The sequence below is a fragment of the Pseudomonas brassicacearum genome (assembly GCF_000585995.1).
Lineage (GTDB): Bacteria > Pseudomonadota > Gammaproteobacteria > Pseudomonadales > Pseudomonadaceae > Aquipseudomonas > Aquipseudomonas brassicacearum_A.
On sequence record NZ_CP007410.1, the window covers coordinates 6,553,219 to 6,610,889 of the forward strand.

The window sequence follows — 57,671 nt, forward strand, 5'->3', positions numbered from 1 at the left end:
CCACCAACCAGGAAATGCAGGTCTGCGCCAACGCCGTGGCCCTCAAGCGTGACATCGGCCTGGAACTGGGCCTGCGCATGCACGTGTCGTCCTACGGCATGCTCGGCTATGCCCTGCTCACCAGTGCCACCTTAGGTGACGCTTTGCGCCTGGCGCTGCGCTATCCGGCGCTATTGGGAACACTCTTCGAGCTGAATCTGGAAGAGGACGATGAGACGGTCTGGCTCAGCGCCAGCGATTATCGGGAGAACCCGACCCTGGCGGTATTCAACGCCGAGTTCTGCATGGTTTCGTTGAAAGTCATCTGCAATGACCTGCTCGGCCATGTGCTGCCGTTACGCGCGGCACGTTTCGAACATCCGGCGCCCGATTACCAGGTGCGCTATGGAGCGCATTTTGATTGCCCTGTCCGGTTCGACAGCATCGATAACGCCTTTGCCTTCGACCGCCACTGGCTCGGACAGCCCCTGCCCCTGGCCGACCCCATTACCCATCACGCCATGGCCGAACGCTGCCGCCGACAGAACACCGAATTCACCGGGCGCCAGGCCTGGCTGGGGCGGATTCGCCAGTTGCTCGACGCACAACTGAACGCCGCCCCCGGCCTGGAAGGCCTGGCCGCGCAAATGAACTGCTCGGCGCGCACCTTGCGCCGGCACCTCAAAGATCTGGGTTGCAGCTATCAAGAGTTGCTAGACGAACTGCGCTTCGAGCGGGCCAAGCAGATGCTCTGCGAGGATCAATTGCCGATCTATCGGATTGCCGAACTGCTCGGCTTCAGTGAAACGGCCAGCTTTCGCCATGCGTTCGTGCGCTGGAGTGGGGTTGCGCCGAGTCAGTTCAGATCCTGAACCCTCCTCGGCAACCACCACTTTCATGTACAGCACCAACCCCTGTGGCGAGGGAGCTTGCTCCCGCTGGGTGGCGAAGCCGCCCCAATAAGACTGACGCATGCTGCCAGGCACACCGCATCGACCGGTCTACGACGGCTGCGCCGCCGAGCGGGAGCAAGCTCCCTCGCCACGAGTCTCAGGGCGTTACGAATGGCTTGTTTATTCCCCCTCTGCCTCGTTTCCGCCAACCCACGCATTCTTGCGCCGTTGCCTACAACTACGCCAGAAACCGCCGGCTTGTGCGCCTTGCCCCCGGGCCCTATCGTTTCCCTGCCACTGCCCATCAGTGGTCGGGTTTAATAGCCCGGATGACTTACCGGTTGCATGAGTCTCATCAGTCAGGCGTTGCCTGCACTCGATGGTGGCTGTGCGCATGACGCCTTCGGGCGCGCCGGTTTGCGTATGTCACCGGTCTACTAACCTGCGCACAACTGTCTCCCTGCTCTCCACCGTCGTAAAAAACATCAACAACGAGTCCCTGCTCGCCGACCTCAGCGAAACCCTGGCTTCTACCGAAGCGGCGGTCAGCCCTGGCCGTAGAGCTTGGAGGCGCAAGACACCACTTCGTCCTCTGTATCCAGCAACTTATCGAACTGAGTTCATTGCTGGCGAACCGGGTGCTGGATAACGTTGAGCCGCGCTAGCAGGGTTTCGGTGCAAAGAAGGGCGACAAATTCGCTGAAACCAAGGATTGAGAAGTGGCAAGAGTTTCACGGCGCAAATATGAGGAATGGCGGGCTTATGCCAATGCAGCCCGCACAGCTTCCAATGAGCTATTGGCATTGCTAGCGCAAGAATCAGCAGATCCTGAACGAGCGGGTGAGGTTGATTTCGCACTGGTGCGCTTCGGAGACATCGATGCTCGCGCACTCGAACAATTTGATCTATGGGAGTCAGACCACGGTTTCCCCTGGCATGATTCTCCGGGGGTCATCAAAAGCGATGCCCGGCATCTCGATCTCGCGCTGTGGTACGGGGATTTACTGTGTGGCTTATGCTTCGCCACGCCCAGCGGCAAACGCGCTGTTGTACGGATCAAACTACTGGAGGGGCATCCCAAACGGGAGGATGGCCCGCATCCTTTAAAGCGAAGAGTCATCGAACTTTGCGTGCTTGCCGTTACTCAGTATTGCAAGATCATCGGAGCGGAACTCATTGAAATCGATAGCCCATTGCCCGGAGCAGTCCCGGTATACGTCGAGAACGAGTTCCAGATGGTAAACGGCGCCCTTGTGTTGACTCTTGATGAGTAATAGCATCATTTCAGAGGTGATCGAAAAGTGAGCAAATTGAAAGCAACCCAAAGCGGTAAGGCCGGCAAGCACAAAGGGCAAGACACCTTTGGCTGCTTGTACGTGCGCGGCTTGCGCAAAGCTCGTGTCACTAGCTCGATGGATCTGCGGATGCTCGACCGCATCCGTCGTGGTTCATCCGATGAGCCAGAGGGTGCGCTCGCTGGTTCGCGTCAGACCAAGCTTTCTGCCAGTGCGTAAACCACGACAGAGTGAGAACTGGGCGACCTTGGTCGCCTTTTTTGTGTTTTATCCTGTGACGGCCAATAGCCCTGCCCGCCAATCTCAGCGAAATCCCGGCTTCTGCCGATGTGGTGGTCAACGAACTGCCTCCGCGCCGGAAGGCTCCCGCCGCCCCATCGCCCTCGGCATCCAGCAACTGATCGAACTCAGTTCATTGCTGGCGAACCGAGCGCTGGATAACGTCTACCCACGATAGCCGCTACACCCTCAACCTGTGGCAAGGGAATTTAGCGAAACGTCGCACCGCCCCGCTGGGCTGCACAGCAGCCCCAAAAACCAGCACATCCCTACAACAAATCGCTGCGCCACCGACCGGGAGCAAGCTCCCTCGCCACGAATCCAGGGCACTACGAATGCCTTGTTTATTCTCCTTCCGCCGCCCTTCTCCCAACCCACGCATTCTTGCGCCATTGCCTACAACTACTCCAGAATCCGCCCGCTTGTGCGCCTTGCTCCCGGGCTCTATCGTTTCCTCGTCGCTGCACACTCAGCGAACGGGCTTGGCGGCCCGGTACTCGAAAGGCGCAACAACACCTTCAAGCATGATTGCAATGCCTCTGGCATTCGGTGCTCTTATGTTATGGCGGGTTGCGCAAGGATCCCTTTGGGGATGCCGGGTTCCTTTCGTTCCGGTCCGCCAACCTTGTGTAATCCGTCACCCCATCTGCTTGGCGGCAGACGGTGATGGTTCCTCTTACGAAAGGAGCTCCACCATGTTCAAACCTACACCGAATCCGCCAGAGGCGGCCTCCACTCCCCCGCACACCAAATCCAAAACCAAAAAGCTCGACGAAGCCGCCAATCGCGCTCTGGATTTCTATCTGTCGCCAAAGACAAAATCTGAAGACGCGAGTAAACCAGGCCAGCTCTTCACCGTCATAAAAGACATCGACAACGAAAGCCTCCTGGCCAACCTCAGCGAAACCCTGGCTTCAGCCGATGCGATGGTCGGCGACCTGGCCTTCGAACTGGAAGGTTCCCGCCGCCACATCGCTCTCGGCATCCAGCAACTGATCGAACTGAGTTCATTACTGGCGAACCGTGCGCTGGATAACGTCGACCCACGATAGCCGCTACACCACCAACCCCTGTGGCGAGGGAGCTTGCTCCCGCTGGGTGGCGAAGCCGCCCCAAAAAGGCCGACGCATTTTTCCAGACACACCGCATCGTCCGGTTTGCGACGGCTGCGCCGTCGAGCGGGAGCAAGCTCCCTCGCCACGGGTACAACACAATCATCGGGACATCACTCACGCCCCAACCCCACGCACACCCGCGCCAACAAGGGGCGATTTACGGTCAAACTTATTGGCCATTTCGATCCCCTTTTGGCCTCTCCTGCCGTTCTCCAAAACCTCAAGCGCCGCAAGACTGTGATTCAACGAATCAGCCCTGCGGAGAACAACAATGCTGACGATCTACTCAGACGATCACCACCTGCACCACGGACGTTGCGAGTTGATGGACGGGCAGTTGATGCCTTGCTTCGAAATGCCGTCCCGGGCCGATCATGTGCTGGATCGGGTCAAGGCTCAGGCACTGGGCCCGGTGCAGGCGCCGCAGGATTTCGGCCTCGCGCCGATCCAGCGTATCCACGGCGCGGCGTACCTGGAATTCTTCAAGGGGGCTTGGGATCGCTGGGCGGAACAGCAACGCGACGGCGATTTGCTGCCCTTCACCTGGCCGGCGCGGACCCTGCGCGCGGTCATTCCGAAAAGCTTGCACGGCCAGCTTGGCTATTACAGCTTCGACGGCGGCGCGCCGATTACCGCGGGTACTTGGCAAGCGGCGTACAGCGCCGCCCAGGTGGCCCTCACCGCCCAGGCTGAAATCCAGCGCGGCGCCCGCAGTGCCTTTGCGCTGTGCCGGCCGCCAGGGCACCACGCCGCCAGCGACTTGATGGGCGGTTATTGCTACCTCAACAACGCCGCCATCGCCGCCCAGGCGTTCCTCGACCAGGGCCATAGAAAGGTCGCGATCCTCGATGTCGATTACCACCACGGCAACGGCACCCAATCGATTTTCTACGAACGCAGCGACGTGTTGTTTGCCTCGATCCATGGCCACCCGGAATTCGAATTTCCATTCTTCCTCGGCTACGCCGACGAGCGCGGTGAAGGCGCCGGCGAGGGTTTCAATTTCAACTACCCTTTGCCCGCAGGTTCAGGTTGGGACACCTGGAGCGCCGCGCTGGAGCAAGCCTGCGGCGAAACCCAGGGCTACGACGCCGATGTCATCGTCGTGTCCCTGGGCGTGGACACCTTCAAGGACGACCCGATCTCCCAGTTCAAGCTCGACAGCCCGGATTACCTGGCGATGGGCAAGCGCATCGCGGCGCTCGGCAAGCCGACCCTGTTCGTGATGGAAGGCGGCTACGCGGTGGCAGAAATCGGCATCAATGCGGTGAACGTTCTCGAAGGTTTTCAAAGCGCCCAATGAGGAATAAAGCATGAAAAGACTCAAGCGTTTAATGGCTCCAGCCCTGTGCGCCGCGCTACTTTGCGGCGCCGCCCAGGCCCAAGAGCGCACCTTGCGTGTCTACAACTGGTTCGACTACATCACGCCCAAGGCCCTGGACGATTTCAAGGCGCAGAACAGCCAGGTCAAGCTGGTCTACGACATCTTCGACACCAACGAGGCCTTGGAGGCCAAGCTGCTGACCGGCAATTCCGGCTACGACGTGGTGGTGCCGTCCAACGTGTTCCTGGCCAAGCAGATCGAGGCCGGCGTGTTCCAGCCCCTGGACCGCAGCAAACTGCCGAACTGGAACCACCTCGATCCCAAGCTGATGAAGCTGATCGAGGCCAATGACCCGGGCAACAAATTCGCCGTGCCCTACATGTACGGCACCATCCTGATCGGCTTCAACCCGGACAAGGTCAAGGCCGCCCTGGGTGACAACGCACCGGTGGACAGCTGGGACCTGATCTTCAAGGAAGAGAACCTCAGCAAGCTCAAGCAATGCGGCGTGGCGCTGCTCGACTCACCTTCGGAAATCCTGCCCCTGGCCTTGCAGCACCTGGGCCTGGACCCCAACAGCAAGAAGCCGGCGGACTACGCCAAGGCCGAAGCGCTGATGATGAAGATTCGCCCACACATCACCTATTTCCATTCCTCCAAGTACATGGCCGACATCGCCAACGGCGACATCTGCGTGGCGGTGGGTTACTCCGGCAGCTTCTCCCAGGCCGCCAACCGCGCCAAGGAAGCCAAGAACGGTGTGACGGTCGACATGCGCCTGCCCAAGGAAGGCGCGCCGATCTGGTTCGACATGCTCGCCATTCCCAAAGGGGCCGCCAACCCGGACGACGCCTACACCTTCATCAACTACCTGTTGCAACCGAAGGTGATCGCGCCGGTCAGCGACTTCGTCGGCTATCCGAACCCGAACAAAGACGCCACAGACATGGTCGACCCGGCGATCCGCAACAACCCCAACCTGTATCCGACCGAAGCGGCGATGGCCACGCTCTATACCTTGCAACCGTTACCGAGGGATGCCGAACGGGCACGGACACGGGCCTGGACCCGGATCAAATCCGGGCAGTAGCCTGTAGCGAGGAGAGCGTTATCAGGGCTGCTTCGCAGCCCCAGCGGGGCGGTGCGACGTTTCGTTAAATCCCCTCGCCACAAGGTTTACTTGGCATATACATAGTTACCACCTTCCCTGGCTTGCCCCTCCCTAGCATGGAATCCCCGAAGCATTCAGCGGCGGGAATTCCACCTATCGCAAGACAGGGAGCGTCAGATGACCAGAACCTCTACAACCACGAACACTACACCCGAAGCCAGCCTCAAGAATGCTGTGCTCAACCAGCTACTCGCAGGGCCCACCTCCCCGGAAGTAGCCGCCGTGCTCCTGCGCAGGGCCCTCAAGAAAATGTATCCGACACTGGACCTCGATCCGCTCAACACAGTCGTTGGCGAGCCTCGCTGGGACATTGTCGATGGCGAAATCCTGGAACTGCCCACCCGTTACGAAACCCTCAGCGATATGGTGGCTGAACGAGTAGGCGTGAACGATTCGACCATGCTGATCGAAGGCGTGCACTTTCTGACCCAACTGCCGATCAGCACCCCGGAGGTGCATCTGCCGGTACGTATCGAACAGATCGGAGCCCTGATCAACGAACTGGAGCCCGTCATGTTGTCCGCCTGCCAAGAACAACAACTGGCGTACTGGAACGCTTCAGTGGGCACATCCGGCCCACGCTGGCATGAACTCTCCAGAACCTTGCGCAAGATCTGGGACGTCAAAGAGGTCAATGGCTGGACTGCGACTGAGTGCGACATGGCCAGGCAATTGTTCCTTTACCCCAACCAGGAGGACCGCAAGGAACATGATCGCTACGATACTCACGCGTACCTGATCGACATCGATGAAGTTGACGGGAGCAAAGTCAGTCGCCTGAACGAAAACTCGCTGGTGGTACTGATCGGAACCATCGCCAGCAAAGAGGTCATCCTTACGTACTCGCTGCGCGACAGCTATAAAAAATTCGATTCACAGCAAGCGCTGGGGCAATTTCTCCCGACGCAACTGGACACCACGTTCCGCAAGAAAATCCAGTGGCGGCTGTATGAGCCCACCGGCAACATCTTCGATCACAAGGCCTGCGGACTGATCGCCATGCAGGTCAAGATCCTCGGCTCCCCCAGCTTTCTGAAAAAAGTTGCATCCATCGAGGACGACCAGCCAGTGACCAGCGGGCTGGACGCAGACAAAGGTCTTGGCGCGACCTGGTTCGACAAACAGATACCCGACTGGCTGCTGGCAGCGTCGATATCCGATCAGATTCTGTTCGCCCAGCACATGAAAAACCTTTCGGCGCTGAGCAGTTCCCATGCCGGCAAGACCTACCTGGACGCTATTGCGCCTATCAAAGAGTTTGCGTTGAACGCCCTCAAGAAGCAGATTCAAGCGGACCATGCCGACGCTTCGACGCTCGATCCGGAAAAAATCGAGATCCAGATACGCAGCCTCGTGGCCTGGGGATCCTTCATTGTTCCTGGCAAATTCGAGACCACCCGGTTCAACCTCGTTGAGCTGGCCTTGCAAAACCTGATTGCACTCCCCCTCGGTAACAAAACCGTCAGGTCCCTCGACAACAAGCCGTTGCCCACATGGATGACGGCCGACTACATCGAAAGCCTCATCACCAAAATCGATATCGGTCGCGTCTATCCCGATCTGGTGAAGAGCAAACTGCTCGACGATCCGGCCGAATCGAGCCGCCGCGAAGAGTTGTACACCTCCCAGTTGCGCATTCAACTGCCCATGCTGGCGCTGGAGGGAAAGATCCGTGGGCATGGGAACATAGACGAACGGGGTTACCGTTATGTCGCCGCACTGATGGAACCCGAGGAAGCCGACCGCAAGGTCGACGGACAACCCATCGTCCTGCGCCGGCTGGCCTTCATATCCGAACAAAAGTTGCTCCCTTCGGAAGACGTCGTGACCAACATGTTCGTGATCGGTCCGAAGAATCCAGGCGCCGGTCCCTGCCTACTTTATCGACCGTTGCTTGAGCCGCAGTTGTGCCAGTACCCCTCGTCCAGCAACCTGTTGTATGCGATCAGGCAAACCCCTGAATTGCGTCAATCGGTCCTGGCCTGGCTGCCCGATGAGGTGCGCAGCAATTACAGCCGATACATTTTCTCGGGCCCCCTGCCCTCACCCTGGATCATCGTTGAGTTTGCGACGGACCCTTTTACGTCATGGCTCGATAGCGCCCCCGTCGGTTTGAGCGAAAAAACCTTGGAGCCCGACTTCCTGCCACTGTTGTTCAAGGCCAATGCCAATGCTCTGGTCGAGCTTGCAGATCGGCAATCGGTCTCCAACAGCGAAACCCGCTGGAGTACGTTCAAGCAGGCAGGCTGGCTGATTTTCAACCTGGCCCTGCCTTACCTGGGCGCTGCCGTGGGCACCGCCGTCTGGCTCTGGCAAATTCTGGATGACATTGAAACGCTGATGCAGGACAGCGAACACGCCAACGACCAGGCCACATGGGAGGCATTCGTCGACCTGCTGCTGAACCTGGCCATGGCGATCACCACTCACGCTATCGACCATGCCAGAGAGGGCACACGCAGTCGCCGGGCACCGGCGCCGGAGGTGATAGAGGAGCCGGTCAAGCTGGTTAAACCCAAGCTCATCATCGAAAAACTCACGCCTTTGACCGCTAAGGAACCGCCCCCCGAGCACTATGAGTCCATCCATTCCATCGGTGCCTTGACAGGCAAATCGGGAGAGGATGCGAAGCTCCTCGAGACGTTCAGCATCGACGCCCCAGAAAAACCAGGGCAGCCCCACACCGACGGCACGTTCAAAGGCCTCTACGAGCAAGAGGGGTTGCGGTACGCCAAAATGGCAAACAAATGGTTCAACGTGACGCTGGAGGGAGATAAGGTCTGCATCGTCGACGGAAAAAGTCCCACGCGCCTGGGCCCTGCCCTGAGGCTGGATACACACGGCAATTGGCATATCGACACCCGCCTGCGTCTGCGCGGCAGCGGATCAAAAGGTGCGATGCAAAGAGTCATCGCCGACACCCACCGCCGCAGCATTCAACTGCTTGCCGAACTGAACCGCTTCGAAGAAAAAAAACCGGAGCATCAGGCGCTGCTGACAATGAACGTGCAAGAGTTGAACAACGCCTCGGGCTCCACCAAGGAGATCAAGCGCAACGTTTACTTGAGCACTTTGAAAACCCAGCGCGAAAGCTACGAAGAAGCGTTGAACATACTGACGCAATGGCCCGTCTTCCAATCAAGACCCGACGCGCCCAAAGCCAGGCTTGGCTACCTGAACGCACAGATCAACTTCACGTTCGAAGAGATAGACACGCTGAAGGAGCGGTTTACCCCAGCCCTGAGAACAGCCATGGGCATGGCCACCACCGGCGTCGCAGTCGTGGAGCAACACCACGTCGATGCAGCCGAAAGCATGATCCGGGTCGGCGAGGACATGAACGAGCGCCTGGATTACATGGAGACACGTTTTTCCAGGCTCAAGGTACTGGGGCGTGAAGGTTTTGAATTTATCCGGCAGCACCGTGGAAGAATGCCGACCTACAAGAGCGACGGTATTCGCCTTATCCAGTTGGACATGTATCGCCACCTTTGCCTATCACTCGATAGCGTCAATACGATGCCCGAAGGCTGGGCAGTCATTAACCAACTGGTTGATAGCGCCACGATCGCCTTTCAAAGCCTGCACGACGCCATCGAAGAACGCAGCGTGATCCGGCTGGATGAGCAAATCGATGCATTTGGCAGCCTCACGGAACAGTTCACCGCCCTTGAAGAACAACTCGAATACGTGGGTACTGAATACAAGGACAGCGCCCGGCCGGCCGAACTCAATAGGCTGAGCAAGCAGATCGGCGGCCTGAAAAAACGGGCAGTGCGACATCTGGCCCAGGCCCTGGATGAGAGAAGCAACCGGCGCAGCATGGGCAACCCTTACGAGCCACGCCCCAGGTTCAGGAAGAAGTTCATCAGGGCACGCTTTTGGGGCCTTGTCAGTGGTGAGCCTCGTTTAACGAAAATGCAGGAAGAAACCGATTGGGTCGACGTGAAAAACCCAGTCACGGACAAGATCATCGCCACCTTCCACCGCAAGGGAACGGGGGAGTGGGTGCCCCATGCGCTCGCCGATACGCCACAGATCGTCCCGTCCCTGGCAACCAGCCTCGCAAAGGGCCAAGCCCTGATCGATGGGCTGGAGGCATTCCAGGCGCAGGTCGAGGAGCAGATGAATGCGCCAGGCCGATCGCCCACCGGCATCGGGATGATTCTGAACGCTCATGCAAACAGGATGGAGAAAGTCGGCATTGCAATCAAAAAGGCAATGGACAGTGCCTCGAACGAAACCGTTGAAGTTTCGGTGAAACAAAAGCGTACGGCCGAAGCCTTGCGTACGGAACTCAAGACGCAAGCGAAGGCCCTTTATGAGGACGCCTTCGATGCCGTACTGAACGTCATTAAACATCGTCCCCCGACCATGGATGGCGTCATATGGCTTAAAAGCCGCAATCGCATTTCCATCACCAAACTAAAGAACCGACAAAAAAACAAAGGCCCGCTTCACGGCTATCTCGACCGGTACGAGATCAGGGACGAGAAGGAAAACAAAACGCTTTGGTTTGCGGACTTCCGTTACTCCACCGACTGGGTCCCCGCCCACGCCTACCTTTCCGGTCGCTTGAAAACACCGGAACAAGTCAACAAGGGAGCACGCGCCGATGCCACCCAGGACCTCACCCAGCGTCAACTGATCGATCTTTACCGCAGCGAAATTGCGGTGGACCAGGCCAAGGAAGTGTTCTTTCCAAAGCAGCCCTCATAACGGTCAGGATCTGAGTTTCCAGGCCTTTGCCAGGTTCGCCAGCGCGATGCCAATCGCCGTTGGCGGAACAGCCGCAAACCCCAGCACCAATCCGGCACGCACAGGCGTCGTGGTGGTGGGCAACCAATAACTGCTCAAGCCATTGATTTCGACACCGGCAGCGGTGGCTTGAGCGATCAGTTCGCGCTCACGCTCGGGGCTGTCCACCGGTACGGTGACATGCAGCCCGGCTACGACCGTGGGCATGGTGCCGACGCCGGCAACCGCCTTCGGCCAGCCGGCCAGCAGCGCGTCACGCCGGGCCAGGGCGGCCCGCCGCATGCGCCGGATGTGCCGTTGAAAATGCCCGGCGGCCATGAACTCGGCCATCACCGCCTGGGTACTGACTTCGGAGTGACGCACGTCCACGGCGCGCCGTCGGGCAAATGCATTGACCAGGCCGGGCGGCAACACCAGGTAGCCCAGGCGCAGGGCCGGAAACGCTACTTTGCCGAATGTGCCGACGTAGAGCACACGGCCCTGGCGATCCAGTGCCGCCAAGGGTGCCAGCGGCGCGCCGCTGTAGCGGTATTCGCCGTCGTAGTCGTCCTCGACGATCCAGCCGTCGTTGCGCTCGGCCCAGGCCAGCAGTTCCAGCCGACGCGCGAGGCTCATGACCACCCCGGTCGGGTATTGATGGGACGGTGTGACGTAGGCCAGCCGGCAGTGGCTCAACGTACCGAGCGCCGTGCAGTCGAGGCCATCGTTATCGACCGGCACACCCCTCACCTCGGCACCGGCCACGGCGAACGCATGCCCGGCGGCGCGGTAGCCGGGATTTTCCACCGCGACGATGTCGCCAGGGTTCACCAGCAGCTGTGCACAAAGACTAATGCCTTGCTGTGCACCGCTGGTGATCACAATTTGTTCAGCCGTGCAGTGCAGGCCACGGGAGCTGCGTAGGTAAGCCGCGATCAGGCCGCGCAAGCGTGCGTCACCTTGCGCGTCGCCATAACACAGCTGTTGCAGATCCGGCTTGCGCCAGAAAGCCGCATTCAGCTTGGCCCAGACGTCGAATGGGAACAAATCGAACGCCGGAACCCCGACCCGGAACGCCTTGGGCGGACCACTGGGCGGCTGGGGTAAATGGTGTTTTTCAACGCGGTTTAACCCATCACTGTGGATAACTTTACTGGATGGGCCCACAGGTAAATCGAGCCAATCTGTGGATAAGGCTGTGGGTAAGCCTGTTGAAAAACCTGTGGACACTTTTGTGGATATGTTTCTCAGCGGCAGCGCCGTCGAAGACAGTTTTGCCACATAAGTCCCATCGCCCACGCGCCCTTCGATGAAGCCCTCGGCGTAGAGCTGGTCGTAGGCGCGTACCACGCTGTTGCGCGAGATCGACAAGGCCGCCGCCAAGTCACGGCTGGCGGGCAGACGCGTGCCGCTGGCCAGGCGTCCATCCAACACCCGTGCGCGTAGCGCCTGGTAAAGCTGGCGACTGAGCCCCTGCCGGCGGTCCAGCTCGATTCCGGCGGGGTTGAACGACAGTGGCGGCACGGCGTTGTTCATGACAACCCTCGTAAATGGACCTATCGAATTGGTCATAAGTGGCTCTTACAACAGACCAATAGCCTGCCTAGGATGCTCCCATTCGCCAAGGAAAATCATCATGTACAACCCGAAAGCCTTTGCCGTCGAAGACCTGCCCCAACTGCACGGCATGATGAATGATTGCCGTCTGGCCGTATTGATCACTCGCGGTGAACACGGTTTGCAGGCCAGTCACTTGCCGTTGTTGCTGGACACGCAACAGGGCCCCAATGGCAGCCTCTACGGGCACATGGCCCGGGCCAATCCACAATGGCGCGACCTGGAAGCCGGCGCCGAGGCCTTGGTGATCTTCGCCGGGGCCGATGCCTACGTCAGCCCCAGTCTCTACCCCGGCAAGGCCGAACACGGCAAGGTCGTACCAACCTGGAACTACGTGGCCGTACATGCCTACGGCACGGCCGAGGTGTTCAGCGACCCTCATCGTCTGCGCAACCTGGTCGGCGCCCTCACCGACCGCCACGAAACCGGCCGCGCCCAGCCCTGGACAATCGACGATGCACCGGCCGAGTACATCGACAGCATACTCAAGGCCATCGTCGGCTTTGCTCTGCCGATCCAGCGCTTGGAGGGCAAGCGCAAACTCAGCCAGAACCGCAGCCCAGCCGACGCCGCCGGCGTGCGCAACGGCCTCGCCGCCAGTCTCGACCCACACGACCAGACGCTCGCGCGGCTGATGCCTGATCCATTGTCCAAGGAGTGAATATGAGCCAGACCGAAATCCGCCTCGTCAGCGCTGACGATCACGCCGCATGGCTGCCGTTGTGGCAGGCGTACCTGCGTTTCTACAACACCGAATTGCCAGACGCGGTCAGCCAAAGTACCTGGCAACGCTTGCTCGATGACCGCGAGCCAACCCACGGTGCCCTCGCTTGGAACGGCGACACGGCAGTGGGCCTGGTGCATTTCATCTACCATCGCTCGAACTGGAGCATTGAAAACTCCTGCTACCTGCAAGACCTGCTGGTGACGGAGCAGAGCCGCGGCACCGGTGTCGGTCGCCAGCTCATCGAGTTCGTCTACCGCACGGCCAAGGCCGATGGTTGTTGCAAGGTGCACTGGTTGACCCACGAAACCAACGCGACCGCGATCCAGCTTTACGAGCGCATCGCTGAACGTCCAGGTTTCATCCAATTTCGCAAAGCCCTGTAAGGAGCGCAGCATGTCGACTTCACTCGCCGATTGGAAAGGTGTCCCGGCGCCCTCTACGCAACTGATCGAAGGGCGCTTCATCCGCCTGGAAAAACTTGACCCGGCACGCCATGCCGACGGTCTGTGGCAAGCCCTCGAAGGTCCCGGGGCCGACCCGAAGCTCTGGGATTACTTGCCTTACGGCCCGTTCAAGGATCGCGGCGCTTTCGATGCCTGGCTGGCGAATCATGCCGCCAATACCGACCCCTACTTCTTCAGCGTGATCGACCGCGCCAGTGGCGACGTTCAAGGCATTCTCAGCCTGATGTCCATCGTCCCGGCCCAGGGTCGCATCGAGATCGGCCACGTGACCTTCGGCGCGCCGATGCAGCGTTCGCCGAAAAGCACCGAGGCGGTGTACTTGTTGGCCAAGGAGTCTTTCGCCCTGGGTTATCGCCGCCTGGAATGGAAGTGCAACAACGGCAACGCCCGCTCCAAGTACGCCGCCGAACGGCTGGGGTTCACGTTTGAAGGCGTGTTCCGCCAGCACATGGTGGTCAAGGGGCAAAACCGCGACACCGCGTGGTACTCGATGCTCGACTCGGAATGGCCGGCGATTGGGGCGGGATTCGAGCGGTGGTTGAGTGAGGAGAACCAGCGCGAGGGTGGGCAGGTGCGGGGGTTGGTGGAGTGTCGGTCACAGGGTGTGGGTGACTGAGGGTCCGCTATCGCGAGCAAGCTCGCTCCCACAAGGGATCTGCGGTGAACACTGGATCTGTGGACACTGAAGACCCCCTGTGGGAGCGAGCTTGCTCGCGAAGGCGGCGTTACAGTCGACATTAATGCCAACTGACCCACCGCATTCGCGAGCAAGCCCGCTCCCACAGGGCTTGGCGGTGTCACTCAGGTTTAGGCTTCACCTCACCAATATTCTTGAGTGAATCCGGGGTTACGCCCCGCCTTGCGTACTGCCAGGCCCAGTCCGGAATGGCCAGGTGGCTTTCCACGTACACGGCAAAATCCAAACGGCTATGGCCCAGGCGATTGGTTGGGAAATCGAAGTTATACAGATACTGCTGGGCCCGCCGTTGGCCGATGGACAGCAGGCGCTGGATAATCTGGTTCGCGCGGAACTCGTCCGGTGCAAGGCTGCTTCTCAAGGCGAGGGCAAGATGCAACTCGGAATTCAGCGCCCTGGGTTCGGCCAGTGTCTTTCGGATGGTGGCGTCGCTGAAGTGCGGCCCGATCAGGTCGGCCCAGATCTGGCTGGCGTACTCCTGCTGGAGCTTTTGCAGAGAGCCCCAGAGATTCGGGGTGTCGAATAACAGGGCAACCCTGGCGTTGGACGGAGGCTGTCCCGCAAAGCTGAACAGTTTTGCGACAGCGGGTATATCGTTGTCCATGATGTTCCCCCAGGCGCCACCCAGGAACACCAGGAAATCCGCCAACGCTTCTTGATGAACGACGATATTCTCCAGGTTCCGATCATCAAACAGCTGCATCCAATCGACATCAATGTTTCTTGTGCGCTGCAATTCGGTGGACCGGGTACTGGCATACTCCGCCAGAAGCTGGAATCGCCTGTCGGACAAGCCCGGGTTACGTATCCACCTGGCCACCTCACTGACGCGCAGCAGGCCGCCCAGGTTATGGGCGATGATCGGCGACCTGAGGAGCAGGTCCGCCCGCCTCAGCAAGTTCGGAAAACGCCGGAGGGCGGTCTTGAGCAGGTCCACGGTCTTGTCCGCCGTGTCGAAGTAGATGAAATGCTCGAACAACTCCGCAGTGTCGTCCACATACCTGCCGGCATCACTGACCAATAGATCCTTGGCATCATCCAGGTCGTCGCTGTTGACCAGATAGGCGCCATCGAGCAGTGCTTCAATCTGATCCTCGTCAAGACGGCCGTGCAGCGCATCGTCATATAGGACATAAGCCGAACTGTTACGCGGGTGATGATCGATCAACTGCCGTGCGGTGACGCCGTACTCCAGCATGATATGGGCCACGTCGTTGGACATCAGGAGGTACTGGTTATCGAGCAGTCGCTGGACGAGCTGAGGCTCAACAGGTTCTATCAGGAGATCCTCGAACAGTTGCCGCATGGCTTGTCGCTCCTGCCCGGAATAGGGTGCGTTGACGCTGGGCGCCAATTTCGCCGGCGGCCGCTGCGACAATAGGCGTCCGACTTGCTGGAGGATTTCCGGTGGCAGCCTGGAGGCCGGATTGGCAGTGATCGCCGTACCCACCGAACTGTTTGCATGCAACTCCAGGTAGCGCAAGGTCGGCTGGAACAGGCGATACGGGTTGGGCGCGCCATAGACGATCCGGGTGAGATCGAGCATCGCCGCCGAGCCCAACAGGTTGTCCAGCGAAGACGCATTCTCTAAGAGCGCCTGTTGTATCCCGGTTGGAGGCGGCGCGACGTATTGCTCGATGTGTGGATGCTGTTCGATGTAGTCGGCCACTTCGTTGCGCCAGCCTTGCATCGAGAAGGTTTCCTGGGCCTGTCCTTCATTCAGCCCGCGGGTGACGGCATTGAAGAAACAATCGCCGTCGGCAGGAATCTTCACGACTTCGCCATTGAGTTGCAGGCTGTAATGGTCCTGGGTCATGCGCGTCAGGACGATATCCGTATCGGCTCCATCCGGGTGGTTTTCCATTGGGTAAATGGTTTCTTCCTGTCCGGGCGTGAAACGCACCGACCAGACCTGTTCAGGGACCTGTCGGTTGATGATCAGCAGACTGCGGTTTTGCGGCCAATTGGCCAGGCGCGTCATGATCGACGGAATCAGGTCCATCAGTTGATTGTTCCAGGTGCCTGGCGTGCGAATCTGCGCGGACAGAACGGAAGACGAAAAGGCCGCCTTCTTGGGTTGCGAAGGGCCTGGCTGGGGGTTCGAATCCCCCCGCCGTTTTCCACCTCCGCGGCCAAACCCCACGGCACGCCACTCCCCATCCCTCATCCGCGCCACGGTGCTGCGCATTACCCCGCTGGAGCGGATGTCCAGCCCTGTGTCCGGGTTGACCAAGGTGGCTTCGGTGGCATCCAGCCTCGTATGGTCATGCACCCGGAACACCGTGCCATCGGGCTGGCGCACATACACGGGGCGGGCAACTACGCGACCCGTCGCCTGGTCGCTGAGCGTCGCACGATAAAAGCCTCGGGCGTCTCCCGCCAGGCCCTGCATCACCGAGGTGTCCGCCACGGCGTGAGGGCCATAGATCGCGCGATCCAACGGCAAGCCAGTCAGCGCCTCCTCCGGACTCTGGCGCGCCGTCACCGCGCGGAAAAACGACTGGCTTCGCGTGGGCACCGCCACGCCCGCGGACAGGCGCCATCCACCGTGGTTCGCCACGGCGTGCACCAGCGCCAAGGTCTTGAGGTTCAGCGGAATGGCCCCGGTCCTGAATATCAACAACCCGGTCTTGATGGCGCTCTTGAGCATCTGGATACCGGGCGCCAGGAACAGGCCGGCCAGCTCCAGGACAATCTCGATCACCATCTGCCCGAACCGGCCATAGGTTTGATGGCGAACATCCCGGTTGCTGTTGGAACGGTGATCGGCATGGGCGCTGTGAAAGTGCACGTGCGCCCGATGCAGCGTCTCAAACAGGTTGCCGGTGATCAACGCGCCACGAATCAACGGACGACCACCCTGCTGCCCCAGTGTCCGCTTGATTTCTGCCGGGTTGCTGGTGGAAATACGCGCCCGGAAATAGGCCTGCCAGTCCTCACGGGGCAACAACTGCGCAATGCCATCGCTCAGATCGGCAAACTCATGGAAGTCCTCCCCTTCGGGCGCGTCCGGGAAATAAACACCGACGGTGCCCTTGATATCCGGCCCCGCCTGATCGGAAAAGATCAGCGCGCCATCGATGCTGATCGCATTGCTCTGCCTGGCCTGCTGCCCGCCCGCCGCCATGCTGCCACCCAGCAAAAGACCGTAGACGTGCACCGTGCGCCCCATGACCGGTGCGCGACGCTCGGCTGATGGCGAGCGCAGGACGGCGTCGAGCCAGAGGGCGAGCTTCTTTGTCGGTTTCGGCGGACTGAAAGCCTTATCCATCAGGCTGGCCTTGAACACGTCGTCGCCCTTGAGCGAGGCCTCGAAGGCTTTGAATTTCAGATTGGCGAGGTACGCGGTCTGCCAAGTCTTTTTATAGGCCGGTTTATTCATCGCCTCCTTGAGCATGGCTTGATAACTGCCACCGGCATCGATACTCGTGACCATCCGCGCGAGTTCGCGCCCGGTCAACGTGATGAAATAGCCGTTGGCCGGATTCCGGATGCGTTGACCCTCCTCATCGACCAGATAAACGCTCAATACTTCGCGCAGGGCATTCGGGTATTGAGCCGGGCGCAGGTTGTCGAGTAACAGTTGGGTCAGGCTGGCGCTGCGCGACTGCCTTGGGTTGGCACGTTTGCCATAGTAGAACGTGACCAGGCTCTGGTCCGGATCGGGATCGATGCCGGGGTGCACGTTTTTTTGCAGGTACGCTTTGACCTTCTGGCGGGTGAACTGCAACAAGGTCTGGATATCGCTACTGCCCAATTGATAGGCCGCCTCCAAGACCTTCGTTTCCAGGCTGCGATAGTTCGACTTCTCCGAACGCGTGGCGGTTTTATAGAAGTCGCCGCGACTGTTTTCAACCAGGATTTCCTGACGGACCGCCAGTGGCCCGGCCAGCGACAGCACGGGCAAGTCCAGCGCATCTTCAACGTTCTGGGCAAAAGCCGTCAAAGCGACCGTCTCGTTTTGCGCAGCATTCAAAAACCTTTCCAGGGCGGCGCTTTGGATCTGCAACAGGTCATCTGCCGCCACTTCAAACACAGGCCCGGACAATTCAGAGGAGATATCCCGGATAGCACGGTTCTGCCCTTCGTAGATCGGACTCACTTTATTGATCAGGTCTTGGACAGAATTGAATCGCTGTATTCCGCCTTCCAGGGAGTACAGGAACAGATAGGGTTGATCGGTCCGCTTGATCACCATCGCCGCCGGCCATTTCCGGGGCGCTGCGGTGCCCCTATCGAGCATGACGGCGTACACATGGGGAATGGGGGCCCGCAGCAAGCGGTTTCTGTCGGCCATGGAAGGATGGGTGGTGATGAGGTCCAACAGGCGATCTTCCTCAGCCTGCCGGGCTCGCTCAGTTTGGCTCAGTTGGGGGGTTGGATCGCGATCGATTTTGTACAGGTCGAAGAGATGCAAAAAACGTCGGGACAGCAGAAAAGCGAGCGTCGCCCGCACGGTGGACGGGGTGGGCGTGTCGAGGACGTCCGGGGCGTTTTTCTGATTGCGAAAGTGGATGAGGTCATCGCGGAACTGGCGCTTCAATTCTTCATTAACGGTGGGCTGGGCGACATAGAACACGGCCTCCATGATCGCTGCCGTTTTCGTGTCCAGCGGGCTGGCAAAGACGCTGTCGGCCTCCTCCACCGAGTCTGGGCGACTGAAGAAACCCACGCTGCCGACCGAGTAAGTGGGCGGTGTATCTGTCACCAGGCAGTCCAACATCACGTCGGAAAAACGCTGCGACGAGGTCAATGAACGGCCGCCCGCCGCGTCAACGGTAAAGTGATTCACATGCCAGTGATCCGGGTCGATGTCTTGAAGCGGCGATCCACGGAATTTTTTCTGCGCAATCTTCGTCTTGATCCGATTGGCCAGCAGGTTCTTGAGCACCGCGTCGAACGTCGGAAGAGCGGCAAACAAGCGCGCCAGCTTCACCTGATTGGTGTCCAGCAACGCCAATTGCCTGACCTGTTCTTTTTCACGGGTACCGAGCAGATTGCCTTGGGCATCCACCTCAGTCATGACGGGCTGGCCGATGCCCTGATAACCGGGCGCAATGCCGGCGCGCAATTGCTGCAAAACGTCTGGCGCAAGGGCCTTGCCGTTGACCCGCAGTGCCGAGAAGTCCAGGGACATGTGACTGATGTGGGGGTAAATCCAACCTTCGCGCGGCGAATGGCCAGAGGAAGACCCGCGGCTTTGATGGGCGATCAGAAAGCCTTGGGTCACGGCGTCCCGCAAAGGCACCGAGGTGCTCTGGGCGGCGGCGGCCGAGTCGATGGTCTCGACTTCTTGATACGTGACGTTGATCTGCGCATCGCCGGTCAGGCCCCATTGACCTAGCCATTGATCGGCGAATACATGCGGTTGAAAGCGAGCGCCGTTGGCTAGCAGGCTGATGGGCTTCAGGCGCGCGGCAGGAAGAGGCGACGACGCGCCAGGTTCATGTTCAGAAAAGGCAGACATTGAGGTGTCCCGGTTGTGATGAGGGCTGGGACCCTATCGCGCCGTTCGACCGGTAATGACATACATATGTATAGGAGTGGCTGGCGGGTTCGGAGAAAAGCGTAAGGCGGGATGTCCTTCAAACCCTGCACTCAGCCAGCACCTTCGGGGTGCTGTTTGCAGAGCTTCATTCGTGGCGAGGGAGCTTGCTCCCGCTCGGTTGCGCAGCGACCGCAAAATCTTGGGGCTGCTACGCAGCCCAGCGGGAGCAAGCTCCCTCGCCACAGGGATCCCACGACCCGAAAAGATTCCAGCCGATCAGGGTAGCTGTTGCGCCAACACCGCAATATGCTCCGGCCCGATCCCGCAGCAGCCGCCCAAATGGCTGGCCCCGCGCTTCTGCCAGTCAGCCGCCCACTGCAGGTACCCCGGTGGATCGAGGTCTTCGCGCAGCGGATCCAGCCCGTCGTTGGCCGTCGCTTCCTTCGGTTGCGGCGGGAAGGCGTTGGCGTAGGCACCGATGTGGATCTTCGCCCCCAGACGCTCGAAGGTGTCTCGCGCCGCATCAATGGCCGCACCGATCACTTCCGGCTGGCTGCAGTTGAACAGCAGCGTCTCGACGCCCAGCTCAGCCGCGACCGCCGCAGCGTCCGCTACCGGTTCGCCGGAGCGCAGGCGCGGCACTTCGTCGGTGTCTTCATCTTTCAGGGTGAACGACAGCCAGAACGGCTTGCCGTCCTGCGGCAACCCGGCGTGAATCGCCCGCGCTTCGACGGTAGAACTTTGAGTCTCGGCCAGCCACAGGTCGACATGGGGCGCCAGGCCGGTCACCAGGGGCGTCAACAGTTCACTGGCGCGAGAAGCGTCGAACAGGTCGGGTCGATAGGAACCGAACAACGGTGGCAGCGACCCGGCCACCCGTACCGCTTTGCCTGAAGCCTGCACCGCCCGCTGCGCCAGCTCGCCAGCGAGGGCGGCCAGGGCTTGGCCTTCTGCGGCAAAACGCGCTTCACCAATGTGAAACGGCACCACGGCATAGCTGTTGCTGGTGATCACGTTGGCACCGCTGGCGATGTAAGCCGCGTGCACCGCCTCTACCGCCTGGGGCGCTTCGCTCAAGGCCAGGGCCGACCACTCGGGTTGCCGGAACGGCGCGCCACGGCGTTGCAGTTCGCGGCCCATGCCGCCATCGAGAATGACTGTCGTTGCTGCGCCCATATGCGATTCACTCATAAGCTTATGAAAAAATACTCACTACCGGAGTTATTCTTATAACTATTTAATACGCAGCAACCGACTAACTACAACTTATTTTTCTACCAGGGACCTCACGTGAAACGACAACCATTGCTGGCCCTGGGCCTCACCCTACTGGCCGCCTCGTCGCAAGCGTTCGCCGGCGCCACGCTGGATCGCATCGAACAGAAAAAAGAACTGGTCGGCGTGTTGATGGAAAGCTATCCGCCCTTCTCGTTCCTCAACGATCAGAACCAGCTCGATGGTTTCGACGTCGACGTGGCCAAGGCCGTGGCGCAGAAATTGGGCGTGAAGCTGCGTCTGGAAACCCCTTCCTGGGACGTGATCGCGGCCGGGCACTGGAGCGGGCGCTATGACATCTGCATCTGCTCCATGACCCCGAGCAAGGCCCGCGCCGAAGTCTTCGATTTCCCGGTGCAGTATTACGCCTCGCCAGCCGTCATCGTCGTCAACGCCAAGGACGACCGTATCCACGGCGCCAAGGACTTGAGCGGCAAGAAAGTCGGCCTCACCAGCGCCTCCAGCTACGAGAGTTACCTGAACAAGAACCTGGTGATCGAAGGCGCCGAGGACACCCGGCTAAGCTACCCCTTCGAGAACGTGCAGATTGCCCCGTATGACACCGACAACGTGGCGTTCCAGGACCTGGGCCTCGGCGCCGGAGTGCGCCTGGACGCGGTGCTGACCAACCTGGTAACCGCGCAGCCGCGCCTGACCGAAGACAAGCGCTTCAAGCTGGCGGGCGACCCGCTCTATTCCGAACCGAACTCGGTGGCCATTGAAAAAGGCGACGCCCAGTGGGACAGCAAGGTGCGTGAAGTCTTTGCCCAGTTGAAACAGGACGGCACCTTGAGCAAACTCTCGCAAAAATGGATCGGCGCCGACATCACCCAATGACTTCTTTTCCACCCCCTCAGCCACCGCCATCGGTGGCTGAGTCTCGCCTGCAAAAAATCTTCGGTTTTCGCACCCGGCTGTACCTGACCTGGGCCGCGATGCTGGTGCTGTTCGCGAGTTTCTTCCTGAGCTTCGACCTGAAGTTCTCCATCATCCTCGACAAACTGCCGAACCTGCTGGGTGTGCACCTGGCGCCCAATGGCTTTTTGCAGGGTGCGGTGCTGACCTTGTTCCTGTGCCTGTGCTCGATCGTCGCGTCGTCACTGCTGGGCTTCATCACCGCCCTGGCGCGGCTGTCGAGCAGCGCGGTGGCGTTCGGCATCGCCAGTTTCTACGCGTCATTCTTTCGCGGCACGCCGCTGCTGATCCAGATCCTGCTGATCTACCTGGGCCTGCCCCAACTGGGCGTGGTCCCGGGCGCCATCGCCGCCGGGATCATCGCGCTGTCGCTGAACTACGGCGCCTACCTGAGCGAAATCTTCCGCGCCGGCATCCTCGGCGTCCCCCACGGCCAGCGCGAAGCCTCCCTCGCCCTGGGCCTGAGCGAAACCGTGATCTTCTGGCGCGTCACCCTGCCCCAAGCCATGCGCACCATCATCCCGCCAACCACCAACCAATTCATCTCGATGCTCAAGGACTCCTCCCTGATCTCGGTGATGGGGGTTTGGGAAGTGATGTTCCTGGCGCAGTCCTATGGTCGTTCCAGCTATCGCTATATCGAGATGCTGACGACGGCGGCGATCATCTACTGGTTGATGTCCATTGCGTTGGAACTGATCCAGGCGCGGATGGAGCGGCATTATGGGAAGGCGTATCTGAATAATCGCTGAGCCGTTACCAGCGTTGCCGGTATGACTCACCCACATGGGTGACAAATCAGTTCACGCACATAGGTAACAGTTTTTAACTGGCAAGCTCACTCCCAATGGGCTTACGGCGCTCATACGACGCAAAAACTTGTGGGAGCGAGCTTGCTCGCGATGACGTCAGCACAGCCAACATCACCGCAAACTGCCCCACCGCTTTCGCGAGCAAGCTCGCTCCCACAGGAGAAACGCGTTCACCCCAAGCTAGGCCGGCTATAAGGCCGCCTCGCTTTGGCTTTTGATCTTAGGCGCCCCGTTAAACCACGCTGGCCGAACGCAGGTATTGCGCAGTGGGCAACCCGGCATGGATGCCGGGTTAGCCGCGCTGGGCCATGGATGGCCCTTCGCGGCGGCCCACGGAGCAATGCCTGCGTTCGGGCACACCGAGCCTAGGCGAGGTGCCGAGTGGTGGGGCAAAAGCGTTTTGCTTACTTTTGCGCTTTTCAAAAGTGAGCCGCCGTCAGGGCGGAACCCTAAGTGGCCGTTACCGCAGAAACGGATATACACACCAACCTCAAAACCCCACCCAGCTCAACGACTAAGCAGGAAAATCCGCCTGAGGTGCAGCCGAATCGCTAGCAGGTGGAGTTTGGAGATCACACCCACCGATGCTCCACCCCAACACCTCCAACGCATCGCAACCGTCCTGCAACAGCAGATGCGCGGCGCTGGTGAAGTGTTCCAGGTCATAACCTTCGGCGTTTTTCATGCATAGACAGGACACGCTGTTGAGTAAGTCTCGAGCAGCTTTGATGCGATGCGCAGCAGTTTCCAAAAGATCGGAGGCGCCGGCTTCCGTGTCGATAAACAGCGTGGCTCCGGCGCTGGTATTTGCTTGAAGGGGGTGGAACTTGATCATCGGGTTGCTCTCTTGAGTTAGGAGCTACCGCCGTTCGCGGAGGCAGCAAAAAGCGCCGCCGTTGGGGGCGCTCGTGCACTCTTGTTCGACCGGCTAAGATCGGTCACCGATTTGTCGATGACGAGAGAACTATAGGCGAGGCCCTAATGACAAAAAACCGGGTTTCTTGATCTCGGAGCTATCCTACGCGAAACCCGGAACGGGTTTACAGATTCGATATTTGACAGACATATCTCGGAATCCAGCCACGCAGAAAGGTCTGGGTATGCTGTAGGGCAATGCTTCGAGACAAGGAGGCCGGCGCGGTGATGCTGTGATCACAGCGTGGGCAGCCTACAAGCTCCATCGCTATGTCTCGCCAGCGGCTAGGAGACGGCTGGCATCGCGACCCGGGGTGAAATTTTTAAAGTTCGACCTCATTCATGAGAGGTCGTACTCAATGCCCACCCAACACTCATATCTTCCCCAACATCTCGCTCTGGCAATAGCCTTGGCGCTCGGCTGTGTCGAGGTTTCGATGGCTCAGTCACCTGCCGAGACTCCTACGACGGCCGAGTTTCAAGAGCGTCTCAAAGCGCTCGAAGAAGCTACAGACACTAAGCATCACAGTATTGTCACCCCACGCAAAAAAGGCATGAAACTGACTAAGACCAATGACTTGGTCAACGTCAGCGCAAATGGCACGTTCGGCGGGACTGTTGATGGAGGTGGCGGAATCAACGTTCTGCGAATGGGCGATGCTCAACACTCTAAAGTACCTGAGACCCGCAATTTCGAGGCTTTGCATGTCACTAAAGGCGAATGGGAGCACACCGGGAATTTCGCTGGCTGGGGAGTGATCGAGCCGGAGACCACGCTGACCAACACCGGCCATATCGACGGACAAATCGGTGTACTCGGTATGTTCGATAACAAGGGCGTTGTCGCCAATAACGTGATCGTCGAGCAAGGCGCAGGCATGAGCAACTCAGGTGCCGTGAATGGGGCAGTCCATGTACTTGAGAAGGCCAGCTTCAGCGGCAACGGATCTGTAGGGTTCCTGAGCGTGGCGGGCCAGCTGAAGGTCGGTCCTGAAGTCGGTGCACCCTCGATCAGCGGAGACCTTGAACTATTGAAAGGCGCTGAATTGATCTACGGCATCAATGCTGCGGGCGCCAGCGCCACGGTCAATGTCGCAGGCACGGCGACGCTGAACGACGCGACCCTGAGAATCGACGCCGTACAGGTCGAGAACATGGGTACAAGCGAGCATACGGTAATCCGTGCAGGGAACATTGAGGGTGAGTTCGGCACGGTCATTAGCAATCTCGCCTTCATGACGGCGACCCCGCACTACAGCGGGACGGAGGTTGGCCTGACCTATGCGCGCAACGACATCTCCCTCAAGGTTGCAGCAAAGAACGAAAACGCAGAAAGATTCACCAACAGTATCGAAGATCCACAAACGGCCACGCCACTGCCGCCCAAGCCTGTCGACAAAGTAGCGGCTGCCCGGTCACCTACCACCCAAGCGAAAGTCGATCCGGCCCAACGTCCCCACCAAGCGTCGCCAGTCGCCAGCATTGAACCGAAACCCACCAGCCAGCCGCACACCACTCCCGTCGCGCAACCCAACGCAGCCGTCAATGCGCTGCTCGGTACCAACCTGCATACCGCCGCCAACGCCATCGACCAGTTAGCTGGCTACGACACCGCCGATCTGGGCAATGCCACCCTGAGCAGCGTCGCGCCAATCGGCACCGGAATGCTCTCGGCCATGGACCAGAGAAATTCAGAAAGCGTGCATGCCGACGGCCAAGTCTGGGTCCAGGCCATCGGCAACAGCGGCAGCATTGGTAAACAACTGGGCAACGATGCCCTGAAGCACTCGACAAAGGGTTTGCTGCTGGGAGCTGACTGGGCCGTCAGCCCTGATTGGCGTTTGGGGGTGATCGGCAGCAAGACACGAACCCGGCTGGACGGTCATCAATTCGACGGTGGTCTCGACAGTTGGCATTTGGGCGCTTATGCCTTGCGTCAGGACGGACCGCTAGCCCTGCGTCTTGGTGCCATTTATGGCGAACATGACGGCAGCACCAAGCGTCACTTAGCCTTCAACGGCTTCCGAGATCGCCTCAAGGGTCGTTACGATGCCAGCACGCAGCAGGTCTTCGGACAGGTCGGCTACAACCTGAACCTCGGTCATTTCAATGTCGAGCCCTATGTCCATTTGGGCTACCAGCGCTATCAACGCGATCGCTATACAGAGAAAGGTGGCGACGCGGCGCTGCAGTTCAATAGCCAGACTCAGGACCATTACAACAGCAACCTGGGCCTACGCCTCGCCCGGTCCTTCGCTCTTGACCAAGGCGTGCGACTGACTCCCCGCTTGAATCTTGGCTGGAAACACCTATACGGCGACGTCCGGGGCACCTCTCGTCAACGCCTGGCCAAGGGCGGCACTACATACACCGTCGAAGGCATCGAACTGGACCGTGACAGCCTGTTTCTGGAGGCGGGGTTGGACCTGGCCGTTTCGCCCCGGCATACCCTGGGGGTCAGCTACAACGGCGAAACGGGTCAAGACAACCGCAACGGCGCGCTGATGGGTCAATGGCGAATGATGTTCTGACCATTTCGCGGACAAAAAAAGGGGAGCACATGCCCCCCGAGGTTAAAACGTTGTATCGAGGCTGTTAACTCAGCCTTCGATCTCGACCAGGATCTCGCCCGGGTTGACCCGGTCGCCCTTGGCCACATGAATGGCGGTGACCTTGCCGGCGATGGCCGCCTGTACTTCGGTTTCCATCTTCATGGCTTCGGTGATCAGCACCGCTTGGCCGGCCTTCACCACGTCGCCCTCCTTGACCAGCACATCAACGATGTTGCCCGGCATGGTGGTGCTGACGTGGCCCGGCGCAGTGGCTTGCTTGCGCTTGCTGCTGCCGCCGCCAACAAATTCATTGAGCGGCTCGAACACGACCTCTTCGGGCATGCCGTCGATGGACAGGTAGAAGTGACGCTTGCCTTCAGCCTTGACGCCCACACCGGTGATGTCGACGCGGTAGGTTTCGCCGTGAACGTCGATGACGAACTCGGTCGGCACCCCTTCGCCGCCCGCCGAGCTCACGCTGCCGGCCTCAGGAATCGGCAACAGCACTTCCGGGGTCAGGGTGCCGGCTTCGCGCTCTTCGAGGAACTTGCGACCGATGTCCGGGAACATGGCGTAGGTCAGCACGTCCTCTTCGGATTTGGCTAGCGCGCCGATTTCGCCACGCAGCTTGGTCATTTCCGGCTTGAGCAAATCGGCTGGACGCACATCGATCACGTCCTCGCTGCCGATGGCCTGGCGACGCAGCTTCTCGTTCACCGAACCCGGCGCCTTGCCGTAGCCGCCCTGCAGGTAGAGCTTCACTTCGTTGGTGATGGTCTTGTAGCGCTCACCGGCCAACACGTTGAAAAACGCCTGGGTGCCGACGATCTGCGAGGTCGGGGTCACCAATGGCGGGAAGCCGAGGTCTTCGCGCACCCGCGGGATTTCCGCCAGCACTTCGTTCATCCGGTTCAGCGCGCCCTGCTCTTTCAACTGGTTGGCCAGGTTGGAGATCATCCCGCCCGGTACCTGGTTGACTTGGACACGGGTGTCCACCGCGGTGAACTCGCTTTCGAACTGGTGGTATTTCTTGCGCACGGCGTAGAAGTACAGGCCGATTTCCTGGAGCAATTCCAGACTCAGGCCAGTGTCGAACTCACTGCCCTTGAGGGCGGCGACCATCGATTCAGTACCCGGATGGCTGGTGCCCCAGGCGAAACTGGAGATCGCGGTGTCGATGTGATCGGCGCCGTTTTCGATAGCCTTGAGCTGGCACATCGCAGCCAGGCCCGCGGTGTCATGGGAGTGGATGAAGACTGGCAGCGACTGCTCGCTCTTCAGCGCCTTGACCAGCTCACCAGTGGCATACGGGGTCAGCAGACCGGCCATGTCCTTGATCGCCACGGAGTCGCAACCCATGGCTTCCATTTGTTTGGCCTGGGCCACGAACGCCTCGATGGTGTGCACCGGGCTCGTGGTGTAGGCGATGGTGCCCTGGGCGTGCTTGCCGGCGGCCTTCACCGCTTCGATGGCGACTTTCAGGTTACGCACGTCGTTCATCGCATCGAAAATACGGAACACATCGATGCCGTTGACCGCGGCTTTTGCCACGAACGCCTTGACCACGTCATCGCTGTAGTGGCGATAGCCCAGCAGGTTCTGGCCGCGCAGCAGCATTTGCAAACGAGTGTTGGGCAGTGCCGCGCGCAGTTGGCGCAGGCGTTCCCACGGGTCTTCCTTCAGGAAGCGCACGCAGGCATCGAATGTCGCGCCGCCCCAGACTTCCAGCGACCAATAGCCGACTTTGTCGAGCTTGTCGCAGATCGGCAGCATGTCTTCGGTGCGCATGCGGGTGGCGAGCAGCGATTGGTGGGCGTCGCGCAGGATTGTGTCGGTAACAAAGATCTTCTTGGACATGGTCATACTTTCCTTACAGGCCTGCGTGGGCGGCAATGGCGGCGGCGATGGCCAGGGCCAGCTCTTCGGGTTTGCGCTTGATCGAGTAGTTGGTCAGTTCCGGATGGCTTTCCACGAAGCTGGTATTGAACTGGCCGCTACGGAATTCCGGGTTGCGCAGGATTTCCTGGTAATACGCGGCGGTGGTCTTGACCCCCTGCAGGCGCATGTCATCCAGGGCCCGCAGGCCACGGTCCATCGCTTCTTCCCAGGTCAACGCCCAGACCACCAGTTTCAGGCACATCGAATCGTAGAACGGCGGAATGGTGTAGCCGGTGTAGATCGCCGTGTCGGTGCGCACGCCAGGGCCGCCGGGGGCGTAGTAGCGCGTGATTTTGCCGAAGCTGGGCAGGAAGTTGTTTTTCGGGTCCTCGGCGTTGATCCGGAACTGCAACGCAAAGCCACGGTGCAGAATGTCTTCCTGCTTGACCGACAGCGGCAGCCCGGAGGCGATGCGGATCTGTTCGCGAACGATGTCGATGCCAGTGATTTCTTCGGTGATGGTGTGTTCCACCTGCACCCGGGTGTTCATCTCCATGAAGTACACCTCGCCCTCGGCGAGCAGGAACTCCACGGTGCCGGCATTCTCGTAGCCCACGGCCTTGGCGGCGCGCACTGACAGGTCACCGATGTAGGCGCGCTGCTCAGGCGTCAGTTGCGGGCTCGGGGCGATCTCGATCAGCTTCTGGTTGCGGCGCTGGATCGAGCAGTCGCGCTCGAACAGGTGCACCACGTTGCCGAAACTGTCACCGAGGATCTGCGCTTCGATGTGCTTGGGATTGACGATGCATTTTTCCAGGAACACTTCCGCCGAACCGAACGCCTTGGTGGCTTCGGAGATGACCCGGGGGAAGGCCTGTTCGAGTTCTTCACGACTGTTGCAGCGACGGATACCGCGACCACCGCCACCGGACGTGGCCTTGAGCATCACCGGGTAACCGATCCGATCGCCCTCGGTCAGGGCCTCTTCGATGCCCGACACGTTGCCCTCGGTGCCCGGCGTGACCGGCACACCGGCCTTGATCATGCTGCGGCGCGCTTCGGTCTTGTCGCCCATGCGGCGAATGACTTCCGCCGAGGGGCCAATGAATTTGATGCCGCGTTCGGCGCAGATGTCCGCCAGCTCGGCGTTTTCCGAAAGAAAGCCGTAGCCGGGGTGCAACGCATCGCAACCGGTCTCCACAGCCAGGTTCACCAACTTGCGCGGGTTGAGGTAGCCGGCCAGCGGATCGGCGCCGATGCTGTGGGCCTCGTCCGCACGCTTGACATGCAACGCATGGCGGTCCGCGTCGGAGTAGACCGCGACCGAGCGAATGCCCATCTCGGCGCAGGCGCGCACGATTCGAACGGCAATCTCACCACGGTTGGCGATCAGGATCTTTGTTATCAATTGGAGGTTCCCTTGAGCCGGTGATACCACGGCCTGGGGTCCAGGCCGACGCGTGACCAGATGTAACAATCGGTCGCGGCTCCACACTAGTCCTGGCTGTTGATTAACAAAAATGAATAATTATTGGGTCATGCATAAGCAAAGACTTATAGTTGAGCGATCCGTCTCGCCCCAGAGTACTTAGAAAATGCGTAAGTCATTGATGCGAATGACATTGCGTCAGTTGCAGATTTTCAACGAGGTGTGCGACCTGAGGTCCTACAGCCGTGCTGCCGACGAAATGTCTCTCACACAACCGGCCGTTAGCCTACAGATTCGATCCCTTGAAGAGCTGATCGGCCAGCCGTTGTTTGAGTATGTAGGCAAAAAACTCTACATGACCGAGGCCGCCGAAGCGCTGCAACGCGCCAGCCGGGACATCTTCGGGCGCCTGGAAAACCTCGATATGCAGCTCTCGGACATGCAGGGTTCGCTCCAAGGCCAATTGAAGCTGGCGGTGGAATCCAGCGCCAAGTACTTCGTCCCACACTTGTTCGCCGCCTTCAAGCGCCAGCACCCGGAGGTCAACCTCAACCTTACGGTGGTCAATCGCGGGCAAGTCATTCGACGCCTCTCCGACAACCGTGATGACCTGGTGATCATGTCCATGGTGCCCCAGGACATGGGGCTGGAATTCCTACCGTTCCTCAACAATCCGATCGTAGCAGTGGCGCCGCCGGATCATCCGCTGTGCCACATGGGCCCGCTGCGCCTGCAGGACCTGGAGCCGTATACGCTGCTGCTGCGCGAGCCAGGCTCAGGCACGCGGCTGGCTTGCGAGGAATACTTCAAGGAGAAACGGGTGCATTTCACCCAGACGCTTGAAGTGGCGTCGGCGGAGGCCCAGCGCGAATGCGTGGTGGCCGGGCTGGGCGTGGCGCTGTTGACGCGCCACGCCGTGAGCCGGGAGCTGTCGTCCGGCGCACTCATCGAGTTGCCGGTTGAGGAACTGCCGCTGTACCGCAGTTGGTGCCTGGTACAGGCCAGGGCGAAGCGACTGTCGCCCGTGGCCCACGCCTTCCTGGCGTTCGTTCGCGGCGAGCGTGCTCAGATCATTGGCCTGGTTGAACGTTTCGACGGGAAGCCGCCGACGGTGCCTGCCAGTAATTGAGCTCTACTGCGTCAGGAAATTCGCTGATCTCAGCCAGGAGCTGGCGCTGCTCACAACGGTCTTCGATGGCACGACGGAACGCCATGCGGCGTTGGTCTTCCTGCTGACGACGGGTTTTCACGGCGCTGCGTTCTTCGTAGGACTGGGTCATGTCGAGTCTCCCAAGACGTATACGGGAGCTTTACGATGAAGGTGCGGGATGACGGTTTGGCGGCGCGAGGGTTACAGAACGATGAATTTGGCGATGTCCCCTGTGGCGAGGGAGCTTGCTCCCGCTCGGCTGCGCAGCAGTCGCAAACCTGTCAACGGGGTGTGTCTGGATAACCGTTAGGGGTCGCTGCGCAACCCAGCGGGAGCAAGCTCCCTCGCCACAGAAGCCCCTACATCGGGCTCAGTCATCCAGCGCTTTCACCGACTTGGGCGACAGCCGCAAGCTGCGCAGGCTGCGTTTCACGCTCTTGAGATGGTTGACCAGGCTCGGGCCGCGCGCCATGGCGACGCCCATCGCCAATACGTCGATCACCACCAGGTGGGCAATGCGCGAGGTCAGCGGCGTGTAGATTTCGGTGTCTTCGTGCACGTCAATCGCCAGGTTCACCGTCGAAAGCTCGGCCAATGGCGTCTGGCTCGGGCACAAGGTGATCAGCGAGGCACCGCTTTCGCGCACCAGGTTCGCGGTGATCAGCAGGTCTTTGGAACGCCCCGATTGGGAAATACAGATCGCCACATCAGAGGGTTTCAACGTAACCGCCGACATCGCCTGCATGTGCGGGTCGGAATAGGCCGCCGCCGTGAGCAGCAAGCGGAAAAACTTGTGCTGGGCATCGGCCGCCACTGCGCCCGACGCACCAAAGCCATAGAACTCGACACGCTGGGCCTGGGACATGGCCGTGACGGCTTTTTGCAACGCCACCGGGTCGAGTTTCTCGCGAACTTCCATCAGCGTATGCAGGGTCGTGTCGAAGATTTTCAGGCTGTAGTCGGCGACCGAATCGTCTTCATGGATCGCAAACTGGCCGAAGCTCGCACCGGCAGCCAGGCTTTGCGCCAGTTTGAGTTTCAGGTCCTGGAACCCCGAGCAACCGATGGCCCGGCAGAAACGCACGATGGTCGGCTCGCTGATGCCGACGCTGTGGGCAAGATCGGCCATGGAGCTGTGCATCACGGCCGCAGGATCAAGCAGTACGTGATCGGCGACTTTCAGCTCCGATTTGCGCAGCAGGTGGCGTGATTGGGCGATGTGTTGCAACAGGTTCAAGGGGCTGGACTCTTGTTATTGGCAGGCGCCGGGATGTAGCAAGCTTGTAGTTATACTACAAGAATTGGCTTTTTGCCTGCTCCAATACGTAACCGAATGAGCTTGCCACCCCTTGTTTTCCCGGAGAGCGCGCCATGTAGCGAGTCATGATCTCGCATTAATACCTCATAATCTTCCCGTCGGAGCGGCACCGTGCGCCCCACTCCGACAGGAAGTTTCATTCCGGGCGCTGCTCTCGCAGCAATTGAGCCAGGCCCTCGGCTTCGACCGGTCGGCTGATGAGGTAGCCCTGGACCTCGTCGCATCGCTCAGCCTCCAGGAACTCAAGCTGCTCCTGCCGCTCCACACCTTCAGCCACTACCTTGAGCGATAACCCATGAGCCATGGCAATGATCGCCCGGGTAATTGCCGCATCCTCGCCCCCCTCCTCCAACCCGCGAATGAACGCCTGGTCGATCTTCACGTAGTCCACCGGGATACGCTTGAGGTAACTCAGGGATGAATAACCGGTACCAAAATCGTCGATCGCCAACTTGACCCCAAGGTCGCGCAATTGCTGGAACGTGGCGATGATGTGTTCAACGCTGTCGAGCAACTGGCTCTCGGTCAGCTCCAACTCCAGGTATTGAGGCTCCAGCCCGGTTTCCTCCAGCACTTGCCGCACGAGGCTGACCAGCTTGCCCTGGCGCAGTTGATGCACCGACAGGTTGACCGACACCCTGATCGGCGCAAGCCCTTGGCGCTGCCATTCGCACGCCTGCCAGCAGGCCTGGCGCAACACGAACTCACCAATCGGCCCGATCAGCCCGGTCTCCTCGGCCAGGCCGATGAAATCCACCGGCGGAACCCGGCCCATGACCGGATGATCCCAACGCACCAACGCCTCGGCGGCGTTCAGGCGTCCGGTCGCCAGGCACAACTTGGGTTGGTAGAAGACCTTCAATTGATGCTCTTCAAGGGCCTTGCGCAGCTGATTCTCCAGCTGCAGGCGCTCCAGCGTGCTGGCCTGGAGGCTTTCCGTGTAGAACTGGAAGTTGTTACCGCCCAGGTGCTTGGCATGTTGCATGGCCATGTTCGCCTGGCTGACCAGCGAGGCAATCTCGCGCGCGTTGTCGGGCAACATACTGATGCCGATGGAGGCACTGACCACCAACTCATGGCCTTCGATGGTCAGCGGCACGCGGAGCTTGGCGGACAATCGGGTCGCGACCCGCGCCAGGCTGGATAGATTGCCATAGGCATCGAACAGCACGGCGAACTCGTCGCCGGACAATCGCGCGATGGTGTCAGCCTCGGGCAGCGCATTGATCAGGCGCCGCGCCATTTTCTGCAACAGCTGGTCGGCAATATCGTGGCCCAGGCTGTCGTTGAGCAATTTGAAGCGATCCAGGTTGATATGCAGCAACGCCAGGCTGCGCCGTCCGCCCTGACGCACCCGCTGATGCGCCTCGTTCAGGCGCTCACGGAACAGCGAGCGATTCGCCAACCCGGTCAGCTCGTCGTAATGGGTGAGGTAGCGCATCCGCTCTTCGGATTCGCGCCGCGCCGACAGATCGGCGAAGAAGCCCACTATATGACTGACATTTCCCCGGGTATCGCGCACCACGTTCAGTTGCAGCCACTGCGGATACAGTTCGCCATTGGCCCGCGCTTCCACCAGTTCACCCTGCCAGGAACCATGCTGCTTGAGGGCTTGGCGAATGACGGGGTAGTGCCGGCGGGCATCGCGACTACAGGGCAGGTCGACCACGTTGTGCCCCAGCATGTCCTCGATGTTGAAGCCGGTGACCCGCGTGAACGCCTGATTCGCAGCGAGCAGCACGAAGCCTGGATCGAAAATCACGATGCCTTCACTGGCGGCCTCGAACACCGTGGCCGCCAGCTGTTGCTGTTGCTTGAGCTCTTTACTGGCGCTGATGTTTCGTCGGGTTCCGACCATGCGCAGCACCCGCCCGTTCGCGCTGCGCTCCACGGCCCGACCGCGGTCTTCGATCCAGACCCAGTGACCATCGCCGTGGCGCACGCGGTATTCGATCTGGTAATCCTCGCTGCGGCCCTTGAGGTGTTCAACGAGGGCTCGCTTGAGGGCCGGCAGGTCTTGAGGATGCAGGCGCGGGGTGAGATGACTGAGCATCGCCGTGACGTATTTGGGCTCCAGGCCAAACAGCTCCTTGAGCTGAGTGTGGTGGACTTCGTCGGTCTGCAGGTTCCAGTCCCACAACCCCAGCTCACTGGCCTTGAGGGCCAGGGCCAAGCGCGTCTCACTCTTGCCTAGGGCCTGGCTGGCCACTTCCAGCTCGAGGCTGCGCTGCGCGACCCGCTCTTCAAGGCCAACCTGGGCCGACCGCAGTTTGTCCTCGGCGCAGCGACGTTGCTCGACCTCACGGGCCAGCGCATCGTTGAGCTGTGCGCTGCGGGTTTGCGCCTGCTGTAAATGCTCGATCAGCGCCTGGTTCTGGAACCGCCGCAACAGGCCATTTTGTATCAACCGGTTGACTTGCCAGGCCACGACACTCAACGAGACCAGCACAACCAGCCCGAGCCAGCCCCAACCGCGCTGCTGCTCATCACCGCCCCAGAACAGATAGCCAATGGCCGGTAACAGGCACGGCAAGGTAAAGGACAGGAATGCCGGGAGGCTAACGGCATAAGCAACGCTGGCCGATAGCGTGGCCGCGCCAATCAGGCCAAAGACCCAGGCCTGTTGCTGGAAACTGTCAGCCGGCACCAGGGCGATGCCAGCCCCGGCCAGCGTAAGGCCGGTCATCGCCGAGCCCAGCAAAAACATCCGCAACCAGACCGGGTGCGCCTGACGGCTTGGCATCGCCGAATCGAAGGCGGCCACCTGAATCACCCGTAACGCGACCAATGACAGCAACCAGACCAGCCAGACGCTGACCAGAAAGTAACGCGCCGGCCCCCATAGCAGAGCGGCGCAGACCAGACCGTTGACCAGCATGAACAGCGTGGGTAGCAATGAACCTTGGTAAAGCAGACGCGTACGTTCAACCGCCATTTCCATGGCGTACTGCTTGCGAATGACCCGCGGCTCCACACAGGGGCCCGCCAGATCGGAATTGAGGGTCATAGGCACTGTTTTTGTTCTTATTCAGTGAAGCATGGAGAACCTGAAACATGCACCGAGCATACACAAGCCAAACGCCATCCCACACTGTTCCAGCTCATAAAAGTGCTGAAAAAGTCGCTATTTTATTGGGCGCAACGCCCTTCAAGCGAGCCCCGCCAGTGCCTGTAGCCCATGACCAACCGGTCATCATCGACCGGTCTTTTATCGGCTGAGGCAAAGCTCGGTTTGCCCGGGGTGACGCCGCACCCTAGAATGCCCCGATGCGCGATGATCTCTCCCTTCTGCTGAACTCCCTCAACGATGCCCAACGCCAGGCCGTAGCCGCCTCCGTGGGTCGTCAGTTGGTCCTGGCCGGTGCCGGCTCCGGTAAAACCCGAGTGCTGGTGCACCGTATCGCCTGGTTGATCCAGGTCGAGAACGCCTCGCCCCATTCGATCCTGTCGGTGACTTTCACCAACAAGGCCGCTGCCGAAATGCGTCATCGCATCGAGCAGTTGATGGGCATCAACCCGGCCGGCATGTGGGTCGGTACGTTCCACGGCCTGGCGCATCGCCTGCTGCGGGCGCACTGGCAGGAAGCCGGCCTGAGCCAGACCTTCCAAATCCTGGACAGCGATGACCAGCAGCGGCTGGTCAAGCGGGTGATCCGCGAGCTGGGCCTGGACGAGCAGCGCTGGCCTGCCCGTCAGGCCCAATGGTTCATCAACGGCCAGAAAGACGAAGGCCTGCGCCCACAACACATCCAGGCCAGCGGCGACCTGTTCCTGGCCACCATGCGCAGCATCTACGAAGCCTACGAGGCGGCGTGCCAGCGTGCCGGGGTCATCGACTTTTCCGAGCTGTTGCTACGGGCGTTGGACCTGTGGCGCGATCACCCAGGCCTGCTGGCTCACTATCAAAAGCGCTTCCGGCATGTCTTGGTGGACGAGTTCCAGGACACCAACGCCGTGCAATACGCCTGGTTGCGCCTGTTGGCCAAGGGCGGCGACAGCCTGATGGTCGTGGGCGATGACGACCAGTCGATCTACGGCTGGCGCGGCGCAAAAATCGAGAACATTCACCAGTATTCAGCGGACTTTCCTGATGCCGAAGTCATCCGCCTGGAGCAGAACTACCGCTCTACCGCCGGCATCCTCAAGGCCGCCAACGCCCTGATCGCCAACAATACCGGGCGTCTTGGCAAGGAATTGTGGACCGATGGCGGCGAAGGCGAAGCGATCAATCTCTACGCGGCCTTCAACGAACACGATGAAGCCCGCTACGTGGTGGAAACCATCGAGAGCGCGCTGAAAACCGGCCTGGCCCGCAGCGACATCGCCATCCTGTATCGCTCCAACGCCCAGTCGCGGGTACTGGAAGAAGCCTTGTTGCGCGAACGGATCCCGTACCGCATCTATGGCGGCCAGCGCTTTTTCGAGCGCGCCGAAATCAAGAACGCCATGGCCTATCTCCGCCTGCTCGAAGGGCGCGGTAACGACGCCGCCCTGGAACGGGTGATCAACGTACCGACACGGGGCATCGGCGAGAAGACCGTCGAAGCGATTCGCGATCACGCACGCCATAGCCATGTGTCGATGTGGGAAGCCATGCGTCAATTGGTGGCCAATAAAGGCGTGACCGGGCGTGCCGCGGGTGCCCTGAAGGCCTTCATGGACCTGATCGAAGACCTGGCCGCCAAGTGCGGGGAGATGCCGCTGCACTTGATGACCCAGACGGTCATCGAGCAGTCCGGCCTGATCGCCTATCACGAAGCGGAAAAAGGCGAGAAGGGCCAGGCACGGGTAGAAAACCTTGAGGAACTGGTCAGCGCCGCACGCAACTTCGAGAACACCGAAGAAGACGCAGACCTGACGCCGCTGTCGGCATTCCTCGGTCACGCTTCCCTGGAGGCCGGCGACACCCAGGCCGACGAGCATGAAGACAGCATCCAACTGATGACCTTGCACAGCGCCAAGGGCCTGGAATTCCCCTACGTGTTCCTCGTAGGCATGGAAGAAGGCCTGTTTCCCCACAAGATGAGCCTGGAAGAACCGGGACGCCTGGAAGAGGAACGCCGCCTGGCCTATGTCGGCATCACTCGCGCCATGCAGAACCTGGTGCTGACTTACGCCGAAACCCGACGTTTGTATGGCAGCGAGACCTACAACAAGGTGTCGCGCTTCGTACGCGAAGTGCCGAAGGGCCTGATTCAGGAAGTACGACTGTCCAACAGCGTCAGCCGTCCGTTCGGCGGTGGCCAGCAGCAAAGCACCAGCAGCCTGTTCGGCGGCAGCGATATCCCGGAAACCGGCTTCAGCCTCGGCCAGACCGTTCGGCATTCGGTATTCGGTGACGGTGTGATCCTCAACTTCGAAGGCGCTGGCGCCCAGGCCCGGGTGCAGGTGAACTTCAGCGAAGGCAGCAAGTGGCTGATGCTGGGGTATGCCAAGCTCGAGGCGATCTAGAGATTTGTGTAGGCCCCTGTGGGAGCGAGCTTGCTCGCGATAGCCGTGTGTCAGTCAGCATCGATATTGACTGATCGACCGCTATCGCGAGCAAGCTCGCTCCCACAGTTGTTCTGGGGACGCCAAAACATTTCCGACAGAACTTGTTCCCCTTTCCTACAGCCCAAAGCGAACAAGCCCTCTTGCATAGCTGAAGCTGAACCTCAGCTGTCATGCAAAAGCCGGAAACACTCTGCCGCTAGCCAGCAACACTTCAGCTGTGCAACATGGCCCGCGTGCTATCCACAAATGGGAATGCCTTTATATGAAACGTTTTCTTAGCGTCGCCATGGCGTTGTGCATCGGCCTGACGATGGCCATCGATGCCAATGCCGCCAAGCGCTTTGGCGGTGGTAAAAGCTCGGGGGCAGCCCCGACTCACCAGACCAGCCAGATGGCGCCGTCTTCTGCCGCCGGTTCTACCGCAGCCACCGCAGGTGCGGCCGGTGCCGCGGGCGCAGCCACCAAGGCCAGCGGTGCTTCGCGCTGGCTCGGACCCCTGGCCGGCATCGCCGCCGGTGGCCTGCTCGCCTCCATGTTCATGGGTGACGGCTTCCAGGGCATGCAAATCTTCGACATCCTGATCATGGCGGTCATCGCCTTCCTGGTCTTCCGCTTCATTGCCGCCCGTCGCCGCAAGCAGCAAGAGCAGCTCGCTCCGGCTGGCCATGCGCCGATGCAACGTGAAGTGTTCAACCAGCAGCCTGCCAGTGGTTCGATCTTCGGCGGCTCGGCAGCGCCTGTGGCCGCTCGTCCGGTCATCAACGCGCCAGCCTGGTTCAACGAACAACGCTTCATCGAGGCCGCGCGCAGCCACTTCATGTCCTTGCAGCAGCATTGGGACGCGAACGAAATGGACAAGATCGCCGAATTCGTGACCCCGCAATTGCTGGAATTCCTCAAGCGCGAGCGCAGCGAACTGGGGGATGGCTTCCAGTCCACCTATATCGACAATCTGCAGGTGCAACTGGACGGTGTCGACGATCGCGCCGACAAGACCATCGCCACCCTGACCTTCAGCGGCTTGTCGAAGGACTCTCGCTTCGACAAGGGCGAAGCGTTCAGCGAAAGCTGGAACATGGAACGTGCCCAGGGCGATGACCAGCCTTGGCTGGTGGCCGGTATCCGCCAGAACGGTTGAACCTTTTCGCGTTTCGCATGTTGAAATAAAAGAACCCCGGCTCAGGCCGGGGTTTTCTATTTCGCGGTTGCATCTATGGCGAGCTACTGTATAAACCGCTCCATATAAACCGCGCCATCGAGAAAGAGGATCCCGGACGTGGAAGAAATCATCGAACAATTGCGTGAAGCCAACGAGCCCGTACCGGTTCCGCTGGAGTTGCCCGACGAAGACTTGCTGGTAGAGATCGAGGAGCAGTTGTTCATCGATATCCCATTTGTCTTCCGGGAGTTTTTGCTGACCGTCAGCGATGTGGTCTACGGCAGCCTGGAACCGGTGACCGTTACCGATCCACAATCACATACCTACCTGCCGGACGTGGCCGCCAATGCCTGGGATGCCGGTGTCGATCGCAGCCTGATCCCGATCTGCCAGGACGGCGACGATTATTATTGCGTCGAAGAGGACGGCACCGTGGTGCTGTGGCAGGCCGAAGAAGAACTGATCGCCGAAGAGACCTGGGAATCGGTCTGGCACTGGGCCCGGGACGTCTGGCTGGAAAGCTGATCCGCCGCGCCCGCCACCGGTCAATGCCCGGACGAGTCCTTGTGATTGTCCAGGGTTTCGAGCAAGGCCACCTGCATCCGCGTATGCAGGCGGACGAACCAGCGCCAGAGCAGCGCCGCCACGGCAGTCGCCACCACGGCGATCAACACCAGCAACTTGTTGGTCGGCAGGATGCTGGCCGACAAGGCGGCCAATAGCAGGAAGATCACCAGCAGCGAGAGCAGCGGGATCACCTCGGCGATCACCCGGCGCACGCGCTGGGTGTGGCGGCCCGCCATCTCCGGCTTCACGCCCATCTCCGCCAGCAACATCGACAGCGCCTTGAGCTTGCGGTACGCGGCAATCAAGAACGGTAGCGACAGCAGCAACGCCCCGCCCCAGATCAATGCTTTCTGCCAGCTCGGGTCGCTGATCCACGCTTGCAGATAGGTCGACATCCGCTCGGCGAAATAGCCACCCGAAACAAAAACTGCGATGACCAGGGCCAGGTTGATCCCGACCTGCAACAAAATCCGCCTGATGATCGAGGCCACTACCGCCCCCTCACCTTGGGGCTGGATGCTGCGCAGCCACTCGCCATACATCCCCAGCACCCGCGTCAGCCGTTGCGGCATGACCGTTGCCAACTTGATGGACAATGGATCGGCAGCCCGGATCAGGTATGGCGTCATCAGAGTGGTCAACACCGAGACGGCAACCGCTACTGGATAGAGGAAGTCGCTAGTCACCTGCAAGGTCATCCCCAGCGAGGCAATGATGAAGGAAAACTCGCCGATTTGTGAAAGCCCCATCCCAACGCGCAGTGAGGTGCGTCCATCGTTGCCCGCGATAAAGGCACCGAGGCCGCAGGACAGCATCTTGCCGAGCACCACGGCGCCAGTGATCACGGCAATCGGCCAGGCATATTGCAGCAATATGGCCGGATCAAGCATCAGCCCGATGGCGACAAAGAAAATCGCGCTGAACAGATCACGCACCGGCTCCACCAGCCGCTCGATTTTCAGCAGTTGCCGGGACTCGGCCATGATCGCACCGATCAGGAACGCTCCGAGCACCATGCTGTATTCCAGCTTCACCACCAGCAGGCAGAAACCGAAACACAGGCCTAGCACGGTAATCAGCAGCATTTCATTGCTGTCGAACTTCGCCACGTAGGCCAGTACCCTCGGCACCAGCAGAATGCCGATGACCAACGCAACAATCATGAATAGCGACAGCTTGCCGACGGTGGAAAACACCTCGCCGGAACTCACCGTGCCGCTGACGGCAATGCTCGACAGCAAGGCGATGATGCCGATGCCCAGGATGTCCTCGACGATCAACACCCCGAAAATCAGCTGCGCGAAGCGCTCGTTCTTCATCTTCAGGTCGTTGAGGGCCTTGACGATGATGGTGGTCGAGGAGATCGCCAGGATGGCGCCGAGGAACAGCGAGTCCATGGTGCCCCAGTCGAACCAGCGACCAATTTCGTAGCCAATCCAGATCATCAGCACGATTTCGAGGAACGCCGCGATGAACGCCGTGGCCCCGACCTGGAACAACTTGCGCAGGCTGAACTCCAGGCCCAGGCAGAACATGAGGAAGATTACCCCGAGTTCGGCCAATGTCTTGATCGTGTCTTCATCGTGGATGAAGCCGAACGGTGGCGTATGCGGGCCGATGATGAAGCCGGCCACGATGTAGCCCAGTACCACCGGCTGTTTGAAGCGATGAAAAAGTACGGTCACCAGCCCCGCAGCCATCATGATGATCGCCAAGTCTTGAATGAAGCTGATGGCATGCATGTCGGGGCTCCCTGTTCAAAATGACCCATCCCAGAGCCAGATAAGTCCGTTTCCTTTGTAGGAGTTGCCCTCGCAATGGGCTTTTGAAGGGTAACACCGCGACTTCCGACAAAAAGACGGTGCAATATATGGAAACAGATCCATCGGCGCGTGACGGCAACCACAGGCGCAGCGTCCCGATATCGGTGGTTTTGAAAACCTGGTGGTCTGTTCGGCCACCCACCAGCACCCGCAGAGGTGCACTCCCCGAATTGCTGCCTTGAACCGTGAGAACGTTATGGAACCCGGAAACGCCCAGCTGTCGATGACGGTGTTGATGACCCCCGATATGGCCAACTTCTCTGGCAATGTCCATGGCGGCACCCTGCTCAAATACCTCGACGAAGTCGCCTATGCCTGCGCCAGCCGCTACGCCGGACGCTACGTGGTGACCCTATCGGTTGACCAGGTGATCTTCCGTGAGCCGATTCATGTCGGCGAGCTGGTGACTTTCCTGGCGTCGGTGAACTACACCGGCAACACATCGATGGAGGTGGGCATCAAAGTCGTGACCGAAAACATTCGCGAACGCTCGGTACGCCACACCAACAGCTGCTTCTTCACCATGGTCGCGGTGGACGACCAGCGCAAGCCGGCCGCTGTCCCTGCGCTGCAACCGCAGAACGGCGAAGCAAAGCGCCGTTATGAACAAGCCCAGCAACGCCGGCAGATCCGCCAGGAGCTGGAAAAGCGGTATCAGGAGATCAAGGCGGACGGGCCTTAACGGATCGACAAAGATCAATGTGGGAGCGAGCTTGCTCGCGATGGCGATGTCACAGCCAACATCTATGTTGAATGTGATGCCTCATCGCAAGCAAGCTCGCTCCCACAGAATTCGCAGCATTTCCACGGTGCCGATCAGAGGCTGATCGGCACCGCCTCGAAACGCACTCGTGGATGGGCAATCCGATCCTGGGCGCGGATCAGTTGCAGCTCGTAGCTGGCGCAGGCCTGGGTTTCCAGCAGTACTTCATGTACCGCTGCGGCGGCGAACTCGAACGCCGCCACCAGGCTGTCTCCCAGCAGTATCCGCGCCAGGAACAACCCCGACGTCAGGTCACCCACGCCCACCGGTTGACGAGGGAAAGCCAGCAGCGGACGGCGTAGATGCCAGCTGCCATCGGCGGTCACCAGCAGCATTTCGAAGCTGTCATCGGGCTTGCCGGGATAGGCCAGATGCTTGACCAACACCGCTTTCGGCCCACGGGCGAGCAATGCACGGGCCATGGCCAGGCAGTCCAGCAGCGACTGCGCCTTGCGCCCCGAAAAACTGTCCAGCTCCAGTTGGTTCGGGCACATGAGGTCCGCCACGGCAGCGGCTTCTTCCAGCAGAAACTCGCTCACTTCGGGCGCCACGATGCAGCCCTTCTCTGGATGCCCCATGACGGGGTCGCACAGGTACAGCGCCTTGGGGTTGGCAACCTTGATCCGCGCCACCCCCGTCAAGATCGCCCGCCCCTGGGCGGCGCTGCCCAGGTACCCGGACAGCACCGCATCGCAATTGCCCAGCTCACCGATCGCCGCGATGCCCTCCACCAAGGCCGGTATCTGATGCGGCGCAAGCACTTCCCCAGTCCATTGCCCGTACTGGGTGTGATTGGAAAACTGTACGGTATTGAGCGGCCATACATTCACCCCAATCCGCTGCATCGGAAATACGGCAGCGCTGTTGCCGGCGTGACCGAATACCACGTGAGACTGGATGGCAAGCAGATGAGGTGTACGTTTCATGCGGGAAGTTTCCGTAAAACGATTGGAATTCGAGCCGCGCAGTATGCGACTAAACGCAGCCTGTACGACAGACCGGCGACACAGTTAAGCTGACCGCAACTTGTTGGAGCACTTCGTTCATGCTGACCCTTGGAAATATTTTCGTGCTGATGCTGCTGGCTACCGGCGGCGCCTGGCTGTGGCATAACCATGGCTTGCGCGAACGGGCCTTGGCGAGGGTCATGCAGCATTGCGCCAACCTCAAGATCGAGCTGCTGGACGGCAACGTGGCGCTGAAAAAGATCGGCTTCGTGAAAGATGCGAACGGACGACGACGCTTGGCGCGTATCTATAATTTCGAATTTACCGTCACGGGTGAGACCCGCCATTCGGGCACCATTACCCAGTTCGGTGCCCACAGCGCACACATCGAGCTGGCGCCCTACCCGATGCCATTCGAAGAATCACCGCCCACGCCGATTGAACCGGTCCCGACCAGGCCCAGGGCTGAGGTCATCGAGTTGAGCCAGTGGCGTCAGGAACACAACAAGTGGAAGCCTTGAAACAGGACTGACTCAGGGGCACCGGCAATTCGCCAGACCGGCTTGCAGGGCATCAACGTCTTGCGGCTCATCGAAAATCAGTTCGATCCGTGAGTCCTGGCGCCACTCGCTGGCGTTCCAACCCAGTGCGGTGCCGTCCAACGCATTGGCTGATACCCAGCCGTCGGCGCTGTGGATAACCAGCTTCGCGCGTTTCCAACCCCAGCCTCTTAGCCATTGAGCCAGCGCCACCGTGTCGAATGACTGGCTCGGATGCCAGCGCCAGCCGATACTCCAACTGCCTTCCTGCTGCTGATACAGGCAGATCGGCGACTTCGGGTCAGTCCAGATGGCTGGCATCTGGCCCACGTCCTTAGGCAAGACCAGGTTATTCACAACCCCGCTCCCTCGAGCCGCCAACCCTGGCAGTCGATCAATCGGCAGCACCGCCTGTTGTGTCCAGTACAACGCACGCTGCGGCAGTTGCGCGGTGACGTGGGCGCGATCGGTTTCGGTGAGGTTTTCAGCTTTGTTCAACACCAACAGTCCGGCGTAGTCCAAGGCTTGTCGTTGGGCCTCGGGCAACGGCTTGCCCGCCGCCATCGCCTGGGCGTCCAGCACCAGCACGCAAGACTGGACCGCCAGCACGCCGAGCCAGGGCGCTTCGCTCAGTTGTCGCATCAGTTGCGCCGGATGGCCCAGCCCGGAAGGCTCGATGAACAGTCGGTGCGGTCGCGCCTTGCGCAGCAAACGACCGAGACCGATCTGAAAGGGCGCACCGTTTACGCAACACAAACAGCCGCCGGCCACTTCGCCCAGTGCGATACCATCGGCGGCCTGGGTCAGCAGCGCGGCATCCAGGCCTATCTGGCCGAACTCGTTGATCAACACCGCCCAGCGTTCGTTGGCCGGGCGCTGGGCCAGCAGTTGCTTGATCAAGCTGGTCTTGCCCGCGCCCAAGGGGCCGGCGATGACATGGGTGGGAATGTTCTGCAACATAATCGACAGCTTTCGATGGAGGTGAAAATGCGGATGATCGGCTGGTTGTTACTGGCACTGACTTCGAACCAGGCACTGGCCCAGGCCTGTGTGGTGCACAGTCAGGCGGAACGGCTCGATGTGAAAGTCTGCCAGCAGAACCGCAACATTCCGCAGAAGTTGTTCGCCGACGGTTTCTGCCAGCCAAGCCTCGCCGGGCAAAAAGTCGAGGTGCAGTACGTCGATCAGTGCCCTGGCGGCGCGTTTGGTATCTGCAGCAACGCCCAAGTCGCCAATATGCCCTACCGCCAGGATATTCACTATTACGGCGTGGCCACCGATGCGGCTTATCTCCAGCCGTTTTGTGAAGGGCAAAGCCAGGGTACCTGGCTCAAGCCTTAGGCCAGCCAGTCCAGCGTGAGGATCAATCGACGTTCCCCCGGGGCCGGCTCCGGCGAACGATGGATCAGGCCGGACCCTTCATTGCCGTGCCATTTCTCGCCTTTAAGCAACGCCACATCACCACTGCACAGCTGCTGGATTACGCGCGGATCGCAGGGCTCGGCCTCAGGCTGCGCCAGGCATCGACGGTCCATGGCCCCCTCCTCCAACCATTGGCTGCCGACACCGGCGTAAGTGGTGATCAGCCGTACCGGCACGTGGTCGACGTGAAAGCGCGGGCACATGGCTTTGTCCAGAGTGCGCAGACGCAGGCCGATACGCCGTGCCCCTAGCAGGCACGCAAACGCGCTGACCAGCCAGGCGACGTCGGCGATAAAGCCCTCGTAGCCTTGTAGGTCGCTGAAGCCCTTGGCGAGACCGTGCAACGCCGGTGGTGCGTCCTCTTCCGGCAATTCGAGAACCAGCGACTCAGCCAGAGGCTCATCCAGCGAAAGCACCAACGCCGAAAAATCGTGGATGTGGGCCGGAAGCTCACGTTGCCAGACCGCCAGGTTGGTGCCGTCGTCCAGGATCTGCGTCAGAATCCGCGGCGTTTCGCCCTGGACCTGCCGCACCTGTGTAGGCCTTTTCAGAGTGGACGCCAGCATCATGCCGCAACCTCGTCATGCCACGGACCGAACGGGTCCGGCAACAAGCGCCAGCTCTCGACACCCAGGGCCATTTCAGCGTCCGTGAGCAGGCAAGCATCCAACTCCGCGCTGAGCCGGGTGAAGTCGATGTTTTGCCCGATGAATACCAACTCCTGGCGGCAATCGCCCGTGGTCGCAAGCCAGTTGTTCAGAATGGCGGCGGTACTTTCTTCGTCCTGCGGCCATTGGTTTTTTGGTACGAAACGCCACCAGCGCCCGGCAAATCCGTGCCGCATTAAGCCGCCGGCCTGGGACCAACTGCCCGCTTCTTCGGGTTTGCTGGCCAGCCAGAAGAAACCCTTGGAGCGTAGGAGCTTGCCATTGGTCCATGGGCGGTCGATCAAATTGAAAAACCGCTGGGGATGAAAGGGTCGGCGCGCCCGATAGGCCGTCGAGGCGATGCCATATTCTTCGGTCTCGGGCACATGTTCGCCGCGCAGCTCCTGTAGCCAGCCGGGGGCTTGAGCCGCGCGCTCAAAGTCGAAAAGGCCGGTGTCGAGAATGCTCCCCAAGGGGACCTGTCCCATGACCATGGGGATGATCCGGGCCTGGGCGTTGAGACGTTGCAGAATGGCGACCAACTCCTCCCGTTCGTGACGGCTGATCAGGTCGATTTTGCTGATCAAAATCACGTCGGCGAACTCGATCTGTTCGATCAACAGGTCAGTAATCGAGCGCTCGTCTTCCTCGCCCAAGGTTTCACCCCGTGACGCAAGGCTTTCGGCGGCCTGGAAATCCAGCAGGAAATTCACGCCATCAACCACCGTCACCATCGTGTCGAGCCGGGCGACATCGGCCAGGCTGCGGCCCTCTTCATCGCGGAAAGTGAAGGTTTCAGCCACCGGCAAGGGTTCAGAAATACCCGTCGATTCGATCAGCAGATAATCGAAGCGCCCCTCCCTGGCGAGCTGACCGACTTCCTCCAGCAAGTCCTCCCGCAACGTGCAGCAGATGCAGCCATTGCTCATCTCCACCAGTTTCTCTTCGGCGCGGTTCAGGGTGACATCTCGCTGGACTTCGCTGCCATCGATGTTGATCTCGCTCATATCGTTGACGATCACGGCGACCCGTAGATTGTCGCGATTACGCAGCACGTGATTGAGCAGCGTACTTTTGCCGGCACCAAGGAAGCCGGAAAGTACGGTGACGGGAAGGCGATTGGGCATCAGGTATATCCTCATCGGGGCGGCCTTTGCTCACGCTGTTCACGCGTGTTGCGGCTCGTTTTCAGGCTTTTGACTGGGTTCAAGGTCTGCGTGCTATTTATGTTATAGTATAACAACGCAATTCAACCAGCCCCGCAGCCTTCATTGGTCTGAGAACAATCAATGCGCAATCATTTGAAATTCGTCTTGGCGAGCCCGTTGTTGCTGTGGGTGCTAAGTGCTTCGGCACAAAACCCGCTCTTGGCGAACTGCACCCGCAGCGCGAATTTGCTGGCTTGTGTGGATGGGCAAGGCAACGCCTACAGCGTCGCGACGAGCGGAAGTACGATTTATTTGCGTGGTTTTGAAGCGTTCAGTCGTCGCTATTGGGCGCAAACCAACAGTCGCTACGGTCAGCTCACGTTCTTTACAGGCGTGGCGTCCGACGGAGAGAGTTGGGTTGGATACAGTCAGCGTGTTGGCTGGACGACGATCAATCGATTTTCCAGCTCGGGTGGTAGTACCGGAAAATTCGTCTGCGGCCGTATGAACGGTTGCCAGGATTCTTCGTCACACTGATGTTTCACGTGGAACGTGAGAGGAGCAGATGAAACTCCGTTCATGGAAAAGGTTTCTTTGAATTAACTGTTATACTATAACATTAATTCAAACCTACGATGGACCTTGACCATGAATGCGTTAACGCTGCCAGACGTTGCTGCGCAGGTTTCACGCCAAGCGTTGCCCCTCGATTGGGTCGGCATGTGCGGCATCGCAACCCCCGTGTTAATTGACGGTCAGCGTCTGAGCGCGATCGCCGACGCGGGTGTCAGCCTCGACGATGGAGACGCTCGGGGTATTCACATGTCACGTCTGTACCTGGCGTTGGATATGCTGGAAGAGACGCCGCTTTCCCCGATGCTGTTGCGCCGCGTGTTGCAGCAATTTCTTGATAGTCATGAAGGCTTGTCCCAGACCGCCACCCTGAGCATCCATACTGATTTGCTACTCAAGCGTCCGGCGCTGATCAGCCCACTGGCGGGCTGGAAGCGTTATCCAGTGAGCATTAAAGCGCAGCTGAGAGACGCAGTGTTCCACGTGGAACTGAAAATCCAGATTCCCTATTCCTCCACCTGCCCTTGCTCAGCAGCACTTGCTCGACAGCTGATCCAGCAGCAATTCGTGAACGACTTCGCCAACAAGCGGCTTGAGCACGCCGACATCCTGGCCTGGTTGGGCTCAGCGAACGGCATTGTGGCTACCCCGCATAGCCAGCGCAGTACTGCGACCCTGAATCTAAGATTGAAGGCCAACGTCGACGAATTGCCTTTGCTGTCTCTGATCAACGAAGCCGAAGCCGCCCTCGGCACCGCTGTGCAAACTGCAGTCAAACGCGCCGATGAACAGGCCTTCGCCCTCGCCAACGGCCAGAATCTGATGTTCTGCGAGGATGCCGCTCGGCGATTAAGCACAGCCTTGCGGCGGTCATCCAACATCGTCGCCCTGGATGTTCGCGTCGTCCACGCCGAAAGCCTGCATGCCCATGACGCCGTGGCCGAAAGCCGCTGGCAGCGGGAGGCATCATGATCCGTTGCCAGACCTTGCGCTGGGGCGCGCCCGGACAACCCCTCACGCCGTCGCTGAACATGGCGCGGCCGGCGGGTAGCCTGACCGCCATCATCGGTGCCAACGGCTCAGGCAAAAGCAGTTTGCTGAAAGTGCTCGCGGGGCTGCAAAAACCGCTGTCCGGCAAAGTCACGTTGGATGTTCCACGACGTGGCGGTGTCTCGTTCCTGCCACAGCAGCAACATCTGGATCGGCAATTCCCCATCAGCTTGCAAGAGTTGGTCGCCGCCGGTTCCTGGGGTAACCGCCACACGCCAGCCATGCGAAAAAAGTTGCTCCAGGCCGTCCTGGAAGACTGGGCGCTGGCAGGTCTGGAACATCGCCCGTTGATGGCGCTGTCTGGCGGCGAGTTACAACGCGCCCTACTCGCTCGCCTGAGTCTGGCTGAAGCGCCATTGCTGTTGCTCGACGAACCCCACGCCGCTCTCGACGAACAGGGCCAGGCGCTGCTGTGGAAACACATCCATGGCTGGCATGCTGCGGGCAGAACCCTGGTGGTGGTTTGTCATGACTTGGCGGCGGTACGCGAGCATATGCCTGACACATTACTGATCCGCCACACCGGCTGCGTGCTGGATCGCAGTGTCGAGTTGATTGCCCAGCAACCTTGCACGCGGGTGGCCTGATGCTCGCGGCCACCCATTTCTGGCAACCTTTTCAGGAATTCGTCTTCATGCGCCGGGCGTTGCTTGGCGGCCTGGTGTTGGCTTGCAGCACGGCTCCGTTGGGGGTCTTTTTGATTTTGCGTCGCATGAGCCTGATCGGCGACGCCGTGGCTCACGGCATTCTACCCGGCGCGGCCCTGGGGTTTTGGTTCGCCGGGCTGAGCCTACCCGCCCTGACGTTGGGTGGTCTCGGCGCGGGTCTGGGTATGGCTGGGCTGGCCGCATGGATCACCCGTCGTACCGGTCTGCGGGAAGACGCCAGCCTCGCGGCGATCTATCCCATTTCCTTGGCCGCTGGTGTGTTGATACTCGGCATGGCCGGCAAGCGCCTGGACCTGCTTCATTTGTTGTTTGGCTCAGCACTGGCAGTAGACGGCCCAACGCTCACCGGCATGCTCTGGGTTTCCGGAACCAGCCTGGTAGCGATGGCACTGATTTACCGCCCCCTGCTGCTCGACACCCTGGATCCGCTGTTCCTGCAAACCGTCAGTCGCCTGGGTCCCTTGGCCCACGGTGTATTCCTGACCTTGGTGGTGTTGAACCTGGTGATCGGCTTCCAAGCCATCGGGGCGCTAATGGTGGTCGGCCTGATGATGCTGCCGTCTGCCGCTTCGCGGTTCTGGAGCCGTCGGCTGCCAGTCCTGATGATGGTCGCGGCACTGCTCGGTTGCCTGTCGGTGTGGCTCGGCCTGTTGCTGTCCTTCTATCTATCGCTGCCCAGCGGGCCTGCCATCGTATTGGTGGCGGGTGCGTTGTATCTGTTGTCCGTGGTGTTCGGTCCGGTGCACGGCTTGCTGCGCCGCCCGCCTTTGCTCACATCCCAATGAGGTGTTTCCCGATGCGCGTCCTGCTCGTGCTGTTCAGTCTGATGCTGTCCATGTCTTTATCTGCCGCCGAAAAACTTCAGGTAGTGACCAGCTTCAGCATCCTCGCCGACATGACCCAACAGGTCGGCGGTGAGCATATCCAAATCACCAACATGGTCGGCCCGGACGCCGATGCGCACACCTACGAACCCACGCCAGACGACGCCAAGGCTCTGCTCAAGGCAAAACTGATCATCAAGAATGGACTGGGCTTCGAGCCGTGGCTGGATCGCCTGGTCACCAGCACCGAAACCAGCGCACCGGTGATCAGCGCAAGTCGTGGGGTGATCCCACGCTCACTGGATGAAGATGGCGAAACCATCCCCGATCCGCACGCCTGGCATAACCTGGCGAATGCCGAGTTGTATGTCAGCAACATCACCAAAGCGCTGGAAGCCGCCGACCCGGCCAACAAAGCCGATTACGAACGCAACAGCCAGGCGTACCTGAAGAACATCTACGCCCTGCTCGCCGAAGCCAAGGCCAAGTTCGGTGCATTGCCGCCCGGCAACCGCAAGATCGTGACGTCCCACGATGCATTCGGTTACCTGGGCCAGGCCTACGGCATCGAGTTCATGGCGCCCCAGGGTTTGTCCACTGAGCGTGAACCCTCGGCGGCAGAAGTCGCGGCGCTGATTACCCAGATCCGTAAGGCGAAAGTCAAAGCGGTGTTTATGGAAAATATCAAGGATGCGCGCCTGCTCAAGCAGATTGCCGACGAGAGCGGCGCGCACATTGGCGGTACGCTGTACTCTGACGCCCTCGCGGCCAGTGGGCCGGCGAGCACCTTTACTGGGTTGTTCGAGTACAACCTCAATACGTTGTATGAGGCTTTGAGTCGGCCTTGATCAGGCTGCTTATGTGGTGAGGGGCAGGTCCAATGGGGCTGCTGCGCAGCCCAGCGGGAGCAAGCTCCCTCGCCACGGAGATCTCAGCGTCTAAGAGAAGGGTCAGGCCCTCGGCTTGACCGTCCCGCAATCCTGCCCCAACCAAACAGCACGGGTATCGAGGCTGCCGTTTTGTTGGATGCCAGTCGCATTGAAGGTGCCGTTGACCTTGGTGGTGAATTCACGATCGCTCTGGAACGTCGCGACACCATTGCCCTGGGCTTTCGGACAGCTGAAGCGAAACTTCCACTGATTGCCGGTACGGTCGGTAATCTGTTGCTTGCAACCCGATTGCGGGTCTTGCAACGGAATGTCATTGGTTTGCACCTGCGCCGGGGTCAGGCACACACGAATACCTTTGCCACCCATGGTGATGCCCTGCTTCTCCAGCATTGCCCGTTGCTCCGGGGTCATCTGGTTTTGCACTTGGCCCAGCAGAAGCTGCAGGTCCGGCAGGTTCTGGTTATCGACTTTCATGTTGCTGGTGGTCAGTTCCCACAAACCCGGTTGAAGCATCTGCGCCTGAGCTGCCATCGGAACCGATAAGCCAACCGCCAAGGCCAAACCCAGCAGACGAACATTCATTGCATAAACTCCAGAGGACAAGTGGCCGTTAGACGCCGCCCACAGGCTTCGGTTCAGGCCCCGGATGAGTGAATTAAATAGCGACATTCGCCCGGGAACATGGTCTGTTAAGCATTGAAGTTTCAGGAGCAAGGCTGCCCCATGGATTTTTTCGGCCCCCATGTTTTCGGTTACCTGATCGCACTCCTCCACACCCTGGGTTCCATCGCCGCTGTCCATGCGGTACTGACGGTGCGCACAGCTCAAGGCTCGATTGCCTGGGCCCTGTCGCTGGTGTTCATTCCCTACCTGACGTTGATCCCCTACCTGGTTTTCGGACGCAGCACCTTCGACGGCTACATCAAGGCGCGCCGGCAAGCCAACGAGGAGATGCGCAAGGCCATCTCCGAATTGAACTGGCGCCCATGGGTCGAGGAAGCCCTGACCGCTCGCGCCTCCCAGGCCTATGCCTCGTTACGGGCGATGCCCAAGTTGGGGCGCACACCGTGCCTGGCGAACAATCAGGTGCGATTGCTGGTCAATGGGTATGCGACGTTCGAGGCGATTTTCCAGGCCATCGATGACGCTCGCCAGGCCGTCTTGATCCAATTTTTCATCATTCACGACGACCGTCTTGGCCTGCGCCTACAAACGCTGCTTTTGAAAAAAGCTGCCGAAGGCGTAGCGGTGTATCTGCTCTATGACCGCATCGGCAGCCATTCACTGCCCCACCGCTACGTCCAGGCGTTGCGCGACGGCGGTGTCCACGTGAAAGCCTTCGCGACCCGTAGCGGCTGGCTCAACCGGTTCCAGGTCAATTTTCGCAACCATCGCAAGATCGTCGTGGTGGACGGCGTCCTGGGTTTCGTCGGCGGACACAACGTGGGCGATGAATACATGGGTGAAAAGCCGCCCTTGGCACCGTGGCGCGACACCCATGTCGAAGTCTGCGGGCCGGTGGTGGGGAGCATGCAAGAGTCGTTTGCCGAAGACTGGTTCTGGGCGGCCCGCTCGTTGCCGCCACTGATCTTGCCAGACTCTTACCCGGACGACGGTGTGCTCTGCCAGTTGCTGGCCAGCGGCCCGGCCGATGCCTACGAAACCTGCTCATTGTTTTTTGTCGAGGCAATTCACGCGGCCAGCGAACGCGTCTGGATCACAACGCCTTACTTCATTCCTGACGAAGCGGTGTTCGCCGCGTTACGCCTGGCGGTGCTGCGCGGGGTGGACGTGCGCATCCTGCTGCCCTCACGACCAGACCACAAGATCGTCTACGCGGCTTCCAGCCTGTATGCGTTTGAAGCGGTGCGCGCCGGTGTGCGAGTGTTCCGTTATCAGCCGGGTTTCCTGCACCAGAAAGTGGTGCTGATCGACCGGGAAATCAGCGCCATCGGCAGTGCGAATCTGGACAACCGATCGTTCCGATTGAATTTCGAAGTGATGCTGCTAACCGTAGATATCCCATTCGCCACCGAGGTCGAGCAGATGCTTGAGAGGGACTTCGCCCAAGCCCAGGAAATCGACAAACAAGAAGGCCGGGAAACCCACCGCCTGCAAAAGGTCGGCATGCGGATCGCCCGGCTGATTTCCCCGATTCTTTAAGGCGTGTAGATGTCGTCACGGGTCCAGGGCAATTCATGGCTGCCGTCGGCGTGGGCCTTCACCGCCAGGATCTGGTGCAGATTGATCCAGCCCTTGGCAAACGCATAGGCGCAGCCAGCCAAGTACAACCGCCAGATCCGTAGCGCCTGCTCCGGCACCTCCTTCGAAGCGGCCTCGAGGTTGTCCTCCAGGCGTTCACTCCAATGATCAAGCGTGCGCGCGTAGTGCATGCGCAGGCTTTCCACGTCGACAATCTCTAGCCCCGCTTCGCTGATGTGCGCGGAAATCATCGACAGGTGCGGTAGCTCACCGTTGGGAAACACGTACTTCTCGATGAACTCCCCCGCGCCGCGACCGACCGGACGACCATCGGTGTGCTTGGCGGTAATGCCGTGGTTCATCACCAGCCCACCCTCGCGCACGGCGCCGAACAGTGTCTTACAGTACTGCTCGAGGTTGGCGTGGCCAACGTGCTCAAACATGCCGACGCTGACCACCTTGTCGAAGCGGCCGTCCTGGGGCAAGTCACGGTAGTCCAACAGTTGCAACTCCACCTGATCTTCCAGCCCCTCCGCCTTGACCCGCTCCCGGGCCAACGCCAGTTGCGCTTTGCTCAGGGTAATGCCAAACACCTTGGCACCGAATTCTCGCGCCGCATACCGCGCCAAACCGCCCCATCCGCAGCCGACATCCAGCAAGTATTCACCGGGCTGCAAGCGCAGTTTGCGACACAAATGGCGGAATTTGGCTTGCTGGGCCTGTTCGAGGGATTCGCTGCCCGTCTCGAAATAGGCACAGGAATAGGCCATGTCGCTGTCGAGCCACAGCTGATAGAAAGCGTTGGAAAGGTCATAGTGATAGGAAATCGCCTTGGCATCGGTTTCCTTGTCATGGATCGAGCGCACCGGCAGTTGGTCGGAGTCTTCATCAACCAGCGCCTGGCTCCATTCATCGCAGACACGAATGACTTCGTGAATCGAACCTTCAAGTTCGAGTTTGCCCTCTACAAACGCCGCCCCCAGTGCATCCAGGCTGGGATGGGTGAATTGCGCGACCATTTGTGGGTCCTTGACCACGATCGTGACGCTGGGATCGGCACCCAGCGTGAATTCATGGCCATCCCAGAGCCGCAGCCGAAGCGGTAAATGCAGATTCTGTAAGGCCGGTGGAAGTTGCGCGAGCATGAGTGAACCCCCCTTGTTTCAGACGTCTGAAAATGAGGGTAGACCATCGTAGAAAAATAGCAGGCTATCGAATTTATAGCCTTTTTCTATCGTTGTCCCAAATTCACTCCTTGTATGGGAGGTCACCAGCATGGTACGCCCTCTCCAATAGCAGACTGTAAGCGCGGCGCACAGTTCGCAGGGGCTATCCAACGGCTTCCTTCTCTTGGATTTTCAGTAGCGGCTCCTGAAAACGCAGCAATCGTCCGGCATTACCTAATACTAGCAGCGTGCTCAAATTGTGCAGCAGCGCCGCGATCATCGCCCCTGCAGCGCCGAGCCAGCCAAATGCTGCAAAGGCCACGATGGCCAGCGTCCACCCCAGGCCGATGATCACGTTGACTTGCAGCGTGCGCCGGCAGTGGCGACTGAGCCGCACACAGGTGCCGAGGCGTCGTAGGTCGCTGCCGATCAGCACGATGTCCGCCGACGCGAGGGCAATGTCCGCACCGCCCGCGCCCATCGCGACGCCCACGACTCCAGCCTTGAGTGCCAGGGAATCATTGATGCCGTCGCCCACCACCATGGGCCGGAAACCGTGGTCGATTTCGGCCATGACCCGCTTGAGTTTGTCTTCCGGCAAGGCCTGGGCCTGTACATCGCTGATACCGATGTCCCGCGCCAGGGTGTTGGCCACGCTCTGGCGATCACCGGTCAGCAGTAACTGACGGCCAAGGCCCAATTCCCGCAGTTCGGCCATGGCCACCCGCGCTTCTGGCTTGACGCTGTCGGCCAGCAGCAACCAGGCGAGGAATTGCCCGTCCAGGGCCAGCCCGGCAATCGGGCCGTCGTGATTGGGAACCGCTGAAGTCTCGATACCCAACTGAGTAAACAACTCCGGCCGACCAAGGGCCGCCTCGCCCCGCTCGGTCATCGCCACCACACCCAGGCCCTGACGCTCATGGATATCGGTCAACGGCAGGCAGCTGTCCTGTTCCACCAGCCCCGCCAACGCGCGGCTGACCGGATGACTGCTGGCCGACCCCAGGCTGGCAGCCAATGCCCGTAAAGGAGCGTGATCGTCGTGCACAGTTTCGATGGATTGCAGGCGCAGGGCGCCGTACGTCAGCGTGCCGGTCTTGTCGACGACCAGCGACGTCAGGTCCGCCAGTTCTTCCAGAAAGGCCGAGCTGCGGATCAGAATCCCATGGCGCGCCGCCACCGCAATTCCGGCAATAGCCGTCGCTGGCGCTGACAGCACCAATGCGCATGGACACGCTGCCACCAATACCGCCAACATCGCCTGGGAATCGTTGGTGACAAACCAGGTCACCGCGGCCAGCAATAACACCAGCACCAGATAACTGCCGGCGTAGCGTTCCAGCAATCGAGTGATGGGTGGCTTGGAACGTTCTGCGTTTTGCATCAAGGCGATGACTTTGCCCAGGGTTGATTCATTGCCGGTGCGAGTCACTTCCAAACGCAGCAAGCCATCAAGGTTGATCGCGCCACCAAAGACTTCGGTACCGACCACGGCCTCCAGTGGCACCGATTCACCCGTGATCGGCGCCGTGTCGAGGCTGGCCTGGCCGGACAACACGCGACCATCGGCCGGCACCCGGTCCCCAGCGCGCACCTCCACCACATCACCGGGTTGCAACGTGCCGTTATCGACCTCAAGGATCGAACCGTTGGCCTGCACCTTGCGGCCTTGGCTGCGGGTCAGTTGCCCAAGGGCGTGGATCGCTTCCTGGGAGCCGATGACGCTGCGCTCTTCCAGCACATGGCCGAAGATCATGATGATCGGCAGCAACGCTGCGGTCAGCAGGTCACCGGTGGCCCAGGCGCCAAGCATTGCCAGGGCGATCAGTTGATCGGTGATCCCATGCAGGCTCGGATAACGCAGACTGTACCAAGCCGACCGCATCACTGGGACTGCCACCAGCAGCGAGGCAAATCCCAACAGCAGCTGACTGACGCCACTCTGTTGCGGCGACCAACCGCGCCACACCAGGCCCAGGACGAGCAGGCCGAGAGCGAGCATCGCCAAGGTCAATTGGCGGGCGGCAGCGCGTTGTTCGGCGCTGGACAACATCGGCGCGGCGGCGGTTTGAGCGGTCATTGTTCGGCTCCCTGAATGATCAGGCGGGAATCGTCTTTCGGATCGACCGTTGTCACTGAGCCGGCGCGACGAAGGATAGCGGGCATGCGCTCGCGATAAAGGCGCAGCAGCAGTTGTGGACCGCTGCCTTGGGACTTGGCCAGGCCGAGCACCGTGGCGGTATCGGCCGACGCCTTGGCAAGCCGCTCGCTGGCCTGGGCATGGGCGACTTGTACGGCGCGGTCGGCGTCCTGGCGGGCGGTCTGGGTCAGTTTCTCGGCTTCGGTCCGCGCGTTGGCGACGGCTTTGTCGGCCTGTTGACTGGCCGTCAGTACCGCATTGAAGGCACTCACCGCCGGCCCTGGCAGGCTCGACTGCACGTCGACCCGGACCACTTCGATGCCCAGCCCCTGCCCTGTCGCGGCCAGATCGGCCAGGCGGCGGTTAATGCCTTGCACCAGATCGCCGCGCAAGCGCTCACGGCGCTCGGCAGCCTGGTTGTCGCTGCCCATCAGTTCAGGGCGCGCCACCAGGATGGTGTCCAGATCCCGTGCGGCAGTCAGGGCCACGGCACTGCGGGTCGCGAGTCGGTCCAGTGCCGGCAGCACATGTTCGCCCTGCAAAACAAACGCGTAGGGCTCGGTGACTTTGTAGAACAGCCGCACATCCAGCTGCACGACCCCCGCGTCACCGGTCAATAAATAACCGGAACCGGCCAAGGCATCGCTGACCGGCGTGGCAAAACTGGCGACGCGATCAGCCTGCAACGCGGCATCCGAACGCAGCAGGTTTTCCACGCGCAGCTCCAGGACTCGATCCGCCGCCGGCAGCAAAATTACTTGTTCCACGGGTCGAGGCCATGCCAACAAGAGGCCCGCATTCTGGATTCGATCCAAGGCACCGAAGTGCAGCACCACCGCGCGGCTCTGTGGATCGATCTGCCGCACATTGGAAAAAGCCCAGGCCAACGCCGCCAGCACCGTGACCGCATAGAGCGCCAGAAAGGCCAGGCGCCCTGCCTGAATCCATGGGCTGGACAACCCATTTGTTCCACGTGGAACCAAACTCATGGTTGTGTTCCACCTTTGGGTTCCACAGCAGGCGGACCGTCTACCAACACCCGGAATGGCGCGGCGTCGGTGCGCAAAATCAGCTTTGTGCCCGGGCTGACGATAGTGCCCAACGTATCCAGCGAGCGCAGCAGATTGTAGAGCTGAGGCGAACCGGCGTATGCCCGGCCATAAATCTCGGCCGCTTCCACCCGGGACTGCGCCTCGATGTCAGCCGCTTTCACCGTGGCATCGGCCTGCACGATTCGCGCATCTCGCTCCGCAGCGGAACGAATCTGCGCGGCTTCACGCTTGCCAATCGCCGTGCGTTCAGTGGCGATGGTTTCGCGCTCGGCACGCATGCGATCCACCGTCGCGGTCAGGGTCACCGAAGGCAAAGTCAGACGCTCAATACCGACTTGCAACACGCGCACGCCATAAGTGGTGAGCAACTGCTGATCGATCTGCTGGCGCAACTGCGCTTCGAAATCGGCAATGCGCACCTGGCTGGCATCGGTGTTGACCAGGCTCGCCAAATCAAAACTGGCTGCGGTGGTTTCCAATGCTGAACCGACGAACGTGCGGATCTGCCGGGCAGCTTCGTCCGGCTGATTCTGTACTGCACGCATGAAACGCTGGACGTTATCCGGGT

General features: G+C 60.2%; 45 protein-coding genes and 2 pseudogenes (2 of these 47 only partly in view). 28 read left to right on the forward strand and 19 right to left on the reverse strand.

What is annotated here, in order from left to right; translation table 11 throughout:
* From CD58_RS28330 to CD58_RS28360, 9 genes and pseudogenes are all read left to right on the forward strand, one after another.
* Positions 1–851: the 3' portion of an AraC family transcriptional regulator gene (locus CD58_RS28330; RefSeq protein ID WP_025216217.1), read on the forward strand. 142 nt of this gene lie to the left of the window's left edge; 851 of the gene's 993 nt are visible here — the last part of the coding sequence; the start codon falls outside the window, past its left edge; it ends in the stop codon at positions 849–851.
* Between the two features lie 484 nt (positions 852–1,335).
* Positions 1,336–1,537: pseudogene (locus CD58_RS31575) on the forward strand (DUF6124 family protein); the annotation flags it as partial.
* A 54-nt stretch (positions 1,538–1,591) separates the two neighbouring features.
* Complete coding sequence (locus tag CD58_RS28335) at positions 1,592–2,146, forward strand: hypothetical protein (protein WP_025216218.1); 555 nt, start codon at positions 1,592–1,594, stop codon at positions 2,144–2,146.
* Positions 2,147–2,173: 27 nt separating this feature from the next.
* A complete protein-coding gene (locus tag CD58_RS28340) occupies positions 2,174–2,386 on the forward strand; it encodes a hypothetical protein (RefSeq protein WP_003187072.1) in 213 nt (70 codons plus the stop codon).
* 71 nt (positions 2,387–2,457) lie between these two features.
* A pseudogene (locus CD58_RS32045) lies at positions 2,458–2,624 on the forward strand (DUF6124 family protein); the annotation flags it as partial.
* Between the two features lie 517 nt (positions 2,625–3,141).
* Entirely contained in the window at positions 3,142–3,498 is a 357-nt protein-coding gene (locus tag CD58_RS28345; RefSeq protein WP_025216219.1) for a DUF6124 family protein, read from the forward strand.
* Positions 3,499–3,832: 334 nt separating this feature from the next.
* Positions 3,833–4,864, forward strand: coding sequence for a histone deacetylase family protein (locus tag CD58_RS28350; protein WP_025216220.1), 1,032 nt, complete (start codon positions 3,833–3,835; stop codon positions 4,862–4,864).
* Between the two features lie 10 nt (positions 4,865–4,874).
* A complete protein-coding gene (locus CD58_RS28355; protein ID WP_025216221.1) occupies positions 4,875–5,975 on the forward strand; it encodes a polyamine ABC transporter substrate-binding protein in 1,101 nt (366 codons plus the stop codon).
* A 465-nt stretch (positions 5,976–6,440) separates the two neighbouring features.
* A complete protein-coding gene (locus CD58_RS28360) occupies positions 6,441–10,775 on the forward strand; it encodes a dermonecrotic toxin domain-containing protein (RefSeq protein ID WP_235195283.1) in 4,335 nt (1,444 codons plus the stop codon).
* Positions 10,776–10,778: 3 nt separating this feature from the next.
* Here CD58_RS28360 and CD58_RS28365 read toward each other — a convergent pair whose 3' ends face one another.
* Positions 10,779–12,329 carry a PLP-dependent aminotransferase family protein gene (locus tag CD58_RS28365; protein ID WP_025216223.1) on the reverse strand — a complete coding sequence of 517 codons (1,551 nt, stop codon included), beginning with the start codon at positions 12,327–12,329 and terminating at the stop codon, positions 10,779–10,781.
* A gap of 100 nt (positions 12,330–12,429) precedes the next feature.
* Between CD58_RS28365 and CD58_RS28370 the strand changes: the two genes are divergently transcribed.
* Genes CD58_RS28370 through CD58_RS28380 form a run of 3 tightly spaced genes read left to right on the forward strand, consistent with a single transcriptional unit; the run spans position 12,430 to position 14,217 of the window.
* Positions 12,430–13,071 carry an FMN-binding negative transcriptional regulator gene (locus CD58_RS28370; protein WP_025216224.1) on the forward strand — a complete coding sequence of 214 codons (642 nt, stop codon included), beginning with the start codon at positions 12,430–12,432 and terminating at the stop codon, positions 13,069–13,071.
* 2 nt (positions 13,072–13,073) lie between these two features.
* Positions 13,074–13,520 carry a GNAT family N-acetyltransferase gene (locus tag CD58_RS28375; protein WP_025216225.1) on the forward strand — a complete coding sequence of 149 codons (447 nt, stop codon included), beginning with the start codon at positions 13,074–13,076 and terminating at the stop codon, positions 13,518–13,520.
* A gap of 10 nt (positions 13,521–13,530) precedes the next feature.
* Positions 13,531–14,217, forward strand: coding sequence for a GNAT family N-acetyltransferase (locus CD58_RS28380; protein WP_025216226.1), 687 nt, complete (start codon positions 13,531–13,533; stop codon positions 14,215–14,217).
* Between the two features lie 181 nt (positions 14,218–14,398).
* Here CD58_RS28380 and CD58_RS28385 read toward each other — a convergent pair whose 3' ends face one another.
* Positions 14,399–19,765 carry an OTU domain-containing protein gene (locus CD58_RS28385; RefSeq protein WP_025216227.1) on the reverse strand — a complete coding sequence of 1,789 codons (5,367 nt, stop codon included), beginning with the start codon at positions 19,763–19,765 and terminating at the stop codon, positions 14,399–14,401.
* A 297-nt stretch (positions 19,766–20,062) separates the two neighbouring features.
* Complete coding sequence (locus CD58_RS28390) at positions 20,063–20,962, reverse strand: homocysteine S-methyltransferase family protein (protein ID WP_025216228.1); 900 nt, start codon at positions 20,960–20,962, stop codon at positions 20,063–20,065.
* Positions 20,963–21,076: 114 nt separating this feature from the next.
* Between CD58_RS28390 and CD58_RS28395 the strand changes: the two genes are divergently transcribed.
* Together CD58_RS28395 and CD58_RS28400 are read left to right on the forward strand one after the other, a co-directional pair.
* On the forward strand, positions 21,077–21,898 hold the full coding sequence (locus CD58_RS28395; RefSeq protein ID WP_025216229.1) for an ABC transporter substrate-binding protein: 822 nt from the start codon (positions 21,077–21,079) through the stop codon (positions 21,896–21,898).
* On the forward strand, positions 21,895–22,728 hold the full coding sequence (locus CD58_RS28400; RefSeq protein ID WP_025216230.1) for an amino acid ABC transporter permease: 834 nt from the start codon (positions 21,895–21,897) through the stop codon (positions 22,726–22,728). The genes CD58_RS28395 and CD58_RS28400 overlap by 4 nt, the downstream gene beginning before the upstream one ends.
* A gap of 574 nt (positions 22,729–23,302) precedes the next feature.
* On the opposite strand, the gene CD58_RS28405 is transcribed toward CD58_RS28400, so the two are convergent.
* The gene (locus tag CD58_RS28405; protein WP_025216231.1) at positions 23,303–23,623 is read right to left on the reverse strand and encodes a hypothetical protein; all 321 of its coding nucleotides are present in this window, start codon (positions 23,621–23,623) and stop codon (positions 23,303–23,305) included.
* Between the two features lie 439 nt (positions 23,624–24,062).
* On the opposite strand from CD58_RS28405, the gene CD58_RS28410 reads away from it, so the two are divergent.
* Positions 24,063–26,234 carry an autotransporter outer membrane beta-barrel domain-containing protein gene (locus CD58_RS28410; RefSeq protein ID WP_025216232.1) on the forward strand — a complete coding sequence of 724 codons (2,172 nt, stop codon included), beginning with the start codon at positions 24,063–24,065 and terminating at the stop codon, positions 26,232–26,234.
* A gap of 69 nt (positions 26,235–26,303) precedes the next feature.
* On the opposite strand, the gene oadA is transcribed toward CD58_RS28410, so the two are convergent.
* Both oadA and CD58_RS28420 read right to left on the reverse strand, forming a co-directional pair.
* Positions 26,304–28,112 carry a sodium-extruding oxaloacetate decarboxylase subunit alpha gene (gene oadA / locus CD58_RS28415; protein WP_025216233.1) on the reverse strand — a complete coding sequence of 603 codons (1,809 nt, stop codon included), beginning with the start codon at positions 28,110–28,112 and terminating at the stop codon, positions 26,304–26,306.
* Positions 28,113–28,125: 13 nt separating this feature from the next.
* On the reverse strand, positions 28,126–29,541 hold the full coding sequence (locus CD58_RS28420; protein ID WP_025216234.1) for an acetyl-CoA carboxylase biotin carboxylase subunit: 1,416 nt from the start codon (positions 29,539–29,541) through the stop codon (positions 28,126–28,128).
* Between the two features lie 187 nt (positions 29,542–29,728).
* On the opposite strand from CD58_RS28420, the gene CD58_RS28425 reads away from it, so the two are divergent.
* Complete coding sequence (locus CD58_RS28425; RefSeq protein WP_025216235.1) at positions 29,729–30,691, forward strand: LysR family transcriptional regulator; 963 nt, start codon at positions 29,729–29,731, stop codon at positions 30,689–30,691.
* Here CD58_RS28425 and CD58_RS29710 read toward each other — a convergent pair.
* The 3 genes from CD58_RS29710 to CD58_RS28435 all read right to left on the reverse strand — a co-directional run bounded on the left by CD58_RS29710 (position 30,633) and on the right by CD58_RS28435 (position 35,037).
* Positions 30,633–30,842: a PA3496 family putative envelope integrity protein gene (locus CD58_RS29710; protein WP_080712627.1), complete on the reverse strand. Its 210-nt coding sequence runs from the start codon at positions 30,840–30,842 to the stop codon at positions 30,633–30,635. The two genes, CD58_RS28425 and CD58_RS29710, sit on opposite strands and share 59 nt — an antisense overlap.
* A gap of 240 nt (positions 30,843–31,082) precedes the next feature.
* The gene (hexR, locus tag CD58_RS28430; RefSeq protein ID WP_025216236.1) at positions 31,083–31,949 is read right to left on the reverse strand and encodes a transcriptional regulator HexR; all 867 of its coding nucleotides are present in this window, start codon (positions 31,947–31,949) and stop codon (positions 31,083–31,085) included.
* A 217-nt stretch (positions 31,950–32,166) separates the two neighbouring features.
* A complete protein-coding gene (locus CD58_RS28435) occupies positions 32,167–35,037 on the reverse strand; it encodes a putative bifunctional diguanylate cyclase/phosphodiesterase (protein ID WP_025216237.1) in 2,871 nt (956 codons plus the stop codon).
* Positions 35,038–35,297: 260 nt separating this feature from the next.
* Between CD58_RS28435 and uvrD the strand changes: the two genes are divergently transcribed.
* The 3 genes from uvrD to CD58_RS28450 all read left to right on the forward strand — a co-directional run bounded on the left by uvrD (position 35,298) and on the right by CD58_RS28450 (position 39,207).
* Positions 35,298–37,481 (forward strand): DNA helicase II, encoded by a 2,184-nt coding sequence (gene uvrD, locus CD58_RS28440; RefSeq protein WP_025216238.1) that lies wholly within the window; start codon positions 35,298–35,300, stop codon positions 37,479–37,481.
* A gap of 304 nt (positions 37,482–37,785) precedes the next feature.
* Entirely contained in the window at positions 37,786–38,661 is an 876-nt protein-coding gene (locus tag CD58_RS28445) for a Tim44 domain-containing protein (RefSeq protein WP_025216239.1), read from the forward strand.
* Positions 38,662–38,799: 138 nt separating this feature from the next.
* Complete coding sequence (locus CD58_RS28450) at positions 38,800–39,207, forward strand: SMI1/KNR4 family protein (RefSeq protein WP_003187120.1); 408 nt, start codon at positions 38,800–38,802, stop codon at positions 39,205–39,207.
* A gap of 20 nt (positions 39,208–39,227) precedes the next feature.
* Here the strand turns inward: CD58_RS28450 and CD58_RS28455 are convergent, their stop codons facing one another.
* Positions 39,228–40,991, reverse strand: coding sequence for a cation:proton antiporter (locus tag CD58_RS28455; RefSeq protein ID WP_025216240.1), 1,764 nt, complete (start codon positions 40,989–40,991; stop codon positions 39,228–39,230).
* A gap of 277 nt (positions 40,992–41,268) precedes the next feature.
* On the opposite strand from CD58_RS28455, the gene CD58_RS28460 reads away from it, so the two are divergent.
* Positions 41,269–41,754 (forward strand): acyl-CoA thioesterase, encoded by a 486-nt coding sequence (locus tag CD58_RS28460; RefSeq protein ID WP_025216241.1) that lies wholly within the window; start codon positions 41,269–41,271, stop codon positions 41,752–41,754.
* Between the two features lie 134 nt (positions 41,755–41,888).
* Here the strand turns inward: CD58_RS28460 and pdxY are convergent, their stop codons facing one another.
* A complete protein-coding gene (gene pdxY, locus CD58_RS28465; RefSeq protein ID WP_025216242.1) occupies positions 41,889–42,761 on the reverse strand; it encodes a pyridoxal kinase PdxY in 873 nt (290 codons plus the stop codon).
* 119 nt (positions 42,762–42,880) lie between these two features.
* Here pdxY and CD58_RS28470 point away from each other — a divergent pair, with 119 nt between their 5' ends.
* The gene (locus CD58_RS28470; RefSeq protein ID WP_025216243.1) at positions 42,881–43,303 is read left to right on the forward strand and encodes a DUF3301 domain-containing protein; all 423 of its coding nucleotides are present in this window, start codon (positions 42,881–42,883) and stop codon (positions 43,301–43,303) included.
* A gap of 12 nt (positions 43,304–43,315) precedes the next feature.
* Here the strand turns inward: CD58_RS28470 and CD58_RS28475 are convergent, their stop codons facing one another.
* Positions 43,316–44,281 (reverse strand): CobW family GTP-binding protein, encoded by a 966-nt coding sequence (locus tag CD58_RS28475; RefSeq protein ID WP_025216244.1) that lies wholly within the window; start codon positions 44,279–44,281, stop codon positions 43,316–43,318.
* A gap of 27 nt (positions 44,282–44,308) precedes the next feature.
* Here CD58_RS28475 and CD58_RS28480 point away from each other — a divergent pair, with 27 nt between their 5' ends.
* On the forward strand, positions 44,309–44,662 hold the full coding sequence (locus CD58_RS28480) for a hypothetical protein (RefSeq protein WP_025216245.1): 354 nt from the start codon (positions 44,309–44,311) through the stop codon (positions 44,660–44,662).
* Here CD58_RS28480 and CD58_RS28485 read toward each other — a convergent pair.
* Together CD58_RS28485 and zigA are read right to left on the reverse strand one after the other, a co-directional pair.
* Complete coding sequence (locus tag CD58_RS28485; protein ID WP_025216246.1) at positions 44,659–45,309, reverse strand: DUF1826 domain-containing protein; 651 nt, start codon at positions 45,307–45,309, stop codon at positions 44,659–44,661. The genes CD58_RS28480 and CD58_RS28485 overlap by 4 nt on opposite strands.
* Positions 45,309–46,517: a zinc metallochaperone GTPase ZigA gene (gene zigA / locus CD58_RS28490; RefSeq protein WP_025216247.1), complete on the reverse strand. Its 1,209-nt coding sequence runs from the start codon at positions 46,515–46,517 to the stop codon at positions 45,309–45,311. Before zigA ends, CD58_RS28485 begins: the two co-directional genes overlap by 1 nt.
* 162 nt (positions 46,518–46,679) lie before the next feature.
* On the opposite strand from zigA, the gene CD58_RS28495 reads away from it, so the two are divergent.
* From CD58_RS28495 to CD58_RS28515, 5 genes are all read left to right on the forward strand, one after another.
* Positions 46,680–47,075 carry a hypothetical protein gene (locus CD58_RS28495; protein ID WP_025216248.1) on the forward strand — a complete coding sequence of 132 codons (396 nt, stop codon included), beginning with the start codon at positions 46,680–46,682 and terminating at the stop codon, positions 47,073–47,075.
* A gap of 111 nt (positions 47,076–47,186) precedes the next feature.
* Complete coding sequence (folE2, locus tag CD58_RS28500; RefSeq protein ID WP_025216249.1) at positions 47,187–48,083, forward strand: GTP cyclohydrolase FolE2; 897 nt, start codon at positions 47,187–47,189, stop codon at positions 48,081–48,083.
* A complete protein-coding gene (locus CD58_RS28505) occupies positions 48,080–48,748 on the forward strand; it encodes a metal ABC transporter ATP-binding protein (protein WP_025216250.1) in 669 nt (222 codons plus the stop codon). Before folE2 ends, CD58_RS28505 begins: the two co-directional genes overlap by 4 nt.
* Positions 48,748–49,614 carry a metal ABC transporter permease gene (locus tag CD58_RS28510; RefSeq protein WP_025216251.1) on the forward strand — a complete coding sequence of 289 codons (867 nt, stop codon included), beginning with the start codon at positions 48,748–48,750 and terminating at the stop codon, positions 49,612–49,614. The genes CD58_RS28505 and CD58_RS28510 overlap by 1 nt, the downstream gene beginning before the upstream one ends.
* Before the next feature lie 11 nt (positions 49,615–49,625).
* Positions 49,626–50,501, forward strand: a complete 876-nt coding sequence (locus CD58_RS28515) for a metal ABC transporter substrate-binding protein (RefSeq protein WP_025216252.1) — start codon at positions 49,626–49,628, stop codon at positions 50,499–50,501.
* Positions 50,502–50,603: 102 nt separating this feature from the next.
* Here CD58_RS28515 and CD58_RS28520 read toward each other — a convergent pair whose 3' ends face one another.
* Positions 50,604–51,125, reverse strand: a complete 522-nt coding sequence (locus CD58_RS28520) for a DUF3617 domain-containing protein (protein ID WP_025216253.1) — start codon at positions 51,123–51,125, stop codon at positions 50,604–50,606.
* Between the two features lie 141 nt (positions 51,126–51,266).
* On the opposite strand from CD58_RS28520, the gene cls reads away from it, so the two are divergent.
* Positions 51,267–52,706, forward strand: a complete 1,440-nt coding sequence (gene cls / locus CD58_RS28525; protein ID WP_025216254.1) for a cardiolipin synthase — start codon at positions 51,267–51,269, stop codon at positions 52,704–52,706.
* Here cls and cfaB read toward each other — a convergent pair.
* The 4 genes from cfaB to hflC form a co-directional block, all read right to left on the reverse strand.
* On the reverse strand, positions 52,703–53,890 hold the full coding sequence (cfaB, locus tag CD58_RS28530; protein ID WP_025216255.1) for a C17 cyclopropane fatty acid synthase CfaB: 1,188 nt from the start codon (positions 53,888–53,890) through the stop codon (positions 52,703–52,705). The two genes, cls and cfaB, sit on opposite strands and share 4 nt — an antisense overlap.
* Positions 53,891–54,074: 184 nt before the next feature.
* Entirely contained in the window at positions 54,075–55,991 is a 1,917-nt protein-coding gene (locus tag CD58_RS28535; protein WP_025216256.1) for a heavy metal translocating P-type ATPase, read from the reverse strand.
* Positions 55,988–57,040: a protease modulator HflK gene (gene hflK, locus CD58_RS28540; RefSeq protein ID WP_025216257.1), complete on the reverse strand. Its 1,053-nt coding sequence runs from the start codon at positions 57,038–57,040 to the stop codon at positions 55,988–55,990. The genes CD58_RS28535 and hflK overlap by 4 nt, the downstream gene beginning before the upstream one ends.
* Positions 57,037–57,671 carry the 3' portion of a protease modulator HflC gene (gene hflC, locus CD58_RS28545; RefSeq protein ID WP_025216258.1) on the reverse strand. The gene runs 409 nt beyond the window's last position, so the window shows 635 of its 1,044 coding nt (coding positions 410–1,044); the start codon falls outside the window, past its right edge — the gene reads right to left on this strand; the stop codon is at positions 57,037–57,039. Before hflC ends, hflK begins: the two co-directional genes overlap by 4 nt.

Bases quoted from the DNA above. Each gene is read 5' to 3' on its own strand.
- CD58_RS28345 (WP_025216219.1), top strand. From the start codon at position 3,142: ATGTTCAAACCTACACCGAATCCGCCAGAGGCGGCCTCCACTCCCCCG.
- CD58_RS28350 (WP_025216220.1), top strand. From the start codon at position 3,833: ATGCTGACGATCTACTCAGACGATCACCACCTGCACCACGGACGTTGC.
- CD58_RS28355 (WP_025216221.1), top strand. From the start codon at position 4,875: ATGAAAAGACTCAAGCGTTTAATGGCTCCAGCCCTGTGCGCCGCGCTA.
- CD58_RS28365 (WP_025216223.1), bottom strand. From the start codon at position 12,329: ATGAACAACGCCGTGCCGCCACTGTCGTTCAACCCCGCCGGAATCGAG.
- CD58_RS28370 (WP_025216224.1), top strand. From the start codon at position 12,430: ATGTACAACCCGAAAGCCTTTGCCGTCGAAGACCTGCCCCAACTGCAC.
- CD58_RS28375 (WP_025216225.1), top strand. From the start codon at position 13,074: ATGAGCCAGACCGAAATCCGCCTCGTCAGCGCTGACGATCACGCCGCA.
- CD58_RS28380 (WP_025216226.1), top strand. From the start codon at position 13,531: ATGTCGACTTCACTCGCCGATTGGAAAGGTGTCCCGGCGCCCTCTACG.
- CD58_RS28385 (WP_025216227.1), bottom strand. From the start codon at position 19,765: ATGTCTGCCTTTTCTGAACATGAACCTGGCGCGTCGTCGCCTCTTCCT.
- CD58_RS28390 (WP_025216228.1), bottom strand. From the start codon at position 20,962: ATGGGCGCAGCAACGACAGTCATTCTCGATGGCGGCATGGGCCGCGAA.
- CD58_RS28400 (WP_025216230.1), top strand. From the start codon at position 21,895: ATGACTTCTTTTCCACCCCCTCAGCCACCGCCATCGGTGGCTGAGTCT.
- CD58_RS28405 (WP_025216231.1), bottom strand. From the start codon at position 23,623: ATGATCAAGTTCCACCCCCTTCAAGCAAATACCAGCGCCGGAGCCACG.
- CD58_RS28410 (WP_025216232.1), top strand. From the start codon at position 24,063: ATGCCCACCCAACACTCATATCTTCCCCAACATCTCGCTCTGGCAATA.
- oadA (WP_025216233.1), bottom strand. From the start codon at position 28,112: ATGTCCAAGAAGATCTTTGTTACCGACACAATCCTGCGCGACGCCCAC.
- CD58_RS28425 (WP_025216235.1), top strand. From the start codon at position 29,729: ATGCGTAAGTCATTGATGCGAATGACATTGCGTCAGTTGCAGATTTTC.
- CD58_RS29710 (WP_080712627.1), bottom strand. From the start codon at position 30,842: ATGACCCAGTCCTACGAAGAACGCAGCGCCGTGAAAACCCGTCGTCAG.
- CD58_RS28435 (WP_025216237.1), bottom strand. From the start codon at position 35,037: ATGACCCTCAATTCCGATCTGGCGGGCCCCTGTGTGGAGCCGCGGGTC.
- uvrD (WP_025216238.1), top strand. From the start codon at position 35,298: ATGCGCGATGATCTCTCCCTTCTGCTGAACTCCCTCAACGATGCCCAA.
- CD58_RS28445 (WP_025216239.1), top strand. From the start codon at position 37,786: ATGAAACGTTTTCTTAGCGTCGCCATGGCGTTGTGCATCGGCCTGACG.
- CD58_RS28455 (WP_025216240.1), bottom strand. From the start codon at position 40,991: ATGCATGCCATCAGCTTCATTCAAGACTTGGCGATCATCATGATGGCT.
- CD58_RS28460 (WP_025216241.1), top strand. From the start codon at position 41,269: ATGGAACCCGGAAACGCCCAGCTGTCGATGACGGTGTTGATGACCCCC.
- pdxY (WP_025216242.1), bottom strand. From the start codon at position 42,761: ATGAAACGTACACCTCATCTGCTTGCCATCCAGTCTCACGTGGTATTC.
- CD58_RS28470 (WP_025216243.1), top strand. From the start codon at position 42,881: ATGCTGACCCTTGGAAATATTTTCGTGCTGATGCTGCTGGCTACCGGC.
- CD58_RS28475 (WP_025216244.1), bottom strand. From the start codon at position 44,281: ATGTTGCAGAACATTCCCACCCATGTCATCGCCGGCCCCTTGGGCGCG.
- CD58_RS28480 (WP_025216245.1), top strand. From the start codon at position 44,309: ATGCGGATGATCGGCTGGTTGTTACTGGCACTGACTTCGAACCAGGCA.
- CD58_RS28485 (WP_025216246.1), bottom strand. From the start codon at position 45,309: ATGCTGGCGTCCACTCTGAAAAGGCCTACACAGGTGCGGCAGGTCCAG.
- zigA (WP_025216247.1), bottom strand. From the start codon at position 46,517: ATGCCCAATCGCCTTCCCGTCACCGTACTTTCCGGCTTCCTTGGTGCC.
- CD58_RS28495 (WP_025216248.1), top strand. From the start codon at position 46,680: ATGCGCAATCATTTGAAATTCGTCTTGGCGAGCCCGTTGTTGCTGTGG.
- folE2 (WP_025216249.1), top strand. From the start codon at position 47,187: ATGAATGCGTTAACGCTGCCAGACGTTGCTGCGCAGGTTTCACGCCAA.
- CD58_RS28505 (WP_025216250.1), top strand. From the start codon at position 48,080: ATGATCCGTTGCCAGACCTTGCGCTGGGGCGCGCCCGGACAACCCCTC.
- CD58_RS28510 (WP_025216251.1), top strand. From the start codon at position 48,748: ATGCTCGCGGCCACCCATTTCTGGCAACCTTTTCAGGAATTCGTCTTC.
- CD58_RS28515 (WP_025216252.1), top strand. From the start codon at position 49,626: ATGCGCGTCCTGCTCGTGCTGTTCAGTCTGATGCTGTCCATGTCTTTA.
- CD58_RS28520 (WP_025216253.1), bottom strand. From the start codon at position 51,125: ATGAATGTTCGTCTGCTGGGTTTGGCCTTGGCGGTTGGCTTATCGGTT.
- cls (WP_025216254.1), top strand. From the start codon at position 51,267: ATGGATTTTTTCGGCCCCCATGTTTTCGGTTACCTGATCGCACTCCTC.
- cfaB (WP_025216255.1), bottom strand. From the start codon at position 53,890: ATGCTCGCGCAACTTCCACCGGCCTTACAGAATCTGCATTTACCGCTT.
- CD58_RS28535 (WP_025216256.1), bottom strand. From the start codon at position 55,991: ATGACCGCTCAAACCGCCGCCGCGCCGATGTTGTCCAGCGCCGAACAA.
- hflK (WP_025216257.1), bottom strand. From the start codon at position 57,040: ATGAGTTTGGTTCCACGTGGAACAAATGGGTTGTCCAGCCCATGGATT.